The sequence below is a fragment of the Clostridium sp. CTA-1 genome, assembly GCF_054768215.1.
On sequence record NZ_BAAAAP010000032.1, the window covers coordinates 1 to 57,671 of the forward strand.

At 27.2% G+C, this 57,671-nt stretch carries 59 protein-coding genes, 1 pseudogene and 1 riboswitch (1 of these 61 running past the window's edge); of the genes and pseudogenes, 2 read left to right on the top strand and 58 right to left on the bottom strand.

Annotated elements, in window-relative coordinates:
* Positions 1–647: 647 nt before the first annotated feature.
* The 43 genes and pseudogenes from ACYUEW_RS17285 to ACYUEW_RS17495 form a co-directional block, all read right to left on the bottom strand.
* Positions 648–2,003 carry a sensor histidine kinase gene (locus tag ACYUEW_RS17285; protein WP_460277490.1) on the bottom strand — a complete coding sequence of 452 codons (1,356 nt, stop codon included), beginning with the start codon at positions 2,001–2,003 and terminating at the stop codon, positions 648–650.
* Positions 1,987–2,673, bottom strand: a complete 687-nt coding sequence (locus ACYUEW_RS17290) for a response regulator transcription factor (RefSeq protein ID WP_460277492.1) — start codon at positions 2,671–2,673, stop codon at positions 1,987–1,989. The genes ACYUEW_RS17285 and ACYUEW_RS17290 overlap by 17 nt, the downstream gene beginning before the upstream one ends.
* Positions 2,674–2,849: 176 nt before the next feature.
* Positions 2,850–5,189, bottom strand: a complete 2,340-nt coding sequence (locus tag ACYUEW_RS17295) for an ABC transporter permease (RefSeq protein ID WP_460277494.1) — start codon at positions 5,187–5,189, stop codon at positions 2,850–2,852.
* On the bottom strand, positions 5,176–5,844 hold the full coding sequence (locus ACYUEW_RS17300) for an ABC transporter ATP-binding protein (RefSeq protein WP_460277496.1): 669 nt from the start codon (positions 5,842–5,844) through the stop codon (positions 5,176–5,178). Before ACYUEW_RS17300 ends, ACYUEW_RS17295 begins: the two co-directional genes overlap by 14 nt.
* A gap of 88 nt (positions 5,845–5,932) precedes the next feature.
* Positions 5,933–6,454 (bottom strand): cob(I)yrinic acid a,c-diamide adenosyltransferase, encoded by a 522-nt coding sequence (gene cobO / locus ACYUEW_RS17305; RefSeq protein WP_460277498.1) that lies wholly within the window; start codon positions 6,452–6,454, stop codon positions 5,933–5,935.
* A 390-nt stretch (positions 6,455–6,844) separates the two neighbouring features.
* Positions 6,845–7,684 (bottom strand): GHMP family kinase ATP-binding protein, encoded by an 840-nt coding sequence (locus tag ACYUEW_RS17310; protein ID WP_460277500.1) that lies wholly within the window; start codon positions 7,682–7,684, stop codon positions 6,845–6,847.
* Positions 7,685–7,696: 12 nt separating this feature from the next.
* Entirely contained in the window at positions 7,697–8,479 is a 783-nt protein-coding gene (locus ACYUEW_RS17315) for a sirohydrochlorin cobaltochelatase (protein WP_460277502.1), read from the bottom strand.
* 174 nt (positions 8,480–8,653) lie between these two features.
* Positions 8,654–9,142 (bottom strand): ECF transporter S component, encoded by a 489-nt coding sequence (locus ACYUEW_RS17320; RefSeq protein ID WP_460277504.1) that lies wholly within the window; start codon positions 9,140–9,142, stop codon positions 8,654–8,656.
* Between the two features lie 188 nt (positions 9,143–9,330).
* A complete protein-coding gene (locus tag ACYUEW_RS17325) occupies positions 9,331–10,098 on the bottom strand; it encodes a cobalt-precorrin-6A reductase (protein ID WP_460277506.1) in 768 nt (255 codons plus the stop codon).
* A gap of 33 nt (positions 10,099–10,131) precedes the next feature.
* Positions 10,132–10,863: a precorrin-3B C(17)-methyltransferase gene (cobJ, locus tag ACYUEW_RS17330; protein ID WP_024931378.1), complete on the bottom strand. Its 732-nt coding sequence runs from the start codon at positions 10,861–10,863 to the stop codon at positions 10,132–10,134.
* A gap of 277 nt (positions 10,864–11,140) precedes the next feature.
* Entirely contained in the window at positions 11,141–12,415 is a 1,275-nt protein-coding gene (locus ACYUEW_RS17335) for a cobalt-precorrin 5A hydrolase (protein ID WP_460277508.1), read from the bottom strand.
* A complete protein-coding gene (gene cobM, locus ACYUEW_RS17340; RefSeq protein ID WP_003489227.1) occupies positions 12,393–13,151 on the bottom strand; it encodes a precorrin-4 C(11)-methyltransferase in 759 nt (252 codons plus the stop codon). Before cobM ends, ACYUEW_RS17335 begins: the two co-directional genes overlap by 23 nt.
* A 159-nt stretch (positions 13,152–13,310) precedes the next feature.
* Positions 13,311–14,027 carry a cobalt-factor II C(20)-methyltransferase gene (locus ACYUEW_RS17345; RefSeq protein WP_265202536.1) on the bottom strand — a complete coding sequence of 239 codons (717 nt, stop codon included), beginning with the start codon at positions 14,025–14,027 and terminating at the stop codon, positions 13,311–13,313.
* Between the two features lie 65 nt (positions 14,028–14,092).
* Positions 14,093–14,437 carry a DNA-binding protein gene (locus ACYUEW_RS17350; RefSeq protein WP_265202537.1) on the bottom strand — a complete coding sequence of 115 codons (345 nt, stop codon included), beginning with the start codon at positions 14,435–14,437 and terminating at the stop codon, positions 14,093–14,095.
* 57 nt (positions 14,438–14,494) lie between these two features.
* Positions 14,495–14,956 (bottom strand): DUF5673 domain-containing protein, encoded by a 462-nt coding sequence (locus ACYUEW_RS17355; protein WP_460277510.1) that lies wholly within the window; start codon positions 14,954–14,956, stop codon positions 14,495–14,497.
* An 89-nt stretch (positions 14,957–15,045) separates the two neighbouring features.
* Positions 15,046–15,237, bottom strand: coding sequence for a hypothetical protein (locus ACYUEW_RS17360; RefSeq protein ID WP_003489219.1), 192 nt, complete (start codon positions 15,235–15,237; stop codon positions 15,046–15,048).
* Between the two features lie 499 nt (positions 15,238–15,736).
* A complete protein-coding gene (locus tag ACYUEW_RS17365) occupies positions 15,737–16,288 on the bottom strand; it encodes a DUF7010 family protein (RefSeq protein ID WP_003489215.1) in 552 nt (183 codons plus the stop codon).
* A gap of 35 nt (positions 16,289–16,323) precedes the next feature.
* A complete protein-coding gene (locus ACYUEW_RS17370; RefSeq protein ID WP_003489212.1) occupies positions 16,324–16,755 on the bottom strand; it encodes a hypothetical protein in 432 nt (143 codons plus the stop codon).
* Positions 16,748–17,329, bottom strand: coding sequence for a precorrin-6Y C5,15-methyltransferase (decarboxylating) subunit CbiT (cbiT, locus tag ACYUEW_RS17375; RefSeq protein WP_460277513.1), 582 nt, complete (start codon positions 17,327–17,329; stop codon positions 16,748–16,750). The genes ACYUEW_RS17370 and cbiT overlap by 8 nt, the downstream gene beginning before the upstream one ends.
* A gap of 126 nt (positions 17,330–17,455) precedes the next feature.
* Positions 17,456–17,761, bottom strand: a complete 306-nt coding sequence (locus ACYUEW_RS17380; protein ID WP_159034507.1) for a hypothetical protein — start codon at positions 17,759–17,761, stop codon at positions 17,456–17,458.
* A 77-nt stretch (positions 17,762–17,838) separates the two neighbouring features.
* Positions 17,839–18,924, bottom strand: coding sequence for a tetratricopeptide repeat protein (locus ACYUEW_RS17385; protein WP_163200711.1), 1,086 nt, complete (start codon positions 18,922–18,924; stop codon positions 17,839–17,841).
* Positions 18,925–18,971: 47 nt separating this feature from the next.
* Positions 18,972–19,607 (bottom strand): precorrin-6y C5,15-methyltransferase (decarboxylating) subunit CbiE, encoded by a 636-nt coding sequence (gene cbiE, locus ACYUEW_RS17390; protein WP_159034509.1) that lies wholly within the window; start codon positions 19,605–19,607, stop codon positions 18,972–18,974.
* A 170-nt stretch (positions 19,608–19,777) separates the two neighbouring features.
* Positions 19,778–20,857 (bottom strand): cobalt-precorrin-5B (C(1))-methyltransferase CbiD, encoded by a 1,080-nt coding sequence (gene cbiD / locus ACYUEW_RS17395; protein ID WP_159034510.1) that lies wholly within the window; start codon positions 20,855–20,857, stop codon positions 19,778–19,780.
* Between the two features lie 12 nt (positions 20,858–20,869).
* The gene (locus tag ACYUEW_RS17400) at positions 20,870–21,313 is read right to left on the bottom strand and encodes a hypothetical protein (protein WP_460277517.1); all 444 of its coding nucleotides are present in this window, start codon (positions 21,311–21,313) and stop codon (positions 20,870–20,872) included.
* Positions 21,314–21,396: 83 nt separating this feature from the next.
* Positions 21,397–21,930, bottom strand: a complete 534-nt coding sequence (locus ACYUEW_RS17405; RefSeq protein ID WP_460277519.1) for a GrpB family protein — start codon at positions 21,928–21,930, stop codon at positions 21,397–21,399.
* Positions 21,931–22,033: 103 nt separating this feature from the next.
* Positions 22,034–22,315: pseudogene (locus ACYUEW_RS17410) on the bottom strand (hypothetical protein); the annotation flags it as partial.
* Between the two features lie 69 nt (positions 22,316–22,384).
* Positions 22,385–22,906 carry a nitroreductase family protein gene (locus tag ACYUEW_RS17415; RefSeq protein WP_159034513.1) on the bottom strand — a complete coding sequence of 174 codons (522 nt, stop codon included), beginning with the start codon at positions 22,904–22,906 and terminating at the stop codon, positions 22,385–22,387.
* A gap of 29 nt (positions 22,907–22,935) precedes the next feature.
* Positions 22,936–23,637, bottom strand: coding sequence for a Fic family protein (locus ACYUEW_RS17420; RefSeq protein WP_159034514.1), 702 nt, complete (start codon positions 23,635–23,637; stop codon positions 22,936–22,938).
* A 229-nt stretch (positions 23,638–23,866) separates the two neighbouring features.
* Positions 23,867–24,295, bottom strand: coding sequence for a GNAT family N-acetyltransferase (locus tag ACYUEW_RS17425; protein ID WP_159034515.1), 429 nt, complete (start codon positions 24,293–24,295; stop codon positions 23,867–23,869).
* A gap of 187 nt (positions 24,296–24,482) precedes the next feature.
* A complete protein-coding gene (locus ACYUEW_RS17430; protein WP_231701394.1) occupies positions 24,483–25,049 on the bottom strand; it encodes a GNAT family N-acetyltransferase in 567 nt (188 codons plus the stop codon).
* 289 nt (positions 25,050–25,338) lie between these two features.
* The gene (locus ACYUEW_RS17435) at positions 25,339–25,965 is read right to left on the bottom strand and encodes a precorrin-8X methylmutase (RefSeq protein ID WP_159034516.1); all 627 of its coding nucleotides are present in this window, start codon (positions 25,963–25,965) and stop codon (positions 25,339–25,341) included.
* Between the two features lie 126 nt (positions 25,966–26,091).
* The gene (locus tag ACYUEW_RS17440) at positions 26,092–26,676 is read right to left on the bottom strand and encodes a sugar O-acetyltransferase (protein WP_159034517.1); all 585 of its coding nucleotides are present in this window, start codon (positions 26,674–26,676) and stop codon (positions 26,092–26,094) included.
* A gap of 98 nt (positions 26,677–26,774) precedes the next feature.
* The gene (locus tag ACYUEW_RS17445) at positions 26,775–28,097 is read right to left on the bottom strand and encodes a cobyrinate a,c-diamide synthase (protein WP_159034518.1); all 1,323 of its coding nucleotides are present in this window, start codon (positions 28,095–28,097) and stop codon (positions 26,775–26,777) included.
* Positions 28,098–28,353: 256 nt separating this feature from the next.
* A complete protein-coding gene (gene hemB / locus ACYUEW_RS17450; protein WP_159034519.1) occupies positions 28,354–29,328 on the bottom strand; it encodes a porphobilinogen synthase in 975 nt (324 codons plus the stop codon).
* A gap of 90 nt (positions 29,329–29,418) precedes the next feature.
* Entirely contained in the window at positions 29,419–30,879 is a 1,461-nt protein-coding gene (gene cobA / locus ACYUEW_RS17455; RefSeq protein ID WP_159034520.1) for a uroporphyrinogen-III C-methyltransferase, read from the bottom strand.
* A 302-nt stretch (positions 30,880–31,181) separates the two neighbouring features.
* Positions 31,182–32,054, bottom strand: a complete 873-nt coding sequence (gene hemC / locus ACYUEW_RS17460) for a hydroxymethylbilane synthase (protein ID WP_080333497.1) — start codon at positions 32,052–32,054, stop codon at positions 31,182–31,184.
* Positions 32,023–32,670, bottom strand: coding sequence for an NAD(P)-dependent oxidoreductase (locus ACYUEW_RS17465; protein ID WP_042386340.1), 648 nt, complete (start codon positions 32,668–32,670; stop codon positions 32,023–32,025). The genes hemC and ACYUEW_RS17465 overlap by 32 nt, the downstream gene beginning before the upstream one ends.
* 385 nt (positions 32,671–33,055) lie before the next feature.
* Positions 33,056–33,742 (bottom strand): CbiQ family ECF transporter T component, encoded by a 687-nt coding sequence (locus tag ACYUEW_RS17470; RefSeq protein WP_460277547.1) that lies wholly within the window; start codon positions 33,740–33,742, stop codon positions 33,056–33,058.
* Positions 33,720–34,019, bottom strand: a complete 300-nt coding sequence (locus ACYUEW_RS17475; RefSeq protein ID WP_003360875.1) for an energy-coupling factor ABC transporter substrate-binding protein — start codon at positions 34,017–34,019, stop codon at positions 33,720–33,722. Before ACYUEW_RS17475 ends, ACYUEW_RS17470 begins: the two co-directional genes overlap by 23 nt.
* A 3-nt stretch (positions 34,020–34,022) precedes the next feature.
* The gene (locus ACYUEW_RS17480; RefSeq protein ID WP_003489179.1) at positions 34,023–34,742 is read right to left on the bottom strand and encodes an energy-coupling factor ABC transporter permease; all 720 of its coding nucleotides are present in this window, start codon (positions 34,740–34,742) and stop codon (positions 34,023–34,025) included.
* Positions 34,743–35,005: 263 nt separating this feature from the next.
* Positions 35,006–36,094, bottom strand: a complete 1,089-nt coding sequence (locus ACYUEW_RS17485) for a pyridoxal phosphate-dependent aminotransferase (RefSeq protein WP_042386337.1) — start codon at positions 36,092–36,094, stop codon at positions 35,006–35,008.
* A gap of 227 nt (positions 36,095–36,321) precedes the next feature.
* Positions 36,322–37,284 carry an adenosylcobinamide-phosphate synthase CbiB gene (cbiB, locus tag ACYUEW_RS17490; protein ID WP_003489175.1) on the bottom strand — a complete coding sequence of 321 codons (963 nt, stop codon included), beginning with the start codon at positions 37,282–37,284 and terminating at the stop codon, positions 36,322–36,324.
* A gap of 257 nt (positions 37,285–37,541) precedes the next feature.
* The gene (locus ACYUEW_RS17495; protein ID WP_159034522.1) at positions 37,542–39,023 is read right to left on the bottom strand and encodes a cobyric acid synthase; all 1,482 of its coding nucleotides are present in this window, start codon (positions 39,021–39,023) and stop codon (positions 37,542–37,544) included.
* Between the two features lie 143 nt (positions 39,024–39,166).
* Positions 39,167–39,347, bottom strand: a riboswitch (cobalamin riboswitch).
* Positions 39,348–39,737: 390 nt separating this feature from the next.
* On the opposite strand from ACYUEW_RS17495, the gene ACYUEW_RS17500 reads away from it, so the two are divergent.
* Complete coding sequence (locus ACYUEW_RS17500; RefSeq protein ID WP_003489170.1) at positions 39,738–40,505, top strand: MerR family transcriptional regulator; 768 nt, start codon at positions 39,738–39,740, stop codon at positions 40,503–40,505.
* Between the two features lie 139 nt (positions 40,506–40,644).
* On the opposite strand, the gene ACYUEW_RS17505 is transcribed toward ACYUEW_RS17500, so the two are convergent.
* The 15 genes from ACYUEW_RS17505 to ACYUEW_RS17575 all read right to left on the bottom strand — a co-directional run bounded on the left by ACYUEW_RS17505 (position 40,645) and on the right by ACYUEW_RS17575 (position 56,431).
* On the bottom strand, positions 40,645–41,136 hold the full coding sequence (locus tag ACYUEW_RS17505) for a hypothetical protein (protein WP_003489168.1): 492 nt from the start codon (positions 41,134–41,136) through the stop codon (positions 40,645–40,647).
* 8 nt (positions 41,137–41,144) lie between these two features.
* Positions 41,145–42,071 (bottom strand): hypothetical protein, encoded by a 927-nt coding sequence (locus ACYUEW_RS17510; protein WP_003489166.1) that lies wholly within the window; start codon positions 42,069–42,071, stop codon positions 41,145–41,147.
* Positions 42,072–42,159: 88 nt separating this feature from the next.
* The gene (gene cobU, locus ACYUEW_RS17515) at positions 42,160–42,717 is read right to left on the bottom strand and encodes a bifunctional adenosylcobinamide kinase/adenosylcobinamide-phosphate guanylyltransferase (protein ID WP_460277529.1); all 558 of its coding nucleotides are present in this window, start codon (positions 42,715–42,717) and stop codon (positions 42,160–42,162) included.
* A gap of 282 nt (positions 42,718–42,999) precedes the next feature.
* Entirely contained in the window at positions 43,000–44,583 is a 1,584-nt protein-coding gene (locus ACYUEW_RS17520; RefSeq protein WP_460277531.1) for a LexA family protein, read from the bottom strand.
* A gap of 234 nt (positions 44,584–44,817) precedes the next feature.
* Positions 44,818–46,545 carry an RNA-binding domain-containing protein gene (locus tag ACYUEW_RS17525; RefSeq protein WP_460277533.1) on the bottom strand — a complete coding sequence of 576 codons (1,728 nt, stop codon included), beginning with the start codon at positions 46,543–46,545 and terminating at the stop codon, positions 44,818–44,820.
* A 230-nt stretch (positions 46,546–46,775) separates the two neighbouring features.
* Positions 46,776–47,423 (bottom strand): cyclase family protein, encoded by a 648-nt coding sequence (locus ACYUEW_RS17530; RefSeq protein WP_265227255.1) that lies wholly within the window; start codon positions 47,421–47,423, stop codon positions 46,776–46,778.
* 175 nt (positions 47,424–47,598) lie between these two features.
* Entirely contained in the window at positions 47,599–48,255 is a 657-nt protein-coding gene (locus ACYUEW_RS17535) for a (Fe-S)-binding protein (protein WP_265203603.1), read from the bottom strand.
* 396 nt (positions 48,256–48,651) lie between these two features.
* Positions 48,652–49,197, bottom strand: a complete 546-nt coding sequence (locus ACYUEW_RS17540) for a GNAT family N-acetyltransferase (protein WP_265203602.1) — start codon at positions 49,195–49,197, stop codon at positions 48,652–48,654.
* 472 nt (positions 49,198–49,669) lie between these two features.
* Positions 49,670–51,421 carry a tetratricopeptide repeat protein gene (locus ACYUEW_RS17545; protein WP_460277536.1) on the bottom strand — a complete coding sequence of 584 codons (1,752 nt, stop codon included), beginning with the start codon at positions 51,419–51,421 and terminating at the stop codon, positions 49,670–49,672.
* Between the two features lie 235 nt (positions 51,422–51,656).
* Positions 51,657–52,205, bottom strand: a complete 549-nt coding sequence (locus ACYUEW_RS17550) for a biotin transporter BioY (RefSeq protein ID WP_003489157.1) — start codon at positions 52,203–52,205, stop codon at positions 51,657–51,659.
* Positions 52,206–52,432: 227 nt separating this feature from the next.
* Positions 52,433–52,858, bottom strand: a complete 426-nt coding sequence (locus ACYUEW_RS17555; protein WP_003489155.1) for a hypothetical protein — start codon at positions 52,856–52,858, stop codon at positions 52,433–52,435.
* Positions 52,859–52,860: 2 nt separating this feature from the next.
* Positions 52,861–53,058, bottom strand: coding sequence for a helix-turn-helix transcriptional regulator (locus tag ACYUEW_RS17560; protein ID WP_003489153.1), 198 nt, complete (start codon positions 53,056–53,058; stop codon positions 52,861–52,863).
* Positions 53,059–53,296: 238 nt separating this feature from the next.
* Positions 53,297–54,322 carry a branched-chain amino acid aminotransferase gene (locus ACYUEW_RS17565; protein ID WP_003489151.1) on the bottom strand — a complete coding sequence of 342 codons (1,026 nt, stop codon included), beginning with the start codon at positions 54,320–54,322 and terminating at the stop codon, positions 53,297–53,299.
* Between the two features lie 409 nt (positions 54,323–54,731).
* Positions 54,732–55,760: a sensor histidine kinase gene (locus ACYUEW_RS17570; protein ID WP_003489150.1), complete on the bottom strand. Its 1,029-nt coding sequence runs from the start codon at positions 55,758–55,760 to the stop codon at positions 54,732–54,734.
* On the bottom strand, positions 55,760–56,431 hold the full coding sequence (locus ACYUEW_RS17575; protein ID WP_265203111.1) for a response regulator transcription factor: 672 nt from the start codon (positions 56,429–56,431) through the stop codon (positions 55,760–55,762). The genes ACYUEW_RS17570 and ACYUEW_RS17575 overlap by 1 nt, the downstream gene beginning before the upstream one ends.
* A 340-nt stretch (positions 56,432–56,771) precedes the next feature.
* On the opposite strand from ACYUEW_RS17575, the gene ACYUEW_RS17580 reads away from it, so the two are divergent.
* Positions 56,772–57,671 carry the 5' portion of an ABC transporter ATP-binding protein/permease gene (locus ACYUEW_RS17580; RefSeq protein WP_460277540.1) on the top strand. The gene runs 1,461 nt beyond the window's last position, so the window shows 900 of its 2,361 coding nt (coding positions 1–900); it begins with the start codon at positions 56,772–56,774; its stop codon lies beyond the right edge, outside the window.

Below are 57,671 nucleotides of genomic sequence, written 5' to 3' on the forward strand. Positions count from 1 at the left end.
ATGACTACCCGCTCTAATACTCCCATCTTCTTCAAAGTGGGAGTAAAGAGCGGCTATGTCCCTGGATAACGATTTCCCCTAAAGGATAACGACTTCTAAGGAGTAAAACTCCTAAGAATTCTGTTAATAAGCTTTAGTGGGAGTAAAAACTCMCTCTGAAKCCAAGAACTCTGTTTATATTAAAAATTTACAAATTATATAAATTCAAATTATTTAATTAATAAAATTAAATAAAAAATTTTATTGAATTACTTTGGAATAATGTAAATCAATCTATATTTTGTAAATTTTTATAAAGGTCTTTTTTATATTATACTACTAAGTTGTATATTTTAACATATAATTACCCTACATTATGTTTAACTTCAAAATAATAGATTTTAAGTCATATATTTTATATAATAGGGATTGCAGGTGATATTTTAATTATAGTTTGGGGTTATTTGGCCAATGAATATGATGAAAAATGTTTAGAATATAAAAAATAACTAGGTATTAGCATAAAACTACTTTTACCTAGCTATTCTTAAACATATTGATTTTAAAATTTTATGTGATCTACACTGGATTATTAATAGTCTTTTTAAATTTCTATAGAAATCTACACAAAATTATGGACGGCTTTTAAGCTATTAATTATTTCTAATTTATATTCTTATCTTTTTATCTTTGGGGAATCCTAATTTAAATTTCACATCATTATTTATAACTTGCGCTTTTATAAAGCCTTGGTTAAGATTCATTATTTCTTTGGTAATAGTTAATCCTAATCCATTACCTTCACTGCCTCTTCCGCTTTCCCTTTTATATAACCGTTCAAAAAGCTTATCCGTTTCCTCTTTACTTATCTTTTCTTTTGGAGTATTTATTACACTAATAGTTACATATGATTTTTTATGATAAGTTTCTTCATCCATAATAACTTTAACTTCAGTTTTTTCTTTAGAATATTTTAATGCATTTGATAGTAAATTATAAATAGCCCTTACCATTAGTTCTCCATCTGCATTAATATAAACTTTATTTTCTATACCTGATAGCTTTAAATTTAAATTTTTTTCCATAAAATTTATCTTTTCTTCTTCAATGATTTGTTGTAAAAATAAATTACAATCTATATTTGAATATTTAACTTTTATATCATTTGAATTTAGTTTTGAATAAGTAAAAAAATCATCCAATAGTGATTTTAAATATATTCCTTTCTTATTTATCATATCTATATATCTATTTAGTTCTTCTACACTTTCATACTTTGATTCTTCTATCATCTTTGTATAGCCAAGAATAGTTGTAAGAGGTGTTCTTAAATCATGAGAAATATTAGTTATGAACTCGTTTTTTTTATGCTCTTCCTCCTCTAACCTAGTAGTCATTATATTTATACTCTTTGCTAATTCACTTAGTTCATTTTTATATTTTATATTAATTCTTTTTTTCAAATCTCCATTAGCTATAACTGTTATTCCTTTGTTTATTTCTCCAATATATTTTATTCTTCCAGCAGTAAGTATAATAAATAGAATCACGGTTAGTATTAATATATATACTGCGTTGTGAGAATCATTTGCATAATAAATAGAATAATAAACTATCTTCTTTTCATAATCTACATTTATAATATTGCAAGTTTCAAATACATTCTTACCCTCTAATTTTCTTACTGATTTATCTTTAATTTCATCTAAATTTATATTTTTTATTCCCTTTTCTCTAGAAGCTATAACCTTCCCAGTAGAATCAACTAAATATATATTAGAATATTTTTCATTCCACTTGTTTATAGTATCTATTAACTTACAATCATCAATATTTCTTTTTTTATACTCATCTATAATATGATTTATTTTATTATTTTTATTTTCATTAATATAATTTTGCTGCTGTTCTTTAGTAAACATATTTGTTAAATTATTTATTAATATTACGCTTATAGAGGCTATAATCACTGATATAATAGCAATACTTACTATTTCTCCCCTTAATTTAAGTATCTTTTTCAATGCTGTATCCTACTCCCCATATGGTCTTAATATATTTACTATTCTTTGCCCTATCACCTATTTTTTCTCTCAAATTTCTTATATGAGTTAAAACTGAATTATCATTTTCTATATAAGAATCATTCCATACAGTTTCATAAATTACATTTGGTGAAAAAACTTTTCCTTTGTTTGATGCTAATAAAACTAATATTTCAAATTCCTTCTTTGTTAATTTTAATCTTTGTCCATTTTTCAATACTGTAAATTCATCAACTATAATTTCTAAATCATTAATATAAATTTTATCATTATCTTCTTCGTCAGTAATATTAGTTCTCCTTAGTATTGCTCTTATTCTAAAAGAAAGTTCTGTTAAATCAAATGGCTTAACCAAATAATCATCACATCCCTTTATAAAACCGAGCACCTTATCAGACTGCTGCCCTTTAGCCGTTATCATTATTACTGGCACCTGTGAAATTTCCCTTAGCTTACAAAGGGTATCATAACCATTTATTTTTGGCATCATTATATCTATAAGAACTATTGATATTTCAAAGCTTTTAAATAGTTTAATACCTTCTTCTCCGTTTTTTGCAGTATAAATTTTATAGCCTTCCTTACCTAAATAATTCTTAAGCATATTTCTTATATCTCCATCATCATCAATAATTAAAATTTTCTCCATACTCATTACGCTCCCTATATTTTATCCGATGACTACCCGCTCTAATACTCCCATCTTCTTCAAAGTGGGAGTAAAGAGCGGCTATGTCCCTGGATAACGATTTCCCCTAAAGGATAACGACTTCTAAGGAGTAAAACTCCTAAGAATTCTGTTAATAAGCTTTAGTGGAATAATCTCTATTCCCTTAACAACTGAAAAGATATTTTTTTCCTTAAATTCCTTATTGGTAAATTAAAAGTTATTATAGATAATACTGTAGAAATTCCCATAGAAGCAAATAAATATAAAAAAGATATATAAGTGTCTGAATCTAGAAATAATTTTAGTGCTGTCTTTAACACTAATGCATATATCCCAAATGCCATTAGTGTACTTGTTAATACTAATAATGCTAACTTTAATAGTTCATATTTCATGCAGAAATCCTTTCCAATTCCTAAGGCAATTATTATAGTCTCGTCTTTTTTATTTCCTATATAATTCATATATACCATATTCATATTAAATAATAAGGAAGAAAATATACATAAAAAACAAAGATACTTAAATATATCTAATGATTTTTTAAGCATAGAAGAAATGCTATTACTTAGAGAATCTACTGACACAATATAAGAATCTTTTATATCATTCATCCATTTATCACTATTACTCTTTATTATATAACTTACATTTTCTTTTCCTATTCCACTATACTCTTTTAATATTGTTTGAGAATTAAACTCTCCACCATCATAGATTCCTTTAATTCTATACTGAAAATTTCCAGCTAAACTTTCTATATTAATAAAATCTCCTACCTCTAACTTATTTGCTTTTTTGTATTTATTAGAAATAACAACCTGATTTTTGTTCCCTTGAAAAATATCTTCCCCTTCTAATATTTTATATTTGGCTTTATAATCTTGTCTTTTAACTTCAGCTATTGTTATTGCTTTAAATTTAATGTTGCTGTTAGTGGCTTTCCCATTTATATTATAAAATTTACTATACTTATCTATATAAGCATTACTTGATAAAATTTTTTCTAAATCACTACCAGCCTTTTGAATTAAAATGTGATCATAAGGTAAAGTATTTTTCATTGTTTTATTCATGCTATATTTTATTGTATTATCTAAAGTAAACCCTATAAGCAAAAATACAACAGTCATTGTTATACTTAAAAGTATCATAGTAAAGGACATAAAATTTTTTTGAATACTTTTAAATCCATATAAAAAAACATTATTTTTAAATGGTATCAAAGTTATAAACTTTAGTATACATAAGGTTATTAATAAAAATATTCCTATAAACAGCAATACTAAACATCCACCAGCAAAAGCTGATAATCTTCCGACATATAAAGAATAACCAAATAATAATATAGGTACTAATATTCCACTAATAATAAAAATTTTTTTTCTTGCTTTTTTTACCTCAAATTCATCTTCTCTCATAATAGAAAGTGGTTTTATAGTCTTTAGCATCATAAGTGCTATATTTAAAAATAAAAGGAATAACACACAATTAAAAACAACACCTTTAAATATAATTACAGCCTTTTCATTTATGCTTATTAACTCATTAGTTCCGTTAAAAGCTAAAATAACTGTACTTAATTTTAAAGAACATATAGCTGCTAATATTACTGGAATAATTATTATCAATGATACCTCTAGTAACATACTTTTCTTTAAACTTTTACTCTCAATAGATAACATTTTTAATATTGTAAAATCCTTTTTTCTTCTTAATAAGATCATAATAGTAGTTGTAATTATTGTGATTATTGATAGCATATAAGCCATTTCAGTTATTACACTATAAGACATAATCTCCTTATCTACATCATTTTGGACAGCTTTCTGCTTATCTCCCAGAGAAGAATATACATATCCATCTTCTATATTCTTTAATCTTTCTTTTAATTTCTCACCATTATCACCATTACCACTATTAATAAACATTAGTCCTTGATTTTTTATCTTCATATTTTTATCAGATAATATTTTTCCATAACCTAAGATTTTTGAATCATTATCAACTCCATAGGGCATATTTTCAATTTTCTTAACTACATAGCTTTTAGTTCCTATTTCCGGATATTCTATTTCTATTTTATCTCCAACTTTAGCTTTAATATTATTGGCTATTGATTTGTATAAAATTATTTCATCTTTACCAATATTAAATTCACCTGAAATTAATTTCCCTATAGTTTTTTTGCCATTATTATTTTTATAGTAGCCATTCGTTAGCTGCTGAACTTTTACTTTATATCCTTCTTTTTTTAAAGAACTTATCTCATCATTAAATTTTTTAGAAGAATATTGTACTTGAACCATAAGTGTTCCACCATTTAGTTGTTTAATGCTATTGTCCATAATCTCTTTAGTATTCCTTGTGATTTGTGGCACTAATAGCGAAATTAATGTGGTAACAAAAATTGATAAAGCTGTAAATGTAAAAACTACTTTCTCACTTTTTAGCTTCTTTAAATTATATAATTTAAAAACATCAAACCACCTCATTAATTACACCATCCTTTAGCAAAAATCTCTTTTCACCCAGTCTTCCAATTTCTTCATCATGAGTTACAATTACAAGAGCACTTCCTATTTCTTCTCTTAAATTTAATAATAAAGAAATTACTTTTTTTCCATTAGCTGAATCTAAAGCTCCTGTAGGTTCATCGCAAAAAATTATTTTAGGATTATTTATTAGAGCTCTTACTACTGCTACTCTTTGCGCCTCTCCCCCTGAAAGTGCTGTTGATATAACATTTCTTTTCTCATATAAGCCAACTTTTCTTAAAAAATATTCAGCCTTTTTCTTTTTTTCTTTATAAGTTTCCTTTGAATCAATTGCAATAATAATATTTTCTAATGCTGTTAAACAACTTATTAAATTATGATTTTGAAAAATAAGGCCTATATTCTTTCGTCTTAATTTTTCTATTTCTTTATCATTTTTAAAATTAACAATTTTATTATTGAATAGAATATTACCTGAATTAGGCTCTGAAAGTAATGCTAAAGTATATAAAAGTGTAGATTTTCCTCCACCTGATGGTCCCATAATAGTTATAAAATCATTTTTATTCACCTCTAAGTTAATATTTTTTAAAACTTTTTGTTCATTATTTCCTTGAATAAATGATTTATATACATTTTCTATTTCTATCATTTTTATCATCCCCCTCTCTTTAATTTTAAACATTAAAAAGAGGTTTTTCTTTAAGTAAGTATAAAGAAAAAATAAAGTTTTTTCTTTTCTAGCTTTCTATTCCAACTCTCGCAGGTACTCCTTTTCCGTAGTAATGCTTTATTTCTTTCATTTCTGTTACTAGATCTGCCCTTTCTATTATTTCCTCTTTGGCATATCTTCCTGTTAATATAACCTCTACCTTTGGATTTCTTTTATCTAATACATCTATTACTTCTTCTACTGTAAATAATCCATAATATAAAGCTATATTAACTTCATCCATAACAACTAAATCATAATCATCAGAAGTTAATATTTCTTCCATCTTTTTTAGTCCTTCTTTTGCTAATTTTATATCTTCTTCTTCCGGATTTCCGAATATAAATTTATCTCGTCCAAACTGTTCCATAGTGAAATTAGGTAATATGGTTGGAGCTTTTAATTCGCTATATTTCATCCCCTTTGTAAATTGTCCAAAAAAAACTTTTTTTCCAGAACAGACTGCCCTTAAAGAAATTCCTAAAGCTGCTGTAGTTTTACCTTTACCATTTCCTGTATAAACTTGTATGTATCCTTTTTCTTCTTTCATAATTACACCTGCCTTTTTCATTATATGTTCTGTATAATGTATATACCTTATAATACAGTGAAAAACTGTATAAGTTAAAATAAAATATATCTCTCTTATTATGGCAAAATCTATATTGATAAAAGCATCTCAAAATAGATTAAATTTTAATATAGCAAATATAAAAAGTACATGTAATGGACGTATGAATAAGCTTTAATAGTTCTTAATATGGTCGAATTAAAAATTGATCTAATTCCTTACAAGACGTGAGGAGCCATTGGTGAAGCCAAAGATGACGCCTCTACTGGGTAGAAAATTTTTAATGGAATGATATTTGAAATTTTTTAACAAACCGAATTAGCTTATGAGTATATTTTTTATATTTGTGGTATTAAAATAAATATATTTCTATATCTCTTCAACATTTAAAAGCGTTTCTAAAGTATACTTTTTTAAATTACCTGTATCTGTAATGTTTTTTTCTGCTTTTAGTAAGTTTTCTTTATTGTCATATACTATTCCCAAAGCATCACCACTATGGCATCCTATTATGCCTAGTCCTTTGGTTCTATTTTTATATTCTTCTACTACACTAAAATAATCATAGGTTAATCTATTAAAATTTCTTTTTATACTTTCCTCTGAGATTTGTGATATATTTTTAATATTTCTTTTTTCTATACTCTCTTTTAAATCTGGTATTAAATCTTCTATTGAACCCATCTTTTTTAGATTTTTATTATTAAAATCTAGGGTATTTATGATTCTACTTCCCTCTAAAACTAATATATAAAATTTTATATAGGAACCCAACTTTTCTTTAAAGCTTCCCTTTTTATAATCAAACAATGTAAATTCATTAAATATTATGCTGTCTGTAGGTTCTATTGCTAAGCAATGTTTTTGTAATTCTTCTATGGAATAATTTTTTTCAAATAATTTGGTTAAACATTTATAAGTAGCGCATAGATCTGCTGTACTACTGGCTAAACCTTTTCCTCTTGGAATTCCACTATTTATTTCTATATGAATAGTATTTATGTAATCCTCATATTTCCAATCTGTAATTATATTTTTTATAAATTTATTTGCTTTAATATTTCTATAGAAATTTTTTTCTTTTTTACTTTCAAATAGTCTAACGTATGTATATAAATTTATAGGGGAAGAAACCAACACAGGCTTTTCCCCTAGATTTCCTTGAAGTATTTCTCCAAAACTTCCTGGATATTTGGCTGTAACTTCCATGAAATACTCTCCTTAGATTTCTTCTTTTATATGATCTCTATATATTTTTTGAAATTCTATATTTGCCCCTAGTCCCTTTAAATATAAATCAACTTTAAAGCCTTCCTTTTCCAAAACATTTTTCCAGGATTCCTCATCTTCTCCTGCCATATCATTGTTGGCATGATCTCCTGCTACTAACATAAAAGGCATTAGTAAAACATTTTTCACTCCAGATTTCTTTAATTTAGGTATTACTGATTCTATAGATGGATCACTTTCTACACTACAAAGATATATATTAGGATTTATGTGTTCTCTTAAATAATAATCAAATTGGAAATAAGCAGCATTTGCTGGATGCTCTGTTCCATGTCCCATAAGTATTATAGCTTCTTCTTTATTTAATTTAGGAAGTTGAGTTTTTAAAGCTTCTGTAGCTATTTTGTAGTCTTCATTTTTAAATAATAAAGGCTTTCCTAGTTTTAAAGTCTTAAATTCATCTTTAAATTCTAAAACAGCTTTTTCTATTTTCTCATATTCTTCTCCAAACATTATATGTAGAGGTTGAACTATAACTTCTTCATAGCCTTCCTGTTTAAGTTCTTCTAATGCTTCCATAGGATTATTTATTTTTATATTATCTCTTTTTAATATTTTATTTATTATCATATAAGAAGTAAAAGCTCTTTTTATATCATAATTTTTAAAACTTTCTTTTATAAAATTCTCTGTGCTCTCTATACAATCCTTTAATGATTCTTCATAACTAGTACCAAAGCTCACCACTAATATAGCTCTTTTGTTTTTATTCATATTTATCCTCCTGATCTATACTAATAATACTATTTAATTAATATATTTCTTAAATACTTCATTAAATATATGTATCAATTTAACTTTATAATTTTTTTGTTTAACATACTTTAAATATATACCTTATATATTTTTTATAATATTAAAGTTTTTAATACTTAAATATATGATATTTTATTTATTTCTCTCAAAATATTTTTTAGGTATAAATCTATATATTATAATAGCTATTATTACATTTGCTAAAGCTGCTAAAGAAAGTATTGGTAATATAGCTAATACTCCTTTTCCTGCTATAGGGATTATAGCAAACACAGATACCGGTCCATTTATAATGACTGCCACTACTGTTGCAACTATTGCTGCTAAAATATTATTTTTATTTTTTAATTTATTATAAACTACTCCAAATAATAACATAGTCACTGCCATATCTACCATAACTATCATATGTACTGGTAAACTTAATGGAAATCCACTAGTTAAAGCACTTAAAAAGTGAGCTACTGCCCCTATAATAGCCCCCACAATAGGTCCTAATATTAATGTTCCTAAAAATGCTGGCATAGAATCAAAGGCTATACTTCCCATTATTTTTATATTTGCTCCTACAAAACTTAAAGCTATAAATAATCCTATAATAACTAATCTTTTAGTTTTCATATTGTTTTCTTCCTCCAATATTAAGTTTTTAATCTATTAAATTATTTTCAACTTAAACAATATAAATAATCAATTTTGATCACCACTTAAACCATATACTTAATATTTAATACATGTCCTCACTAAATAAACAATTGATAATTGCCTATCGTGAAAATTGACCATCAATTATTGACACTTATTCATTATTAATTGATCATTGAACTTATGTATTCAACTAAATCTTCTATATTATCAAATTCTTTTTCATACTTTATCTTTTTTCTCATTATTACTAAAGCATATATATCACATTCCACACAGGCTAATATTTTCTCCTTTGTGCCACCTTGAGGTCCACTATCTTTTAATATTAATGCCTTGGCATCATAATCCTTTATAAAGGCTTTATTTAATTCTTTACTTATAGGTCCCTTTATAGCCATAAGATCCTCTACTTTTACCCCTAAATTAAAGCAATCTTCTAAAACTTTTACAGATGGAAGCACTCTATGTATTATCCTATTTTCTAGTTTTAAATCTAAAATTTTATTCATATTTCTACTACCAGAAGTATTTAATATATTTCCCTTTATATTTTTTAAAGCCTCATTTAAATCTTTATAGTCCTCTAGAAATACTACTTTTTTATTTCCCTTAAATTCCTCTGCTGAGGATGGTCTTTCATACCTTAGATATTCTATATTTAAATTTTTTGATACTTCTCTAGCATTTTTAGTTACTTCTAAAGCATAAGGATGAGAGGCATCAATTAATATATTTACCTGGTTTTCCTTTAGCATATTTGAAAGTTCTTCTTTATTTAAAGGTTTTGTATTTAATTTTTTGTATTTATAGTTTTTTAAAATTTCTCCACCATAAGCTGTAGCTGTAGATATTAATATGTTATCTGTAAACTTATTTAGTAAAGAAAGTATTTCTCTTCCCTCTGAAGTACCTAATATTAAAGCTATCATTTTTTATCTCCTAAATTTTATATATAATATTTTTTAATCTTTATATACTTTATAACCCCTTCTAGTTATAAACTTACCCTCTTTTATAAAACTACTACTATTTCCTATTATTACTGTGGATAGCATATCTGCAAAATCATCTGTGAAATTTTCTAAAGTATATAGACGTATTTCTTCCCCATCTCTTAGGGCATTTTTCACCACTGCAACGGGAGTATCCTTGCTTCTATATTCCTTTATTATCTCTATACATTCTTTTAAATAATGTGGTCTTCCTTTACTTTTAGGGTTGTACAAGGATATAACAAAATCTCCTTCTGCCGCTAATTTAACTCTCTTTTTTATAAGTTCATAAGGTGTCATTAAATCACTTAAACTTATGTTACAATTATCATGCATAAGGGGTGCCCCTATTATAGAAGCTGCTGAGGTTGAGGCTGTTACCCCTGGAATTATTTCAATTTCTAAATCCTTGTCTTTGTTCATTTCTAATATAAGCCCTGCCATACCATAGATTCCAGCATCACCTGTACTTATTACTGAAACAACCTTATCCTTACTTAAATCTAATGCCCTTTGGCATCTTTCTTCTTCTTTCTTCATTCCTGTAGTATGTACTTCTTTTCCTTCTATAAGAGGTTTTACATAATCTATGTATTTTGAATAGCCTACTATTATATCACTTTCTTCTAATACCTTTTTAGCTTTTACTGTTATATGTTCTAAACTTCCTGGTCCTATACCAACTACATAAAGTTTTCCCATGTTTGTATTTAGTAAGATTTATATTAAGCTTTCATTAATCATCTTTAATGAGAATATGCTTTATAATTACCAAATCTCACTAAATTTTCACCTCTTTTCTTTTTAGTTTTTATGTATTTCTAATTATATGAATAACTTTAAAAATTCCACAATTTAAAAATATAACATTTCTATCTATGTTCCGCTCTTCATTAATTTTAAATCACCATTTGATTTTTATAGGTTACTTAACCTTTATAGGTTTTAAAAATTTTTATTTATGGGAAGACCTTTAAACTTATAGTTTTCCAATTGCCAAAGTCATCCCAGTTAGTTTTTGTTTTTCTTTAATTATTTTCCCGCCTTTTAATTCTATAGATGGCTCACACACTGACCCTACTCCTATAGTTTTTCTTACAAAATCACTACCTTTAAATTTATGTTCTACTTTTTTTATTTCCTCTATGCTATAAGTTATAAAGGGGCATCCTAAAAATTTTGAAAGTTCCTTTATTGCATTCTCATCTTTTTTTATTTCCACGGAAACTATAGAATTTATGCTTTTTAAATCTATATTTTCTTCTTTTAAAACCTTTATTACATTTTCTTTCATAGTTATATCGTCATAATTTTTTCTACAACCTATACCTAAAACTATATTTTTTCTTATTAATTTTAAAATACATTTATTATTTAAGCTTTGCTTTTCCAAATCTTCATGTTTTATTGTTAGTTGTACAGATTTATTTATTGGGTTTATATTTTCCTCTGCGTATTTTGATATTACTGTTTCCTTGCTATTTAAATTTTCTTTTTTATATGTACTTTTATTTTCTGAAATAAACTGCTCATTTTCATTAAAAAAAGTTTTATCTACATATAATTTGTTTGTTACAAAGACTATCCCTCCAGCGTCTTCAATGTTATGAACATAACCTTTGGGAAAATCTATTAAACCATCTTCATCTATAAAGGCTACTTTTTGTCCATTTACCAGTAATGCAGCTATTTCCTTTGCCTTTTTCAGATCCTCTATTACTAAATTATTTTCTTTAGCTACAATGTCTGGAGCTTTTATATTTAAATTATCCGTGGCTGTGGTTATTATAGGTTCTGCTTCTATAGTTTTAGCTATTTTTTCTGTTAATTCATTGGCCCCACCTAGATGTCCACTTAAAAGGCTTATAGCATACTTACCTATGCTATCTATTACAATAACCGCTGGATCTTTATCCTTACTTTGTATAAATGGTGCAATAGCCCTTACTGCTATACCCGTAGAACTTATAAATATTATGGCATCATAATCTTGAAAAGATTTTTTTACTATTTTTTTAAAATTAAAATCTTCTTTTTTAAAATAATGCTTGTCATTTAATAAATTTAAATTACTCTCTTTACAATGTGGATGTTTATATTTCAAGCTAGTTTCCGCTATTAACTCTTTTGTAACATATTTTGAATATAAATCTGCATCCATATGTTCTTTAATTTTATAGGCTATATCATTACCCATCTTGGTTACATTAATTATAGATATTTTCATTATCCTAGATTCCTTTTCTAAATTCATGGGTAAATTTCTCATCATATAGTAGGCTTTTATCATATTTACAATCTATAAAATCCCCTACTAATATTTGAGCTGTTTTTGTTATATTAGCATCTTTAACCTTTTTAGCTATATCATCTAAAGTTCCTATAACTACTTTTTCATCCTGCCAAGTAGCTCTTTGAATTACTGCTATTGGAACATTTCTTCCATATCCTTTTTTTAATTTTAAAGCTACTTTATCAATCATACCTACTGATAAAAATAATGCCATGGATGCTCCTCTACTTGCTAAAACTTCCAAATCTTCTTTTTCTGGCACTGGTGTTCTTCCCTCTACTCTTGTAAGTATTAGGGTTTGACTAACTCCTGGTAGTGTAAATTCTTTTTTAATGGATGCTGCAGCTGCTGAAAAAGAACTTACTCCTGGTACAACCTCATAGCATATATTTAGCTTATCTAATTCATCCATTTGCTCCTTTATAGCTCCATATATAGATGGATCTCCCGTATGAAGTCTTACTATAGATTTATTTTCATTATGGGCTTTTTGTATAACGTTTATAACTTCTTTTAAAGTCATGGAAGCTGAATTATAAACCTCTACACCTTCCTTGCAATAGTCTAAATGTTCTTTGCTTACTAAAGAACCTGCATATATAACTACATCTGCTTTAGTTAAAATATCTCTTCCTTTTACTGTTATTAAATCTGGATCCCCAGGACCTGCTCCTATAAAATAAACCTTACTTTCCATTTTAAATCTCCAATCTTCTTCAAAATAAAGTAACTTCTATAATATTCACATTAAATTTTTTATTATTTTCTCAATAAATTTATACGATGACTACCCGCTCTAATACTCCCATCTTCTTCAAAATGAGATGAATTTTCTTACAAGATTGATAAATATATTCTATTCCTTGTTAGCTATTATAATTGACATATAATCTTTAGAATTTAAAATTTCTTCTCTTGTTCTTAATATTTCTTGTCCTTCCCTATAAGCTCTTTTTACACATACATATTTAAAGCCTTTTTCTTCTAGCTTATCCAAAACTTCTTCTGTATTTTTGTAGTATTTCATTATTACTAAATATTTTTCATCTTTTATAGAATCTAACCTATTCCCTGGCAATATTAAAAGTGGTTCATCTCCTATAACTAAAGTTTGTTCTGATAAACTTGCTGCTGCGCAAAAAGAAGTTATGCCTGGTACTGTTTCTATATTTAAATTATGATTTTTCATGTATTCTAATAAATATATGTAGGTACTATATACAAAAGGATCTCCTATAGTTAGAAATGCTACATTTTTGCCTTCTGATAATAATTTTTCCATGAATCTATAGTTTTCATATATCTCTGCTTCCTTTTCCTTTTTCATTGGAAAATATTTTAGATATATTTCTGCTTTAGTGTTTATAAAATTTTTAGCTGTATTTAGAGCTATGCTTTCACCTTGATCTCTTGCTGTTGGGGCTATAACTACATCACAGCTTTCTAAAATTTTTACAGCTTTTATAGTTAATAATTCTTCATTTCCTGGACCTACTCCAATTCCATATAAGGTTCCGTATTTTTTATCTGGATCCCTATTTTCAAATTCTATATTATTATGTATATCTTTCATGCGTTAACTCCTTAATATCAGTGATTTATCTTTTTTATATAAATTAATTTTGGATATTTATCCATCTATTTTGTTTCTCCTTTTATTAAAGAATCAACATATTCTTTGGCTTCAATTAATCCAGCACCAGTAACCATTCTATATTTTTTAATTGCTTTAATCCTTTCTCCATATGTAATTAGTTCTCTTAATTCATTATCCATATTTTTTAATTCTTCATCAGATAATGTATTCCCATTAATTTTATTAATACCTTTATAACTAACTATACTAAAAATAACATATGCTACTCCTAAAATTATAAAAATAAATCCATTTGAATATTCTTTTTTAGTAATCTTCATTATTCCTGCAACTATAAAACAAATTGCACCAATGAGCCATAACGTCCACGCTTTTAATTTCAACATTAATTCCTCCTTAAAATTTGAGTAGTTAATACGAATTTATTATATATGCTAATGATATTAATTACTGAAATCATGATCAATAGTAATTAAATTGTTAATTAACTTTTCATTTAACAATTCTATTATTTTGTCGTAATCTTTATTTTTAAAATAGAGTCTATTAGTGCCTCCATTTCCTGAGTAGGAAACCTTTATACTTTTTCTTTTGTTTATATGCACTTTTTCTATCTTATCCCAGGGAACAAATTGTAGATAACGATAAGAAGATACACCCCCCTTTGAAGTTATACCATTTTTCAAATAAACACCTACATACAAAATTGTGCCCAATATTCCTAGTAAATAATGCATCTGATTTTTTGCATATATATAAGTAATGTAAAAGAAAACCACTATACCTATTATCAATAATATTGTTTCAATAAGTTTTTTCTCTGTTTTTATTACTAATTGATTTACAATCTTAAATTCTTTAAAAATAATACCCACAAATAAAACAACCAAAATCCAATTCATCATATAAGACATTTCCCCTTAATTTGATATAAACAATAGATATAATATTGAACTGAGTTTACTTATATTAATATTAAACAACTCCTTCAAAATCAATTTTTCTCCTTGTTTAATAAACTTGTAATTTTATTAATAATAAAAAATATAAAAATTATTATTGCAATCCCAGTAAACCATTTAAAAAATTCATGAATATGGATATCCTTTAATAAGCGTCTCCATAATTCAGCTAAGATAAATCCAATAATCCAAAGTATAAAATTAAATAGTTTAGATTTTTTCATACTACTCCTCCAAACAAAGTTAATGAACATTACAAGAATGCTGTGAACTTATCTACGTGGTTACTTAATTCGTTTCATAATTGAACCGTTCTCTTTTACTTCCTTTTTTATGAGAAAAATTTTATATGTTTAATATATTAAACTATGACATGAAACAATAATATAAAAATTTTGATCAAAAAAAATATATATAATACTAAAAATAATATACCATTAATAATAACTCCCCATCTTGCGAATCTATTAAAGTATATTTTTATTGATAAAAAACCAAGACTAAACCCTATGGGAATTATAAAAAATATTATCAGCAAAGGTAGCCATTCTAATCTTTGATATGATGTTGTTTTAAAAAAATGATTTAATATTAGAAAAAATATAACTAGAGCTATACTCAAGGAAACAATTCCAAGTATATTTCCAATATTTTTGAGCGAAGATTTATTTTTCATGCAATTACACCGACCTTATATTTTTATAACTTTTAAATACTAAATAATTAACCAGTATGATTTATTATATTAGTTAATTTTTTTATCTCAATCATTAATAATAAACTAAATACAATTTCGAACAATATCATAATTACTGCTATTATATGTGGTTTAAAATTTAAACCAATTATCAAAACAACAATTGGAATAAAAACAGACATACCTATATAAGTTTTAGATTTATATAGCCATCCATAAGGCATTAGATGAGCACCAAAAATCATTGCTAAAACCATCAACATTTTTTCTGGAACCTCTTGATAAATCCACATAGCAATAAGTAAGTACAACATTTGATTTAAAGAAAAAAGTACCCCTAAATTTGTCAAAGGATTTTCTTTATTAGTAAAATCAACTTTAATAGCTTTTGAAATCATATAAGCTAATGGAATAAGCGGTGCAGTACAACAAAATGTAAATAAATTTTTTGTAAGTATGGGTAATGATGTTAAGTGAATTATCCATACCGCACACCAAATTATAATAGAAGCTAAAATAAAATGTAGTCCCTTTTTCTGCTTAATTGAACAGTCTAGTCTTAATTCTTCCAAATTCATATTGGTATCCTCCTTAGTTGTAATAGTTTTAAAAACTACATTACTTTAAGTTTAAAATAGCCGCCTTTAGCTTCTTTACCTGTAATTTCAATTTTCACATCTTTATTATCAGTATTAGGGATTCTTATAGTTTCATCTAATGTACCATTTTTATTAAATAATGTTCTCTTATTATCATATATCTTTATATTTAAATCTCCTGATTCAATTTTACTATTAATTTTTATATCATAACTAGATTTCTTAGAAGTTATTTTCTTTACACCTTTGCCATTAAAGTGCTTAAATTTAATATTATATTCATTACCACTAGAGTTTTCCGTCCACCATCTTGTTTCTCCATCCCACTTAACATCACTTATTGTAAAATCATTTTTATAATTTGTATCTAGATATTTATATATTCCAATACCACCTAGTAAACATATAACTAAAGCCAAAAGTATAACTTTTTTCCCCTTATTCATTATATCCCCCTCCATTTTTAGTAGCTGTTATTATAAATATAGGGTTATTTGCTATAAGCATATTTGATTTTCCTTTAGCTTTACTTATAGCAACCTGAATACATTCTGTTTTATAATTTAATTTTTTTAGGATTTCTAACGCCCTATTTAAATTGTTTATGGTTATAAAATTTAAAACCATTGTGCCCTGGTCTAAAAGTTTGTTCCCATATCTACTTATTATTTCTTCCAGACTTCCACCACTACCACCTATGAATATACTATTAAAACTATCCTTTATACTTTCTTCTACTTTTAAGGCATCCCCCTTTATTATCTTTAGATTTTCACAATTAAATTTTTCTTTATTTTTTTTTATAATGTCTAAAGCTTCTTCATCTTTTTCTATTGCAAAAACTCGTCCTTTTTTACATATTGTAGCTGCTTGTATACTTACACTTCCTGTACCTGCGCCTACATCTAAAACCTTTGAATTTTCATCTAAATTCATTTTTGCTATGGATAAAATTCTTATGTCCTCCTTTGTCATTGGACAATCTCCTCTTATAAATTCTTCATCTCTTATATATCTCATGGCCTTCCCCTTATTTTTATAGTCAATCAATAAAACTAATTTGTTTTATTTTAACTTAATTTCTTCTATTCCCATTTCCATCAAAATTCTTTTTAATGTTTTTTCAACAGGAAAAATAGATACAATTTAACTTGTTTCCTTATGCTTTTTGTCAATCCTGAATTCTATTATCTTATCAAAAAATAGGATAATTAAGCTTATAATTCCGATTAAATCGCCATTATATATATTTAAAATTGGAACTATCCCTAATATAACAAAACAAAATCCCACTATTAAATTTAATAATTTTTTGTGTTTGAAATATTTCTTTAATCTATTATTATCTTTATTAGCTATTTTCATTATTTCCTTATGATTATTATAAATGCTGAAAATAACGAGGGCTACTCCACCCAGTAGTATCATTATACTTCCTAATATTTTGAGCATACTAATTTCATCTTCCCTACTTCTTCCTCATCTGTACTCTAAATAAAGAATTTGCACATCTCATATTACCATTCTATTTACTCCAAATAGTGTCTCGGACAGTTAATATAATAACACTCATAAAATATGTCATAATAAGCATCTGGCAATATATCAACAAAATGAACAAAAATTTTGTTATAACCTTCTTTAATATCTTTTAATCGTTTGGTTTCAGAAGAAATATAATCTTTATAATCCTCATAACTCTCCCAATCAGTAGGATTCAATTCTTCTTCATGAATACCCTTTTCTATTTTCTCTGTAATTTCTTGCAACCTTTTTTCAGCAATATTTATCTGTCCTAATTGTTTTAATGCATAAAAATACTTATTAAGCCAACTGGCCTCCTCTAAAAATTCATATTTATTATATAATTCAACACAAGTCTTATAATCACCTAAAATATACATAAAATCAGCCATTTCATCAATTTCAATATCAAATTCCCTGTACTCCATTTTCAATAATATTTCAGCCATCTTCTTAGCCTCATATACACTCCCACTTAAAGCTAATTCTCGACCGAGCGTTAAAGCAATTCTCACATCAATTTCTTCATCTTTAAAGGGATATGAATATAGTGATTTTAATTGGGAAATACCTTCCTCTTTATTAGAAGATGCTAATAAACTAATTGCCTCACAATATTTATATGATTTTTTAGGGTAGAGTTCAAATGCTTTACCAAATAGTATTGAAGCCTTTCTAAAATCATTTTTTAAAAAATGAAGTTTACCATAAGCATAATAGGTACTCGGGTAATTTGAATTTCTACTAATAGCCTGAGAAAGCAACTCAACCGCCCTTTCTTCACTATCCTTCCCACCACATTCCTCAATCAAAAAATAAGCCATATTAGTAGCCCATAGAGCAAAACCTGTATCCGAAAACTTTGATTGATTTTGATCATAGCATTCTTCTAATATTTTAATTGATTTTTCTATATCCTCTCTTAACTCACAAGTTATCATAGCCATAAGGCAATATGCTTCAATATTTGATGGATTATCACATATTTCTAATTTAATAATATTTCTGTACTTTTCAAAAAATATAGCTCTTTCATCAAAATCAAACTCCATAACCCCTTGAAGTTTTTTTATTATTTTATGTAATTCCATCTATTCACCTCCCTCTAAAAGCCAAAATTCTATTTGTCAGAAGATGACTACCTGTTGTATACATATACCACTGTAAGCTCCCCAAAACTCATATTTTCTAATTCTTCTAGTTTACCTTTGATTATTTTTTCATCACTATAAGATAAATTTTCTCCTACTATTACCTCTGCTTTTATGTTATTTTCTATTAGCCTTTTACATAATTTATCTGGACTATTATTTATATCTGTAAGCCAAATAGATTTTTCATAGCTTTTAACTTTTTCTATAAACTCTTCTTCTCTACCATGAAGACTTCCTAAAAAACTGTTCTGCCAGCTTTCATTAATTTTTGCCATCATATATTGGTAAGAACTTATGCCTGGAATTATCTCTATTTTACCTCCATAATTGTTTTTAATATAATTGCTTATACCATAAAAACAGGGATCTCCTGAGGCTACTATAGATATACTTTTATCCCTATTTTCCTTTATGTAATCTAATATTTCACTTAATTTATTTACTATTTTTTTATTATTTTTTATAAAATCTAGACTTTCTATTGCTCTTTTAAATCCTATTATTATGTCCACTTTTTCTAAATTATTTATGGCACCACTTAACATATAATCTTTATGTCCTGGTCCTAAGCCTACTATGTAAATCTTCTTAAATTGTAAATTCTTATGTATAGTATTCATGAAAATCCCCCCTCGTCCATATTTAATATTGAACAATAGATAGTTTTATAAAATTTTCTTTTTACAACACTTTTAATTTTTTATATTTATTTAAGGGATTATAATTTAATATAAAACCTCTCCTAAATTAAATAATATGTAATAAAATCTAAGAATTGTATTGGCTTCACTTATTCTATAGAAGAGTATATTATTCCTTTTTCCATAGAATACATTACAATATCTGCTTTTATAGAATCATAGGTATATTGCTCTATTTTTCTTATTATTTTCTCCCCCAAATTTTTATAGAGCTTCTCGTAGCCTTCTCCTAATAAATTCACTGCACCCTCTGTGGTTTTTTGGTTATATATTTTAGTTACTAAATCTTTGTCATATCCCATAAGCGCTAATTCTAAAGCTAATGTTTCTAGTCTAGTATCACATATTCTACTATGGGTATTAAAACAGCCAGAAGCTATTTTAGATATTTTTCCTATATGACCTACTATAGTTACTTTCTCTAGTTTTCTTGCCATACAACAATTAAGGGCAAAACCCACATAATTGGACATTATGACCATATTATCTTCCTTTAAATTAACCTCTTTTGCCATTTTTTCTCCCATGTTACCAAATAAAAGTATTAATTCTTTTTCACCATGGCAGGTTTTTTGATTTATTTCTAATTCTATGGAGGCTTTCAGAGCATCTTCCGACATAGGCATTACTATTCCTGTTGTTCCTAATATGGATATTCCACCTATAATATTTAATCTTGGATTAAAGGTTTTTTTAGCTATCTCCTCTCCCCTTGGAACAAATATGGTTATTTCCACACCAGAATCCTTTGGTATTACCGATGTTACCTCTTTTTCTATCATGGAACGTGGAACTGGGTTTATAGCAGCTTCCCCTTTTTTTACATATAGGCCTTCACCACAAACTACTCCAACACCTTTTCCACCTTTCAAGGCATATCCACTGGACTTTTTTTCTACTCTTGCCCATATTTCTATTCCGTGGGTTATATCCGCATCATCTCCACCATCCTTTATAACTGCACATTCTACAGAATTGTCATCTATCACTATTTTTTCAATAGGAATGGTAAGTTCTATCCCTTTAGGAGTATCTATATTTATTTCTTTTAATTTTTTATTATAAAAAAGAGTTATAGCAGCTGCCTTAGCTGCCGCAGCTGCACAAGAACCGGTAGTATATCCGCATCTTAATTTTTTTCCATCACAATTTACATATAAATCTAGCATAAATCCTCCGAATTACATTTTGTTAATGCTATGAGTTCCTTTTTTCTTTTCACTAAAAAAGGATTTAACATTCTTATTCTTATTTAATAGTATTACTATAATTAAAGATATTAAAAACTCAACTAAAGCAAACCAATTGCCTACTCCAAACCTTCCACCTTCTATGCCATTTAATACGTCTAATAACATAAAAAACATACCAATAGACATCATTGCTGTTAGTATATTTTTAACAGTATTATTTCCCACACATAAAAAATAACATATAATTAAAGTCACAAGTATACTCACTACTGATGCTATAGTAAATCCTTTAAAACTAAATTTTAATATGACATTAGTAAAATCTCCATGTGGAACCTTTATATCTAAAAAGAAATTAGTTATTATAGCTAATATAAAATATACTATTGCAATAATATACACTGTCCTTTGACCTTTTTTATAATTTCCCATGTTATCCACTCCATATAATCCATGCTTTATACTTACTTAAATTCCAATGTTAGCTAGTATCTATAATTTTTTATATAATGTCTTTATTTTTCCTTTACCCGCAGCTTAGCTTTTTCATCTATTTTTTTAATGAACCTATCCTTACCTTCACAATAAGAATCTATATCATATCTAAATTTGAAAGCTAGTTCCTTCTTTAACTCTTCATATTCTTTAGCTTCTTCTTTATGTTCTATCATATAGTTTCTAAAATTTATATGCCTTTCTATTTCAGAATCACCTTTTTCAAATATATGAACATGGTGAGTTCTATGATACAATCCTTTTAAGAAAAATCTACGTCCTTTTATTCCATACTCGCCCTTTGGAATATATCCTAAAGACTTCATTTGTTCATTATAATTATCCACATTGTTAATATTTTCTACTTCAACTAAAATATCTATTATAGGTTTTGCATAGATCCCTTCTATAGCTGTACTCCCAATATGATGTATTTCAACTATTTCATCCTTCATTATGTTATATATCTTGTGTGCTTCTTTTTCATATTCTATTTTCCATTTAGAGTTGTGTGGAACTACTTCTATTATTCTAAGTTGCTTTTCCTCACTCATATTTTAAAACTCCTTTATTTATAGAAGATTCATTATCCATTCTACATAAAAACATCTGTATTAACTTAATTGTTGTATTATAAACTCTTAATCTAAACATGTTTTTTGAAAAAATATAAGGTAAAAATTCTAAGTATATACCGAGTATAATTGCACCTAATACAATACTTGGTATATTATGCTTACCGAATCTTACATTTAATGATTGTTTGGCCATTTCTATCACAAATCCAATAATAATCAATCCTATAAATAAAAATTTTTTGTAATGCTTGTATTTTTTAATTTTATTTACTAATGCAACATGAATATTAGTTTTTTCAATCATTTTTTCAACGCAGATAATTAAGACCATAAAAATTATAAAATGTAGAACTACCTTCATATTTATAATCTCCAATCAAATTTATTACTATTTAATGCATTCTTTATAACACATTAATTCTTATTTTTCTTAAATAAATTTATTAACATGAATTTTATCAAAATCTAATTTTTCTTCACTTATAGGTTTCTTAACTTCATCTTTGTATCCTATGGCTATTATAGATTCCACCTTATAATTTTCTTTTATATTTAGTTTTTCTTTTATATAATCCTCTGCCATTTTATTTTCATCATAGCTTCTATTTCTTATTTGTGACCAGCAAGATCCTAAACCTAAAGATTCCGCTTCAAGTTGTAATATTATAGAGGCTATAGAGGCATCCTCTACCCATACATCACTTTTATCCTCATCCCCTAATATAACTACTGCTAAGGGTGCATCCTTTATAAAAGTTCCTCCATGAGGTTTACAGTTTGAAATATCCTTTAAAATTTCCTTATCTTCTAAAAATATAAACTCTAAAGGTCTTATATTTCTAGAGGATGGGGCTAAAAGTAATGCCTTTTTTAAAGCTTCTACTTTTTCCTCTTCTATTGGCTTTTGTTGAAATTTTCTTATGCTTCTTCTTTGTTTTAATAAATCTAACATAATTTTATTTCCCTCCAAATTTATTAAATTTAAAAATCCCATAAATCTTTATTTACTTCTTTAAAATCATTAAGAGATTTTAAATATTCAACTAAGGGTGCATAATTTCCTATTGAAGATTTTGCTAGTGATTTTCTATATAAATCCTCTGTATCCCAAGATATTATAAATAAAGGCAAGTCATTTTCTAACAGTTGTTTTAACATTAAGAACCTACCTATTCTACCGTTACCATCTTGAAATGGATGAATCATTTCAAATCTAAAATGGAATTCTGATATTATATCTAAATTTATAATTTTATTTTGGTAGTACCATGATATAATATCTTCTAATTTGTATTCAACTTCATAAGGTTGAGCTAGTTGTACATTAGTGCCTAAAATAGTATTAGGTATTTTCTTAAATACTCCTGAAAATCCCCTTTCATAATCTGTTGTATTATGCTTTAACATACTATTTAAGTATTTTATATATCTCATATCAACCTTTTCATCGATAGTATCTATAATATAATCAAACACATAAGCTGAATTTACAGTTTCCTGAACATCATCTAATGTATGTTTACCTTCAACAACATTTTTATCTAATAATAATGCAAGAGATTCAGTAGTAAATGTACTTCCCTCTATTCTATTTGAATGATATAAAAATTCATGCCTAAGCTTATAATAAATTGAGTTTTTTATATCCTTAGCTATCTTTATATTTTTTATGAATTTATCCACTTAAATTCACTCCTTATATTTATTATCTCTAATATATCTATTTCTCTATTTTCTGTATTAATAATTCCATTATCTTCTATAATAAATTTTATATTATTTCCCAATTAGTATTATTATATACTATTAACAATGCTAGAATATATTATTTTATAAACTTTATTGTAGACATGTTATAAATTAATCATTTTATTTAACTAAATTCTAGTTTCCTATTAATAATCATTATGATTTATATATTTTTCTTCATAAAATATCTTTTATGATTCTCTGGACACTGATCTAATACGCCGAAGATTTCATATCCATGCCTAATGTAAAAATCCTTTGCTTGAAAATCAAAAGTATCTAAATGAATTAAGTGGCAATCTTTTTCTTTAGCTATTTTTTCAAGTTCTTTTAAAAGTTTCGTACCTAATCCATCTTTTCTATATTCTTCTTTAACCCATAAAGCATCTATATATATACAATTCCAACAATACATATTACTAAGTATTCCTGCAATAATCTCTCCATTTGTATCTTCAATAACTCTATTTATACATAAAAGAGGAACTTCTTGTTTACCAGGAACCTTTGATAAGTTGTATTCAACTATCCTATCAACAATTAAATCTGCTTCCTTCTCACTACTACTTTCTCTAATAATGTAATTATTCATATCTACACCCCCAAATTTATAAATATTTAGCCTTCCCCTACTTTATCAATTAATCAATTTTATATTTGAATTATGACGTAAAGACACCCCAAAATTCAATTCATGAATAATGCCGTGCTTAAGTAAACTGTTCGTTTTTTCAGTTATGACGTTAAATATGAAAAATGCGTAACAAATATAATGATATTTATGGCAGATTTCTATATTTTCTGTAGTAAAAGTAACTATCACTTTCCATGTTGGATTGCTTATGTCCTATAGGTGTTCTTTTTTCGAATAATTCAAAGTCACATTTCTCCGCAAGACGGCAAGAAGGGACATTTGCACAATCAATAGACAATATAAGATACTTTATATCTGACACGCTAAAGCACCAATTGACTAAAGCATTTATGGCTTCTTTTGTGTATCCTTTTCTCTGATATTTTTCTGACATAAAATAGGCTACTTCAACTTCATTTAATGTATCTTCAAGTCCCATGCCAACCATTCCAATCATTTCATCCGTATCAGGTAATGCGATAGCATATCTTTTATTCTTATAAATATCTGTTGAATTTTTTTCAGTTTGATGCCAATCAATATATCCCCAATATGACTGTGGTGAATCACCATTTTCTGCCCAATCAGGCATAAATCGAAAAATGTTTTTCTCTCTAACAATCCTATGAAGATTTTGGGCGTCTTTCCTCTCAAAATCTCGAATTATTACGTGATTTGTTTCTATTTTCATAGTCTCTCTCTCCCCCATCATACATAAATAATCATTGTTTTAAATGATGACATCTGCCATATAAGTACAGTAATCTCATAAATTTTTCCGAACCCAAAATGCACTATCTTAATACAGTTAGTTAGTTTTAAAATACAAGCACGATTTAATCACACTTAAAATCATACTACATATTCCATATATTTTTATATTTGTATAAAAATATAATACTTTTTAAACTCCGTATTATTCAATTTTCAAAGAACATTGTTCCTATCACCATTTTTAATATTTACGTCACATTTTAATCGTATTATGAATAAAACATTTCTTATCTTTTTACTAACATATACATTAGTGCATTTACTATAGAAGCTGCAACATTGCTTCCACCTTTTCTTCCTCTTATAGTTATAAAGGGAACATCTAATTTTTCTAATTCTTTTTTTGATTCCGCTGCGCCTACAAAACCTACTGGTACTCCTATTATAAATTTGGGATTTGCTTTTCCTTCTTTCATAAGTTCCATAAGCTTATATAAAGCTGTTGGTGCATTTCCAAAGACAAAAAATTCTATTCCTTCCTCTGCTGCTAGCTCTACTGCTGCCATGGATCTTGTTATACCTCTGTCCTTTGCAATTAGAGCTACATCTTCTTTAGATACAAAACATTGAACTGTAGAATTCAAATCCTTTAGAGCCTTTTTATTTATACCTGATAGAGCCATGTTGGTATCTGTATAAATTTTTGTACCCTTTTTAAAAATTTCTTTTGCTGCCTCTATGGCCCCTTCCTTTATATAGATTAAATCCTTATATTCAAAATCTGCGGTAGTATGTATTACTCTTTTTACTATTTTTAATTCTTCCTCTGAAAAACTATGTTGTCCCATCTCTTCTTCTATTATTTGAAAACTTCTTTTTTCTATATCCATTGGTTTTTTTATATAATCTTTCATAACTCTATCTCCCTGCCTTTAAGCCTTAAACATATTAAATAAATATCGTACAAACTGGAATTTACCATTTCATCAAATTTTATATAAAATTCTGATTTTCCAGCCCAATATACTGAAATTGGACAATTAACCATTATCCCTCACAACTCTGCAAGGATTTCCATAAGCAATCTTATTAGAGGGAATATCCTTGGTAACAACACTACCTGCACCAATCACTACATTGTCTCCAATAGTAACACCTGGCATGATAATAACTCCACCGCCAATCCAAACATTGTTTCCAATTACAACTGGAGCTGTCTGTGTCTTGCAAAACTCAAAAGAACCATCTTCCTTAACTTCTCCAAATCTTTCTTGTAAATTTGTGGGATGAAATGCTGTATAAATTTGCACATTTGGAGCAATTAGAGCATTATTACCAATAATGATTTTATTATCATCTAAAAAAGTGCAATTCATGTTTACTTCACAATTGTTTCCCAAATATATGTTATTTCCATAATCTACGAAGAATGGTGCCGTTATCCAAAGATTAGCGCCTCGCCCTCCCAACAATTCTGTTAAAATCCTATTTTTCTGTTCCAAATTTTCAGAATTTGTTTGGTTATAGTCACGAACCAAGTTTTTTGCCCTATGCCATTGCGAAAGCAGTTCGCTATCTCCACAGTCATAAAGTTCTCCTGCCAACATTTTTTCTCTTTCAGTCATTTTAACTTCCTCCATAAATTCATATTTTAATAAGTTAAATAAAAATTCACTTTAGAATATATTATCATTTAATCCTGATATATTATATTTTAAAATTTTTATCTGTTGAATAAATTTTTTATAAAGTCCATATTTCCGAAGAAATGTACATGAGCATATGCTGCCAATGTATTATTTTTTACATATCCACAGTTCCATTTTTTTGTGGAATCATCATAGAGATTTTTAGTAAGTTTATATATTTTATCATCTTTTAAATCCACATAGGATTTATGAAATTCATGACAATTAATTGTTAAATCCTTAGGTAATATTTTATTTTCTTGTTCCACTTCTATCTTCGCATACCCAAAATTTTGAAGTCTTTTAGTCATATGACATTTACCTTTAAAAAACCCTACTGCTTCCTTGTAATCTCCATCTAAATCTTCTATGCCTTCTGTTAAATACATAAGTCCTCCACATTCTGCATAACATGAAAGTCCATTATTTAATGCTTTATTTATACTACTTAGCATGGATTTATTTTCTCTTAATTCCTTTATAAAAACTTCAGGATATCCTCCGCCTATATATAAAAAATCTAAATCATGTGGCAATTTTTCATCCTTCATAGGACTAAAATATTTTATGTTCCCTATATCTTCTAATAGTTCTATGTTCTCCTTATAATAAAAACTAAAGGCTTTATCATAAGGTATGCCTATATTTAGATTTTTGTTTTCTAAGTAAAAATTATCTTTATATTTTTCTGTTTTTTCAAAGTGATTTATTAAATTTTCTATATCTACATATTTTAAAATCAATTCACTACATATATCTATTTTTTCTTCTAAATCTTTTATTTCGCTACTTTGTATAAGACCTAAATGTCTACTTTTCAATTCTAATTTTTCTTCCTTTGGTACATATCCAAATACCTTTAGTTTACAATTCTCTTCAATCAATCTTTTAAGTAAATTATAATAACTTTCACTTACTTTATTAAAAATTACTCCAACTATATTTATCTTTTCATAATTTAATATTCCCATGATTTCTGCACATAATGTTGCACTTTGAGCTTTTGGAGTTATTACTAAAACCACCGGTAAATTTAAGACCTTTGATAGATGGGCTGTAGAATATTTTGTATCTATACCCTTACCATCATATAATCCCATTACTCCTTCTATTATACCTAAGTCACCTTTTCCTCTGCTGTAGGATGCTTTAACTCCATCCTCTCCCATTAAAAACAAATCTAAATTTCTAGAACTGTTTTTTGTTACATAAGAATGAAAGGCAGTATCTATATAATCAGGACCAACTTTATATCCTTGAACTTTATAACCTTTTTTAATTAAAGCTTTCATAAGCCCTAAAGTTACTGTAGTTTTTCCTCCGCCACTACTATTGGAAGATATTATTATACTTCTCATAAAAACACCTCTTTAATTCAGAGTACAGAGTACAGAGTACAGAGTACAGAGTACAGAGTACAGAGTACAGAGTACAGAGTACAGAGTACAGAGTACAGAGTACAGAGTACAGAGTACAGAGTACAGAGTACAGAGTACAGAGTACAGAGTACAGAGTACAGAGTGAAATTTTTTCATGGGATGAAAAAATTTCACTCTTCACTGTAAACTAGACACTTATTTTCTTTAGATTTAATTTTAAGACAACTTATGCATACTATTTTCTGTCTTCTTTTAGCCAAGCACTTGCTTCGAATGCATAATAAGTTATTATTATATCTGCTCCTGCTCTTTTTATTGATGTTAGCATTTCTAGGGCTACTCTTCTTTCATCTATTAGTCCTTGTTTAGCTGCTGCTTTTACCATAGCATATTCTCCACTTACATTGTAAGCTGCTAACGGAAATTCAAATCTATCCTTTGCCATTCTTATAACATCTAAGTATGGTAGAGCTGGTTTTACCATTACTATATCTGAACCTTCATTTATATCATCTTCTATTTCAAGCATTGCTTCTCTTCCGTTTGCTGGATCCATTTGATAAGTTTTTCTGTCTCCAAATTGTGGTGCTGAATTAGCTGCTTCTCTAAAAGGGCCATAGAAAGCTGAACAATATTTTGCACTATAAGCCATTATACCTACATGTTTAAAATTATTTTCATCTAATATTTTTCTTATAGCATAAACTCTTCCATCCATCATATCTGAAGGAGCTATCATATCTGCACCGGCTTTTGCATAGGATAAAGATATTTTTGCTAAATATTTTAATGATTCATCATTGTCCACATTATGACCATGAATTATTCCACAATGTCCATGACTTGTATATTGGCACATACATACATCTGCAACTATATATAATTCTGGCATTAATTCTTTTAATCTTCTTATACCCTTTTGAACTATTCCATTGTCATCAAAAGCTGCAGAACCACATTCGTCTTTATGATCTGGTACTCCAAATATCATTATACCTTTTATGCCTGATTTTTTTACTTCCTCTACTAATTCCTCTAATCTATCTATAGAATAATGATAATTTCCTGGTAATGAAGATATTTCTTCTTTAATATTTTTTCCTTCTACTACAAACATTGGGTATATAAAATCTTCTTCTCTAATCACTGTTTCTCTTACCATAGCTCTTATTGCTTCATTTTCTCTTAATCTTCTGTGTCTTCTAAACATAACTCTCGTCTCCTTTTAATATCTAGCCTAAGCTAATTAAATTGAATTTATTTATATATAAACTATAAAGATTTTATAGATTTATAACATCTAGTTAAGGTCTAAAAGTTTATCTATTATGCCATTTATAGAATATTCATCACAAATACTGCATTTTATATTATTTTTATCTAATTCTTTGGCTGTAATAGGACCTATTGCTATAATATCTTTTTCTTTTATACTATCTATGTCCACCATGGAAATCATATTTCTAACAGTAGATGGACTTGTGAATAATACTGTGTCTGCATTTTCAAATCTTTCAGTGTATGTACATTGTCCACATAAAGTTTCATATATATGTACTTCATCTACAATGCAACCTTCTTTTCTTAATGCATCCACAAGAAAGGGTCTTGCATCTTTTGAACGAGGCACAAGTATCTTATCTCCCTTTTGTATATGCTTTCTCATTTCTTCAAAAAGACTTTCTGCTACAAAATGCTTTGACTTAACGCTTGGCATTATTCCTCTCATCCTTATTGCCTCACTGGTGGCTGGTCCTATAGCTGCAAATTTAGCATTAATATTTCTAATATCTATATTTTCTCTAATCAAATAATCAAATAATATTTTAACTGCATTTACACTGGTTAAAGCTATATAATCATATTCTTTTAATTTACTTAAATAAGACTTTAAATTATCCTCTGTATTTTTTATTTCTATGGAATTTATTTCTGTAACTTCAGCCCCTAAATCTAAAAGTTGAACTTTTAATTCCTTAGCTTGCTCTTTTGTACGGGTTATGGATATATTTCTTCCAAATAAAGGCTTTTTTTCATACCAATTTAATTTATCTGAAAAACTAACTACTTCTCCTACTACTATTATTACTGGTGACTCTAGTTTAGCTTCTTTTACTTTTTCTACTATATTTTCTAAGTTACCTATAACTTTTTTTTGCTTTGAGGTAGTGCCTTTCATAACTACTGCTATCTTACTTTCTTTGTCCATTCCATTTTCTATAAGACCTTTAGTTATTAATTCTAATCTTCCAAGACCCATTAAAAATACTAAAGTTCCTCCTATATTAGCCACAGATTTCCAATCTATATCTAATTTATCCTTAGTCATAGCTGTAAAAATATGAAATCCCCTTGATATTCCTCTATGGGTTATAGGAATTCCTGCATAATTTAGTACAGACACTGGAGAAGTTACTCCTGGTATAACTTCAAATTCTATATTTTCTTCTAAAATATCTAAGGCTTCTTCTCCCCCTCTTCCAAATACATAGGGATCTCCACCTTTTATTCTTCCTACAATATGACCTTCTTTTGCTAACTTAACTAGCATTTTATTTATTTCATCCTGACTTTTATAATGACAGCCCGGTTCTTTTCCACAATAATAAATTTCACAACTTGGTGCTAAATATTTTAACAATTCTCCATTTGCTAATCTATCATACATAACTGCAGTACATTTTTTTAGGGCTCTTATAGCTTTTAAAGTTATTAATTCTTCATCCCCTGGCCCTGCACCAATTAAATATACCTTACTCATATTTTCCTCCTAAACATAAAAGTGTGGGATACCTTTTTATTTAAAATTACTTTTTCCCACTAATCCCACTTATAATACTCGCATATTCTATTAAAGTGAGTATTATTAATTTATAATCATAATAATTACCTTATATCTTAATCAAACATAACTATTCATACTAAATTTATAATTCCTATACTTCGCATAGTAACTGATAATCCTCTTTATAAGCTTTTATAAAATTCCTATAAACAAACTTTACTTTAGTATAAGAATAACTTAATGAACATATCTTATCTAATCTATGAAAATGCCTACTTTTAGTCCTTTAATATATGTTCTGCTAAGGCTATACCTAATTTTTCATACTGATCTTTAGTTCCTGTAATTTCTTTTTTAATAATTTTATTTTTTCTTTCAAATATGCCTATTATATGCATTATATTATCTTTTATAGATGCATAGGCTCCTATAGTTGAATGGCAATCTCCATCTAGTTCCCTCATAAAAGCTCTTTCTGCCAAAACACATATTTTTGAATTATAATGATCTAAATCTTTAAATAACTCCTTTTTAGGATGCTCCTCCATAACTTCTATGCCTAAGGCACCTTGTCCAATTGCTGGTACCATTTCTTTTGTATCAAAATAGTCTGTAATTAAATGATCTAAATTTACCCTTTTAAGACCTGCTACTGCTAATATTATTCCATCTAGATTTTCTTTTTTTATTTTCTCTATCCTAGTTTGAACATTTCCTCTTATAGGAACAATATCTAAATCTGGACGTAGAAGCTTTAACTGGGCTGCTCTTCTCCTACTACTTGTACCGATTTTAGCACCTTCTCTTAAATCCTTAAATTTTATATTATCTAAGGATATAAAGGCATCTCTTACATCTTCTCTTTCAGGAATAGCTATTATTTCAAATCCCTTAGGCATTTCATAAGGTACATCCTTCATGCTATGTACTGCTGCATCTGCCCTTTGTTCTAACATAGCTACTTCTATGTCTTTAACAAATAGCCCTTTTCCACCTATCTTATCTAAAGATACTTCTAATATTTTATCTCCTATAGTTTCTATCAATAATTTTTCACATTCTATATCATGCTTTTTATTTAACGAATCTATTATTATTTCTGTTTGCACCTGAGCAAGCTTACTTCTTCTTGTGGCTATTACAAAATTCAAAATCCATACCTCCATAAAACATTGATAAGATTAGATTACCATACCCTTTTTCAAAAAAGAAGTGAAAATCATTGCTGCAGATAAAATCTATAATCTCATCTTTCATAGGATTATTTTTTGTGATGCTTCTTATATATGTTACATATTCTATATAATTATCATATTTTTCTAAGTCTCTTTTTATTTTTTCTCCTATAAAAGAAGTAGCTTTTGGACAACCTATTTTGTTATTTAAAGCTAACACCATAGTTTTACTTTCCCTTTGAAAACTGTTAAAACATAGGCTTTTATCTTTATCAGAACAATCTATGTATAGTTTACTCAATTCGTCACAATTATTTCTTATTTCATTATTTACTTCTTCATCTTCTGTAGCTATAACAACTAAATGCTTATCTAATATGTATTTTTTATCATAATTATTTTTTATAAATTCTACATTGTTATATGTTTTTAAATTTAATACATCCTTTGAAAACTTAGGAGCTAGTATATATAAACTACATTCTCTATCTAAAAAAGCTTTCCCTTTTATAAAAGCTGCCCTTCCCCCTCCTACTATTAATATTCTTATTCTTCTAGACTTTAAAGCAATAAAATTATATTTTTCCTGCAAATTTACCCACTCCAAAATTTCATCTTCTATAATTTAAATTTAATATACTAAAGAATCATAATATAAAGTATTTATAGTAATCTTAAACCATTGTTTTTCCTTAATTCTAATTATATACTTCTATAAATATAATTAAAAATATTATGTTTTTATATACAACATAACTTTTTACTTATATACTATTAATTTTTATTATTTTAATAATTTACTAGATTTATAAATCAAAAACCTTCATTATTTATATAAGTAGCCTTTAACGAACGAAGACTTAATCTTTCTAAATAGTTTTTAAATAACAAGCCTTATTATTTATGTCAATTGGGTTCTAACTATTTAAATTTATATAATCAGCTTCCAATCTTTTATAATTCTTAAATTGTTGTTTTTATTTTAAAAATATTACTAATAATAGTATTAAAATAATATAGGTGAGTATACTAAAAAATCTTATATAAGAAAAATCAAATTCTCTCTCTAAATAAGGCATATATCCTACATATCCTCTACTGTCTAATCCTTCTTTTATTATTTTCCATCTACTTAATGTATTTATAAAAAGAATAGCTGCCATTTTTCCTGTATTTCTAATTTTAAGTTTAAAGCTGTCAAATCCACCTCTAGATTTTATAGAACTATATAAAATATTATATTCATCATTTATGACTACCAAAAATCTTTCCATTCCCTTGGCAATATCACAGATATCTTTAAAATATTCTTTTTTGCCCAGGCAATAAAGCATATCATCTATAGGTGTGGTAAGTGAAAAAAATGAAAGACATAAGCCTGCACTTACACTTTTAAGTATGAGAGTTAATGTGTATACAATTCCATAATCAAAAACAAAAGTTATAGAAGATATGGCTGCAAAAACTGTTACCTCTAGAGTTATTTTTGTAAATATTTTTTTATTATTTTTAGAAATGATATTTATAAATAGGAAAAATAAAATATTGCAAAAAACAATTATGTAGTTTTGAGTAAATCCCAAAATTACAATTGGGATTATACTCAAAACTGCCTTTTCTAAAGGATGTATATTAGAAAGCTTACTGGTTCTTGACAGAAGCATTATTGTTCTTAGCATTCTTCTTTTTACCTATATAATATCCTATAACTCCAGCTCCTAATGCTGCTTGTGATGCAAATAATAAACTTTCTATTTCTCCTGATGGTGGTTCCCAAATACTTTCAAACCAAGGCTCATAATCTTTATTCATTTCTTCTATAATACCTTCTGCTTGGTCATCAGCTCCTGCAAATTCTCCACCTCTTGCTCCTCCTATAAATAAAGAAGCAAGTATAACTACTACAGATACTATAGTTATAATAATATTTTGTTTTTTCATATACTATACCTCACTTAAAGTTTTTAATTCTTCTTTTGAATATTTCATCATAAACTCAAAAATCATTATAGTTATTAAGCCTTCTATAATAGCTAGTGGTATTTGAGTTAGAGAAAATATGGTAGCAAATTTAGCGAAGGCTGCCATAACTCCCCCTGTTTTTGCTGGGAAAGATAGTGCTAACTGCAATGATGTAACAGTATATGTAGCTAAATCTCCTAAGCTTGCTGCCAAAAACACAGCTAATTTTTGATTTTTATTTTTTAATCCTTTATATATTAAATAAGATACTATGGGTCCTACTATTCCCATAGAAAAAGTATTAGCTCCAAGAGTTGTTATTCCACCATGAGCTAGTAATATGGCTTGAAACAAAAGCACTATTACTCCAACCACTGATGCTACAAAGGGTCCAAATATTATGGCTCCAAGACCTGTTCCTGTTGGATGTGAGCAACTACCTGTAACTGATGGTATTTTCATAGCAGATAGTATAAATGCATAAGCTGCAACAACTGCTAATAACATCTTTAAATCCTTATTCTTTTTAGTTTTTTGTCTTATGTGTTTTACACCTATTACTATAAAGGGTGCACTTAAAACAAAATATAGTGCTGCCCACTTAGGTGGTAAAAATCCCTCTGCAATATGCATGGCATATGCACTTTGTGATAAAGCTAGTACAAGTGCGGTCGTTAATAAAAATAAATACTTCTTCTTCATTTTTCCCCCTCCTATTTTTTATTAATTAAACTATAATATTTTTATAATATTTAAAATATAGTTATCTATTTTTCTCATTGCCAATACTCCCTCTTCTATGAAACTGAGAACTCTTAAAATTCTTAAGCTTTAAAAATATGTATCTTTTTTATAAAATTATTCTTTGCTTTAAAAACAGCTATATATTTCATATAATTATTCTTATATTTAAAACCAACTATTCATTTTATGAAATAATTCTTCACTTTAAAGGGAATTTTCTTTTACTTTATTTCCTTTAAAATATTTACTAAAGCCTGATTAAGCTCTCTAGTTTTTATTGCAAATCTTACATAATCATTATTTAAAGTTTTAAAGTCCTTACAAATTCTTAAAACAAATCCTTTATCTAAAAGTCTTTGTTTAAGCTGTTCTCCTGTAATATCCTTTAACTTACAAAGTATAAAATTACTATATGTGCTGTATACATCTTGAAACAAATCACATTTTTTTAGATTTTCATAGATAAATATTTTTTCTTTTTCTATATAATTTATGGATTTTTCTATGAACTCTTCATCCTTTAAAACATATTTAACTGCAATTTCTGCAAAACAATTTATATTCCAAGGATTTTGTTTTTCTCTTATTTTATTTAAAAATTCATTATTAAAACTTATCCCATAGCCAAATCTTATGCCTGGCATAGAAAAAAACTTAGTTAGAGCTCTTATTATAAAAATACACTTGTATCTTTCACATAAGTTTAAAAAACTAAAGGAATTCTTTCCTGTAAACTCTATAAAAGCTTCATCTAAAATTACAATTTTATTATTTTTTTCGCAATAATCTAATATGTATATAAACTTATCTTTATCTATTACTGATCCATTAGGATTATTAGGATTTCCCAATATTATTCCTTCTGTTTTTTCTAAGGATTTTTTTATATTTTCATAGTTATATGTCATATCTTCATTTAAATTACAATAATCTATTTGTACATTCCATTTTTTCGCACATAATTCATATTCAACAAAGGAAGGCACTAAAATAGATATGCTTTTCAAATTACTTATAGCTAAATCTATTATTTCTACGGCACCATTGCCTAAAACCAAGTTTTCTTCTTTTATGTTAAGTTTGCCTACTTTTTCTTTATAAAAATAATCTAGAAAAAAGCTTAAATAGTCTATTAAATTTCTTTTTAAATTTCTATACTGAATATCTGGATAAATTTGTACCCAATTTAGGGCTTCCTGTAAATTATCTTTAAAACTGTCTGGCAACCCTAGAGGATTTATATTAGAACTAAAATCTATAAGTTCTTTTCCTTTTAAAATTCCTTCTGTATAAATATCTCCACCATGCATATAAATACCACCTTTTTTAAACAATTACGAATTAAGAATTAAGGTTATAATTTTTCATTACATTAAAAACTTCTAAAAAATTTATATAGATTTTTAACTTCTAAAGTTTCCCTATCAATTACCTGCTTTTCACTTTAATTTAATTACCAAAATTAAAGAACTGTCCCTATAATTAAATTAATTATTGCTTATCATTAATTTTCAAGATAAAAAGCTAGCTATATAGTTTAAAAAAGTTTAAAAATTATAACACACATTACTATCATTAACGCTTCACTAGCATACATAAGTTTTATGCTTTCCTTTATGTGTATTGGTGCTAATTCCTTTATTTCATCTCCTATAGTAGGTTTTTCTACCACTTGCCCAAAATATACATTTGTTCCTCCTAATTGTATCTTTAAGGCTGCTGCTGTAGCTCCTTCTGGATAGGCACAATTAGGACTTTTATGATTTTTTCTATCTCTTATCATTATTTTAAAACTTTTAAATGGATTGCCCCCTACTATTGGCGCTGATATACACATTAATATTCCTGTTAATCTTGCTGGTACAAAATTAAAAACATCATCTACCTTAGCTGGGAAAAATCCTATATATTTATATTCATCATTTAAATATCCAAGCATAGAATCCATAGTATTTATTCCTTTATACATCATAGCTAAAGGTGCTCCACCAATTATTGCATAAAAAAGTGGTGCTATTATACCATCGGATGCATTTTCTGCTACGGTTTCTACATCTGCTCTTATTATTTCATTTTCAATTAAATCTTTTGTTTCTCTTCCTACTATATAAGAAAGTTTTAATCTTGCATCCTCTATATTTTCTTTATATAAAGCATGATATATCTTTATAGCTTCTTCATGGAGACATTTAGCTGCTAAAGTTGTCCATATTATTAAAATATTTAGCCCGTGATAAATATAAAAATTAAATTTAAAAGCTTGCAAAATCATAAATGGAATTAAAAAACTAGCAAAACACACTATCGCTACAATTATTTCACCATAGAGCTTTAAATTTTCCTCATTTTTCACTTTAGCTCTAAATTTTTTTTCTAAAAAATTAATAAGCCTCCCTATGTATATAACTGGATGGGGAAACCAATGAGGATCTCCAATAATCCAATCTATAAAAACCGCTATAATTATATCTACAAAATTTGCAGTTACATTTAAATACATCTCATTATCATCCTTACATTCTTACTTTTTTTATCATATGTCTAAAATCCCTAACATTTAGTCTTATATAAAAGGGACTACTCCACTAAATAACTCCTTTTGCTAGAGCATAAGAAATTCTTATAGCAAGTGAAACTTGTAAAAAATCTAATACTAATAATCAAAGCTTTCAATAATCTTATTACTAAAGAGTAAATCTTCTAAGAAATATTTCCATAAGATTTATAGTAATAAAACTATCTTTCTAGAGCTAAAAATTACTTAATGCCTATAATGGAATAAATTTTTTCCATGTCTAAGCTTTGTCGTACTATATCTGCAATCTTATCTAGTTCTTTTTCTCTCATATGTTCATATACTTGTGATTTCTTCTTGTTTAAACCTTTTTTAACTCTTAATTCATTTATTATTTTTTCTCTAAAAGCTACTCCATCAAAAATCCCATGGATATAGGTCCCCATTATGTTTCCTTTTCTATTTATTGCTCCATCAAAGTAATCTACTTTTTCTCCATTTTTATCATAGATTTTAAATAATGGAGTAACATTTTTACCATATTTACTTATTCCCATATGTATTTCATAACCATAAACAGCATTTTCAGTCTCTTCATCTAAAAGTCTTGCAGAAACCCGTGTTGTAACCTTTTCCTCTTCAAAGATAGTTTCCATATCTAAAAGATTTAATCCATCAATCTCTCCTAAATCTGTCTCCACTTTGTATGGATCTTTAATTTTACTACCTAATACTTGATATCCTCCACAGATACCTATTATTTTGCCCTCTCTACTATATTCTTTTATACGTTCTTCTAATCCACATTGTCTTAAATAAAGTAAATCCTCTATGGTATTTTTACTCCCTGGTATTATTAATAGATCCGGCTCTTTAAATTCCTCTTTTGAAGTTATAAATCTTATAGATACATCCTCTTCTGATTTTAAAGCATCTAAATCTGTAAAGTTTGATATATGAGGCATCTTTATTGCTGCTATATCAATTGGTGCATAGGCTTTTTTATTAAATTCTACTGCTCCATCCTCATCCTCTAACTGTAATCTAGTGTAAGGGACTACCCCTAAACAAGGTATATGTACTATATCCTCTAGCATATCTAAACCTGGTTTTAGTATTTCTACATCTCCTCTAAACTTGTTTATTATGGTTCCTTTTACTCTTTCCTTTTCTCCCTCTTTTAAAAGAAGCATAGTTCCTGCTAAGGATGCAAAAACTCCTCCTTTATCTATATCTCCAACTAAAAGTACAGGTGCATCTATAAGTTCTGCCATACCCATGTTTACTATATCTCTATCTCTTAAATTTATTTCTGCAGGGCTTCCAGCCCCCTCCATAACAACTATATCAAAATCTTCTTCTAATTTATTAAAATGCTCTTTTAGCATATCTTTAAACTTTAATTTTAAATTATGATATCCCATAGCTGTACTATTTCCGTACACTTTACCATTAACTATTATTTGACATTTTTTATCTGATGTAGGCTTTAAAAGTATAGGATTCATATAAACCTCTGGCTCTAAACCAGCTGCATAGGCTTGAAGTACTTGAGCTCTTCCCATTTCTTTTCCATCTAAAGTTATATAAGAATTTAAAGACATGTTTTGTGATTTAAAAGGGCAAACACTATATCCATCCTGCTTAAATATTCTACAAAGGGCAGCCACTATAAGACTTTTTCCTACAGAAGATGCTGTTCCCTGAATCATTATTTTAGCCATAAAATTCTCTCCAATTTCAATTTATTTTTTAATATAAAAATTGGCTATAAACTTTAGAGTTTATAGCCAATGCATAGTTAAAAATAGGCATAGTTCACCTATATTATATTCCTTTTGCACAGTTATCTTTCCCTCCGAAAGTTTACCTAATAAAAATCTAGGCAGGTCTCCTGGCTCATGATTCTTCCTCATCTTTCCCTTCCCCTTTATAAAGAGTGGTTTATTAAAGATTTGTCCTCAATTACAGTAGCGGGGGCTGCTGTGGATTTTACCACATTCCCTTTTCACCTTTTATGTAAAGGCACCTAAATTTTTTTATTAAATTACCATATTTAAGGTTATAACAAATATATCTTATTGTCAACAAACAATTATTTATACATACATTTCTTATTATTATATTTATTTATACTTAATATCTCCTACATTATTATATTAACACCAAAAGAAATTTATCAATAAACTTAATAACAAAATTTTTTTAATATGTTATAGTTAAAATATTCTTAGATTTTATCTATATAATGGTAAAAGCAACACTTTCTTATTTGTTACCTTTACACTTTTTTATATTATTTATTTTCTGGTAAATTATAATAAATGAATTACTAAATTTTATTTATATAACACTTAAAAATTAATTATAAAAATTTCAAATAACCATTGACCCTAACACTGTGTTATAGCTTATTATAAAAATAGAGGTGATAAACATTGCATTATAAAGTAAAAGAAGTTGCTGACATGGCCGGCATAAGTGTACGTATGCTTCATCATTATGACAAAATAGGTTTACTTAAACCAGAGTCTATAAATACTGCAGGTTATAGACTTTATTCAGATGAAAATCTTGATAGATTGCAACAAATTCTATTTTTTAAAGAACTTAATTTTCACCTACAAGAAATAAAAATCATTTTGGACAGTCCAAATTTTAATAGAAAAGAAGCTTTAAAAACTCATAGGCAGTTACTTTTAGAAAAAAAGATAAGACTTGAAAAAATTATACAATCTGTGGATAAAACCATAGATTGTATTGAAGGAGGAATAAAAATGGATAAAAAAGAAGTGCTTGGAGCATTTGATATGACTAAAATAGAAGAACATCAAAAGAAATATTCAAAGGAAGTAAAAGAGAAATATGGAAACACCTCTGCTTATAAAGAAAGTAATGAAAAAACCTCTAAATATACAAAAGAAGATTGGAATAATATAATGAAAGATTGGGATGAAATTTATAAAAAACTAGTAAATCTTATGGATAGAGATCCAGGGCATAAAGAAGTTCAAGAAGCTGTTCATGATTTTAGAAATCATATTTCTAAAAACTTTTATAACTGTACTCCTGAAATATTTAGAGGTCTTGGAGATCTTTATATTAATGATGAAAGATTTACATCCAATATAGATAAATATAAAGTTGGTCTTTCTAAATTTTTAAGAGAAGCTATTAATGTTTATTGTGATAATATAAAAGAATAAATGTAAAACTTTTTTAAATCTATAAATCGTTTCTCTAATATATCACTTAACATATATTTCAATATCATGTTTGTGTAAAAAAGGCAAACCCAAATTATGAAGATAGATCTTAAAAGCTTCAAATTGGATTTGCCTTAATTTATTGTTGTTTTTTTACATTTAAAAATATTTCTTTTAAAATATTTGTATTGTTTTTATCAAGAACATAACTCAATTCTGTTCCAGAAAAAATTATGTATGATTTCCCTTCTGAATCACCTACCAAAATGTACAAAAGAAAGTAACCATCATACACATTATTGTCTTCAACATATTTTAGGTTAGGTTGTATATGATAAGAATATTTAAATGATTCTATATTAGCATCTTTAGGAACTTCTATTTTTTTAATTCCCTCTGATGTATCTAGTGAATTCATAATCACTTTAAACTTTGATAATTTTTCTTCATCATAAATTACACCTATCTTATCATTACTAAATTTAGAAAAGCTATTAAACTTAAAAACATCTATGCTTGATAATGATGAAATTTCCATTCTAGCTTTATCTGTGTTAGTAAAATGTCTATATGACAAGCCTATAAATATAACAATGAATACAATAAAAATAATTTTATTAGTCTTTTTCATTATAAACACTATCTTGGAATTACTAATCCTGTATGTTTATGATATGTGTAAGGGCAATTTCTTAGTGAATTTTCATCTCTTGTAAAGCTTGAACAATAAGCTGCCCTTTTTGTTGTATTACACTGACAAGAGCCTTTGCTTGTACATCCACTTCCTGCTTGAACTAATGCTATATGACAATCACTTGCATAAAAATTCCTTACGGCTTTAGCTTTGTCAGCAGCACTTCCAGTTCTCCAGTTATAATGTACATCATCTGTAAGTTGTCCATTAAATCTATTACAATGAACTGTATCTCCAGTATAATATTTATCTCCATAGCCTTTTCTAGCACTAGCTTTTAAAGATCTAGCATTATGAAGATCCTTACCACATGAATCTTCTAACTGATCCATTTTCTCCAGAAGTTCTCCAGAACTAACTCTAAAGACAGATTCTGATTTATTTGAACTTGTTTGTTTAATATCTGTTGTAAAAAAATTGTCTGATACTATAGCTCTATTTTCTCCATTAACTGCACTCATGTTTTTAGCCTTCATATTACTATGGTTTGACTGTTTATTTAATTTAGAAATTAATTTAGTATTTTTAGGTATTATTATAGTTCCTTTTGAACTAACTTCTACTGGATTACCATCGGCATACAAAGTAAGTCCTTTCTCAGTAGATGGTTGAATTCTAGTTCTAATTTTCACTTCAACAGAATCTTCTAAATACTTTATTTCAGCCTTTAAAGACTCTCTTAAAAATTTCGTATCTTCATTTGTAAACACTTCTTCAAAAACATTCTTACTAAACTTATCTGTAGTTTCAGTATATACCTGTACCTCCTTAGTATCTTTCTCCTTAGCATAAGATACTGATGGCACACTAGCTATTAATGACAAGTTCAAAGTTAGTCCAAGAATCAATTTGCATATTTTTTTAATTCTCATAACAATTCCCCCTATCCATGGTAAATAATACCATATTATCTATTATAAGTAAAGATATATTTTGTTCATATCCCTTGGGGGAACATTTTTATTTTATTTTTAATGGTATTCCGCAGGTTACTAAATAAACCTCATCACTTAAAGAGGCTATAAATTTATTTATAATACCTTGAAAATCTCTAAATATTCTACCTAATTTATAAGCTGGCACAATACTATAACCCACCTCATTAGTAACTAATATTATATCTTTGTTTTCTTCATTTACTGATATTATTAAATCGTAAAATTCTTTTTTAATACTTTCCAAAATCCTATCTAACTCTTCCTCTTTAATATTTTCATAATCTATTTCTTTATGAAACATTAGGTTTGTTGTCATTACAGTTACACAATCTAATAAAATGTTTTTCTCATTATAATGTTTTATTATTTTTCCTAAATCCTTATATCCTTCATAGGTTCTCCATGCACTATTTCTTCTTTTCTTATGTTTTTCTACCCTATGTTCCATTTCCTTATCTGTAATCTTTGCCGTAGCTATGTACAAAACACTTTCCTCATTTTCAAGTAAGCTTTCTGCAAATTCACTTTTACCGCTTCTTACGCCACCTGTTATTAATACAATTTTATTTTTTTCCTTCATATTTACTTCTCCATTCTAATACTTATGTAAAAAATATTTAGCACTTTTCAAATGCTTATTCTTCATGTAAAACTATTTAGTTATATTTAGCAATCATTTGATTTTTATATTTTCATTTAAAAGATATTTGTAATAGAAAAACTGTTTTGTATTTATTATAACAAATACAAAACAGTTTAATAAACTTATGAAGTTATTCTTATACTTAATAATTTTTGTATTAAAGTTTACAAATTTCAATTGGAATATTACATACAAAATACATAAATAAATTATATATTGCTATTTCCCTTTTATTATTCCCACTGCTACTCCTATGATGCTTGCTCCCTCTTCTAGTATTTCTATAGGTTTATATTTTTTATTTTCTGGCATAAGTACTGCTCCAGATTTTTTTATTAATAACCTTTTAAGGGTTGCACTGCCCTCTAAGTTAACTGCTACTATATCTTTATTTTCAGCCATTTGTTGCCTCTTTATTACCACATGATCCCCATCTTCTATGTTAGCACCTATCATACTATCACCTTTTACCTTTAATATGAAGCAATCTTTAATACCCCTTACCCAATATTTAGGTATATTAAATTCTCCTTCTACACAAGGATTCATAAGTATAGGCTCTCCTGCTGCTATATCATTAAATACTGGTAGTTTTGCTAATTCATCCTCTTTATACTCTTCTTTACCACCTTGATCTTCCACAATAATTTCTTCATTACTACCTAGATCTCTGAAAAATTCATAAGATCTTCTATGCTTTATATCTACATATTCAAACTTATCCATATCATAGCTCACCTTATCTTTATGCCATTGATTTTTATCTAAAACTTTATCTTCAAAGTTATCATTAGCGATATTAGAAACATCTACATTTTCCATAAAACTGTTTGAAACTTTTTTTGTAATTTTGTAATCATCTATATCTTTAATATCCATAGATATTTTTTTATTTAAATTAAATCTTTTAAATTCAAAACCTAATTGAAGATTATTTAATTTCCGTCCCTTAGTTATCCATCCTTTAGGATTTGAACTTTTCTCTTTATCTGCAACAAATAGTATGCTTGAATATATATTTTTTCTTCCTAAAGCCTCTATAAATTTTAATTCTAGTTTAGTAAAATTTTGTGCCTCATCTACTATTATGTGATTAAATGTATTTTCTTTATTTTGAAAAGCTTCTTTTAATGCTATATATACTACATCACTATAGTCCACCAAATTTTTATCCTTTAATTTTTTATTATATAAAAGCATAATTTTAAATATTGCTTCTCTAATTTTTGAGTTTTTTATAATTCTTTGAGGACCTTCACCTTTTTTTGTTTTTCTACCTATTCTATCTGCATTTTTATATTCCTCTAAATCATAATACATACAATCTTTCATCCATTGTATTTCTTCTAAAAAGAATTTACTATATTTTATATCTATATATTTTAAATTTTTGTATTCAGCTTTTACATCATTTATACATTCTTCAATTATAGTTCGCTTTTCTTTTTCACTTGCTATTTTACATTGTAGATTATTATTTCCTATGTACTCCCAAAAATACTTGTTTATAATTTTATATATAACACTAAAATACAACTTGTCCTCAATATAAGAAAATAAAGTAATGTATTGAACTCCTGTTTTTTCTGCATCCTCATATATGTTCTTAATATAGTTTAAATTTTCTTCGTTTTTTGATAGGATTAATACTTTATCTTTATCATACATACAATATTGATTTTTTAAATAAATACCTCTATATATAGCTGCAGTAGTTTTTCCAGTACCTAATGATCCTCTTAATAATCCGTATCCTAAATGTTTACTTTTGACTATTCTACTTTGTCCACTTTCTAGTTTCATTTTTTCACCTCCCAAACGTATATTTAATAAACAATTTTCAATGATCAATTATCAATACTTAATTTACAATTAAGGGTGGCAATTTTAGCTGAATCTTTTTAACTACTTTAAATTTAGTATTGATTCTTTATACATTGCTCATTGGTTTTATCGTTCCATTTTACCGTTCCATCGTTCCATTTTACCGTTCCATCGTTCCATTTTACCGTTCCATCGTTCCATTTAAATATATTATTAACTTTCATTAATAATATATTTAATTTTAGAGCCTGATCCAATCCTAACTATTACACCTTTTTTTATTAATCTATTAAATAATCTGCTTGCTGTTGTTTTTGAAAATCCAAGTTCATTTCTTGCTATTAAGTTAGTTATAAATTTATTATTATTAATGTAATTAATTATTAACTTTTCTTCATTACTAAATCTTTTATCATTATTTTGATTTTTATCATTCTCATTCCAGAGTAAATAATTATTATTAAAAATTTCACTTAAATAATATTTAGTTCCTCTCCCTATTCCATCAGCCTTTAAATAACCTTTATCTACTAAAGTTGATAATATCTTGTTGCTATTTATTGCATGAGTATCAAGTAGTTGTTGTAGTCTATTATTAGTAACATACTCCTCTTGAGCTGCTGTTACTAGGGCCATTACTTCATCTTTACTTAATTTAATATACTCTTCTTTTAATATTGCTTTAAGCAAATCTACACTTTCTTTTGGCAACATTAATACAGTTCTTAAAGTCAATATTATTCTATCAGGCCCGTAACTTTCCTCTAAATCTGGTGCTATCCATTGTTGTTCTTTCCAAGCTAGTTGTATATTTTCAAGTCCTGAACCTGCTCTCTCTCCTATACCTAACAAGTTGAACATCTTAAAAATATTTTGATTTCTTGGATCACTTATTCCACCCTTTAAAGCTTCTTCCCTTGTTATTCTTAAATTCCCTGGATTACTAACTTTAAAGTATGTTTTTCCTTTTTCAATAACTATACCTCTTGGTAACCTATAGTCAGCATGTATTAATGCATTGGCAACCGCTTCCCTTACTGCCTCATGTACTCTTGTATCCTCTTGTCTTATTCCATTGCTGGTTCTAAATGGTACATTTAAATTATCAGTTATTTTATTTATAATCCTAAAATAGAAATCAAAGATATTTCCACTCCAGGTTCCATCTGATGATATAAGTCTGTAATCCCATCTTACTTCCTCTGATATTTTCTCTCTATAATCTAAAAAATAATTAGGAAATTCATCTGTTATTGATCTTTCTTCTCCGAACATTAAAAGACCTGCTGCTGTTATTCCTTCTTTGCCTAATTTTCTATCTTTATCATAGGCACCTAATTTGTATAAAAATGTTTTATCATCTAAAGCTATCCATGGATGATATGGTTTTAAGGCCCTTAACCTATTTCTAAAACCATCTATAGTATCTTGATTTAAATCATCTATATCAAAATCCTCTAATATTAAACTATCTTGTGATTCATCTAATTGATCTGCAATCATTCTTTTTATCTCTTCTTTTGAACATTTATAGTCTCCAGAATAGTTTCTTCTAAATGTACCTGAATGTTTGCTTTCATTAAAGGGATTTTCTCCTATATATACAGGTCTCGCCTTTCTATCAGCCTTAGGTACATTTATCTTTATTACCTTAACCCCTTCAATAGTAAGAATCTCTATTGAATTATTACTTAATATGTTTGCACTTACCTTTTTAGGATTATTTAAATTGTCCCATAAATCTTTAATTATGTTCTCTTCATCCTTAACTCCTGTAAAAAAGAATTTGGCTGACTTTTCTTTTATTCCTAAAAAAAGTGTTCCTCCATTAGAATTGGCGAAAGCTGAATAAGTCTCCCATAAATCTTTAGGTAATCCACCTAAAGCCTCTTTACACTCTATTTCATCATTTTCTACTAATGTATAAATATCAAACTCCATATTATCACCTCCTTAACATATGTTTAATTCTCAATACTTAATTATCAATTAAGGTTAATAATTAGTAATTACGCTTATATACATTATACCAAATAACAATTCTTTTTAAACTTACTTATAAAGGATTTGTTGGCATGTTATAACTTAATTATATTATTTTTAAATACTTCATAAAATAAACTACCGTGGAAAATATTATCTCCATTATATTACTTTAATTATTATAGCAACTAATCCTGTAAAATAGCTATCGCACGAATAGGTGCTCCATCAGAATTTTCATATTTTATTGGAAGGGCACAAAATGTAAATAACTCATTTCCAACTTCCCCTAATCTAGTGAGATTTTCAATAACAACTATATCAGTTTTTAAAAAAAGCTTTCGATGAATAGTTAAATTTTCATCTGAAATAGGATCAATACCTATAACATCTACTCCAACGCCCTTTTTTTTATTATATATTAAGTATTGGGCAACCTCTTCTGTAATACAAGGATAATCTTTAAAATAAAAATCTGTCCTCCAATACCTATCCCAACCAGTATGAAACAAAATAAAATCTGCCTTATTAGCTTTTTCTTTTACACAGTCAATATATTTCATGTCAATTTTTTCACCTTCTTTTAAATCACTACAGTCAATAACCAATCCTTTTCCTATAAATTGTTCTGGTAAAAATGAATCTAAATTTGTTCTTTCAGGAAATAAATGTGCAGGTGAATCCATATGAGTTCCTGTATGCGAAAACATAGTTAATAAAGTTTCTTTAAAACCGTCTTTATCATATGTACTTTTAACTTCTAATTTTGGTTTTTCTGTGCCTGGATAAACTGGCATATTTTTTGAAATGGTATGTGTTAAATCAATTACTTTCATAATAAAACCTCTCTTTATTTATAGTCACTAATATAAATAATTTTTAGTTTATAATATGTTACTATTGATATATAGTTTATAAATATATCTTAACACTCTTTTATATGTAATATTTTATTTTTCAACGAAAAAATAGACTACTAATTATAATTAATAGTCTATAATAAATTATACCTTAATGCTTATCAATATAGTCTTGTAATTGTTCGTGCCACTTCACTGTATCCCATATCTGTGGCTCAGTTGTTTGCCCCATTAGAAGATCAATCAAATGTCTAGGTGTTTTGCCGCCAATATACATCGATTTGATACAGGAAACACAATATACACAAACCTCGTTGCAAGGCATGGAGTCTGCTCGTTCCTTCATTTTTTGGTGAACTTTTTCAATCGGGAGCTTAGGATAAAAATCATCTCCGCAGCATATTGAATTCGTACCAGAAAACTTTGTTTCTACAACATCAATGTTCATCTTTTTAAGCAAATTGCGTACAGCCTTATGCACCTGTGGCTTTTCACGCACAGGACAGGCATCGTGTACCGACAACTTCAAGCCTTTATAGTCAGGATATTGAAATGCATCCAATCCATCAAGTACTTCCCATAAAGAAATTGTTGATATACCCTCGTATAAGCTTCTAAAACGCCTGTCACATCCAGCACATACATTGATAATCAATGAGCCTGCCTCAAGTTGCGGATTATGATGACAGCATATTTTGTGCAGTGTAACTTCCCCGTAGTTTTCATTCAAAAACTTTAAAATTTTATGTTCTACTTCAGGCTTATATATACTTAAAGCACAGCCTGGATTAAAATATGTTTTTGTCATAATATATTCCCACCTATCTAAAATTGAATTTTATTAAAGCACCTTTTATTTACCACTTAATTGTAACAGGAGATAAACAAAAATCTTCTTGATTTGGGATTTTTAATTTTTATAGTTGAAAGTTTCTTCTCTTCCTTGAAAAATATCCACTAGAATTTCTTAAAGGTTATATAAATAATCTCTGGAATTTTAGCACTTTTTCTAATAAATTATCCTACAATCATACAATATTGATTTTTAAAATAAATACCTATATATACCTGCAGTAGTTTTTCCAGTACCTAATAATCCGTATCCTAAATGTTTACTTTTAACTATTCTACTTTGTCCACTTTCTAGTTTGATTTTTTCACCTCAAAACCATTATATATAACACTTTGGCCGAAATTTTAATTATTATAATAGCAATGCCATTACATAACCACTTGTATAAGAACCATCTGATAGCATTTTGTCATTTCTTAATGTACCTTCTATTTCAAAACCCAATTTTAGATATAAGCTTATTGCTCTATAATTATTTATATCAACTTCAAGTGTAATTCGGAATATACCATTTTCTTTTGCCCATTCAATTCCTGATTTCATTAAATTTTTACCTATACCCATTCCACAATATTCTTTCTCAACTGCTAGTCCAAATTGAGCAGAATGTCTTATTTTTTTGTTGGTATTTCCATTCAAGCTGCATACTCCAACTATTTTCCCATCAACTTCTGGTACAATTAATAAATCTACTTGTGAATCTATTTGACTTTGAATAAATTCTTTCTCTTCTTTAATAGTTAAGCAAAATTCATCCGGATCTTTTAACAAAAAGTCTGTTTCTTGATTTACTTTTTTAATAACATTAATCAACTGCTCAGCATCTTGTACTTCTGCATTTCTTATAATAATTGTCTTACCATTGATATTATATTTAGTTTGTTTTATTTTCCCCATTTTTATCCTCCTATTCCGTAATTTATATTTTAATTTAATACTAATTATATTCACAAAGACAACTAAATACAATATTATCTTATATAAATTGTACTAAATAAGAATTCTTTTTAAACTTACTTATAAAGGATTTAATAGTGTTTATTTGTTATTATAAATTAAAAACTATTATAGAAATGTCCTCAAATAATGATTTCCTCAGATTGCTATGAAACCTATTTAGGAACTCAAACTATATTATATTCCATTTTTAAAGAAATAGGAGTATCACAGCAGATAGCCATGGGATAAAAATATAGGTTACTAAGAATAAAATACTTAGTAACCTATCCATAATCTATTTAATTTTCTTACTTAATTTAAAACATATATACTTAAATCTTTAAAATTTTATCTAGGTTAAAAGAAAGTATAATTTTATTATATATATTTCTACAATTACAAAATAATAAAAATATACTTGCTCTAATTTTCATTTCCTCTCTCTTTGCTCATAATACATATCACTAATATTTTTTATAAAATTAAAATTATCTATCTGTGATGCTTTTTTATAACATTGCATTGCTTTTTTATAGTCCTTTATTACTCCTTTTCCCTCATAATACATACTTCCTATATTCCTCATAACTCCAGAGTTACCTTCTTTATAGGATTTTTTATACCAATACATCGCTTCTTTATAATCTTGTTTTACTCCCTGTCCATTATAATACATAAATCCTATATTACCCATAGCAGTAAAATTCCCTGCCTGTGATGCTTTGCTATACCACTCCATTGCCTTTTTATAATCTTGTTCTACTCCTTTTCCCTTATAGTACATGAAACCTATATTGTTCATAGAAGTAGAATTACCTTTATCTGATGCTTTTTTATACCAATGCATTGCTTCTTTATAGTTCTGTTCCTTATAATACATTTCACCTATACTATTCATAGCAAATATTTCTTCTTTATCTACTAAACACCTTAATTTATTCATTGGATCTGAATTATAAAGCTTTATTTTGAAATTTTTATCTAAACTTTTGGATTGAATGTAATAATCTCTTATTAAAAGTTTTTTATTAAAAATGTCTAATCTTCCATTTAAAATATAATATAAATTTTCTTTACATAAAGTTTTTGCCTCATATCTATCAATTTCTATATATGCCTTAGTATTTAAAATATATTCTTTTATCCAATCATAATAGTTGATTGTAATAGGCATTTCGTTTTTATTAATATCATACTTATTTTTATTAAGTTTAATCATCCCTATTGGAATAGGTTTTTTAGAATAAATAATATTTCTATATTTTTCATAACTTTCGTAGTAGGATATATCTAATACTACAGCATGAACTTTGCATTTATTATTATTCACTTCAATATAAATATTGTTAATATCAATGCAAATTTTATCATCTATAATATCTAATTTTGAAAATACAGTATACTTCTCTTCTTCAATGGATAAATTTTCAAACTCAGCTTTTTCTATATATAACATATCTATAATTGGTATTTTAATTTGAATTGATTTATATATAGAAAATGGAAATGCAACAACCTTATCTGTCTCATTAATATTAGACTCTTCTATAAATATTCTACCTAAACTAAATATCTCATGGTCCTTTATTCTTTTATAAAACTCTTCCTTTGTTTCAAATACATCCTGCTCATATCTATTAACATCAGTGTTATTTTCTTCTTTAAAAAATTCTTCATTGTTTATAGTAAATGGTTTTATAATGGTTTCATTTTCAATATTTTTTTCTGTATCATTATATGATTTACTTTTAATATATTTATTAAACATATCCTTATCTTTTGGTATCATATTACTTAAATCAACTTTTCTATAGTCCCTTTTTCCATACTCTATTGCAAACCATACCAATATTTCAAACATTTTATCTAAAAATGACTTCGCTATAATTTGATCAGAATAGTCCTCATAAATAGCTTTATTGGAAACAACTATTATTTTATAAAATAAATCTACCATATAAGAATTTAATTTGTTACAATCTTTTAATAAATTTATTGAATCCAATAATTCAGTATTTGCTTCAATATGATTTTCCTTTAATATGTATTTTGTTATTAGTTCTACTGTCTGTGCTAATTTAATTAATGTTGTATTAGAATCTTTCTTTGATTTTTCTTCTGCATTACATATAGCTTGATATATTTCAGGCCATTCTATTTTTAAAAAACTGAATCTATCCAAATTAAACACCTCTAAATATATTATCTATTAAATCATTATATTCCCTATAAAATTATTATATTATAACTTAATAATTATGTTATTAATAAATCCATAGAGTTTTATATTTTACAATAAAAAAACTACTAAGTATACACAGCACTTAATAGCTTATAGAATTATATTGTATTCAATTTTTAAAGCTACTCTTGCAGCTTTACATTTTTATATATTTTTTATGTTTTTTTCATTGCCTTTATTGTATTCCAATTCTTTTCATTGATTTACTTAGTTTCCTTCCAATAAAAACTGCTACAACAGCTTTTATTAAATCCCCAGGTATAAAAGGTGCTGACCCTAATAAAAAAGCTTTTTTTATTCCTATAGAAGTAACTTCTCCAAGCCATGCTGAACCTAAAATATGTACTACTACAATTCCTCCAATAAAACAAGCTATTAACATATTAAATAAGGATTTATTTTTACGTACTAAAAGACTTATTATGATAGCTCCAATTAAAAATCCAATTAAATATCCTCCAGTTTTCCCTACAATAATACCAATTCCTGATCTTCCTCCAGAAAAAACTGGAATACCTATAATTCCCATTAATAAAAAAGTTACCATACTAAGAACTGCTTGAATTGGAGTTAAAACACATCCTGCTAACATAACTGCTAAACTTTGAGCTGTTATGGGTACTGGACTTATGGGCAATGGAATAATAATGTAACTTGAAACTCCTATAATAGTTGCAAATAATGCTGAATATATCATATCTCTTACTTCTAATTTTTTTGCCATATTTTATATCACTCCTATAAATACTATTTAAATGTGTAGACTATATTTCGTATTCAAAATTTATTATTAATAGTATATTATAAGAACAAACCATCGTCAACTTATTTTTTATTTAGGTTAACAATAAAATTTAAAATTTTTATATCTATTCCTAATTTACAATTTAAATTTTCCTATTTAATAAAACATAAACAAAATACAATATATAAAATATTATATTTATCTTATTACATTGTTTTTGAATAATAATTGGAGTAATAAATTAAAAGAATTAGCTGAATTACAATTAAGGCTACTGCAGGAATAATAAAAATCAACTTAGCTTTCATAACACCTAAAAAAATCGTATAGGACCAAAGCAAATAATTCATAATGTAAGATACCCTGTATGCGGATTTTTCTCTAATTTGAGTATTACGTTCATCCTTTACTTCAATATCTTTTTTCTTTTTTATTTCATCACATTCAACTGTAGAAACTATTAATTCTTGGATTAATGAACCTATTCCAAAAGCAGTACATACACTACCAATAGCCAAACATAATTTTCTAATTGTACCTTGATCGGAACTCTTAAATACAGATACTCCTAGTAATATTAAAATAATTCCTAATACACTGTTTATGCTAAATATTAATCTTTCCTTTTTCATATTTATTCCTCCTCATAAATAAATATATCTTCAATATTTTTATTAAAATACCTTGCAATTTTGAAGGCTAAAATAATAGATGGATTATATCTCCCATTCTCCAAGGAACTAATAGTTTGACGAGATACCTCTAAAATATCTGCTAGCTCTTCCTGTTTAATTCCTCGTTCTTTTCTTATTTCTTCTAACTTATTTTTCACATTTATTTTCCTCCTAATGTCAATCTCGCTTTACATTTTTATTTTAGTATATTTCTTAACCCATGTCAAGCAAGCTTTACATGGATAATAACAATTAATTATAGAAATAGCTAAGCCATCACTTTGCTGTAATAAATTTACCATAAGAAAAGTAAACTTATTAATAAATGATGGCTCAGATATGATTATTACATTAGATTCAAAATTAATAATTATAATTATGGAATTCTGTAACCTATTATTTAACTTCTACAATCCATCCTTGTGGAGACTCTACCTCTCCAAATTGAATTCCATAAAGTGTATCGTAAAGTTTTTTGGTTATAGGTCCTACTTCTGTTTCACTGTGGAATACATGTAATTTTCCTTTATATTCTATTCCACCAATTGGAGTTATTACTGCAGCAGTTCCACAAGCACCAGCTTCTTTAAATTCATCTAAATTATCAATTAAAACATCTCTTTCTTCAACTTCCATCTTTAAATATTCTTTTGCAATATGAAGAAGGGAATACTTAGTTATACTTGGAAGAATTGATGGAGATTTTGGGGTAATAAATTTATTATCCTTTGTTATTCCAAAAAAGTTAGCTGCTCCAACCTCTTCTATTTTGGTGTGAGTAGCTGGATCGAGATAAATACAATCTGCAAATCCTTTTTTCACAGCTAATTCATGTGGATAAAGACTTCCAGCATAGTTACCACCAACCTTTACTGCACCGGTTCCGTATGGAGCTGCTCTATCATAATCTGATACTGTAAAGTTTACTGGCACCATACCACCTTTAAAATAAGGTCCTACTGGTATACAGAATATAGAAAATATATATTCAGCTGCCGGCTTAACACCAATATTATCTCCAACACCTATTACAAAAGGTCTAAGATACAACGTTGCTCCACTACCATAAGGTGGCACATAATGCTCATTTGCTTTAACAACTTTAATACATGCGTCTATAAATTTTTCAGTTGGAACTTCTGGCATTAAAATACGTTTACAACTATCTTGCATACGTTCTGCATTTCTATCTGGTCTAAAAAGTTGAATTTTATTATCTTTTGTACGATAAGCTTTTAATCCTTCAAAGCATTGTTGCCCATAATGAAGAGCAGTTGAAGATTCATTTATACTAATCATATTATCTTCAACTAATTGACCTTCATCCCATTTTCCATCTTTCCATCTTGATGTATAACGTAAATCTGTATTTATATAATTAAACCCCAGATTTCCCCAATCAATATTTACTTCTTTATTCATTCAAAGTACCTCCAAACTAAAAATATTTTTTCTAAGGCTTTTACTACAACTATAATTCCTAGTATCCTTATTTAAAATCTTTCATAAATATTCATTTTATATTTAACATTTATTCTTATGATTCTCATTTTTTTAAAATTTAATTCCTTAAAATTAATTTTATTTTAATTAATACATCCTTAGATAATTTACAGATTAGATTGATTATCTTACTGGAGTTTCTTATGACAAAGGGTAATATTTGAAAAATAAAATAGACACGTTAAAAATTATCAATACCTAATTTTAAAAAATATTAAAAACTATCTTACTCTTGCTTCATTATAAATCTGTAGAAAATGGTTTATTATTTTTTTATTTAGGTTAACAATATATATGCTATTAATGATTTTTATTTTAATAAAATATTCTACTTAGGAAGCTTGACAATAAAGTCTGTACCTACTCCTTCATGGCTTGAGATTTCTATAGTTCCTTCACATATATCTATAATTCTTTTCACAAGTGCTAAACCTAATCCATTCCCCTCTGAATAATGTGAACTATCTCCCTGATAAAACTTTTCAAATACTCGGTCCTTAACCTCCTCAGACATGCCTATACCATTATCTTTTATTTTAATTAAAACTTCCTTATTTGTTTGTGTTAATGTTACCTGTATTGTTCCATTCTGATGGGAAAATTTAATGGCATTCCCTAAAATATTTTGCCATACTTGAGCTAACAATTCTTTGCTTCCAATGTAAGTAATATTGTCTAAATTAATATCTAAAGTTATATTTTTTTTTGTCCACTGATATTCAAATAATAAAATAGTTTGTCTGATTTGTTCATCTAAACAATATTTTTGTTCTAAAGGTAAAATCTTTTGATTTTCAAGTTCTGTTATTTGTAAAATATTCCCTGAAAGAGAAGATAATCTTTTTGTACTTATAAGTATTTTATGAATATATTCCTTACGTTCTTCATCAGATAATTCATCATCTTGTAGCAATGTAGCATAGCCTTCAATAGCTGAAATAGGAGTCTTAAATTCATGAGAAACATTGCTAATGAAATCATCTCTTAAGGTTTCAATATTACCTAGTTCATGAGTCATTATATTAAAGCTATGTGCCATTTCTCTTATTTCATCTGTCCAGCTATTTTCTGAAAGTCTAGTATTAAAATTTCCCTTAGCAACTTCTTTAGTTGCTTTGTTAAGATCAGAAATCGGGGATAGTACTTTTTTTCCTATAATTTGAGCAATGGCTGTGCTTACCATTATACTGATAATACCTAACCAACCTAATAAAATTAAAGGATTAGGTTGAGTAAATACATTAAAACGAGAAAGAAATACCACTACTAAGCCACTAATAACAACAGCCGAAGTAACAATAAAAAAAACTATTAAAGAAAAAGCAACTACCATTTTAACGGATATTTTATTATTCATCACTGTTTAACCACCTTATAACCTAATCCTCTAATTGTAATAATATTGAAGTCTTTATTGTCTTTAAACCGATCTCGTAATCTATTTATATGAACATCAACTGTCCTTGGATCTGTTTCAGATTCTATGCCCCATATTTCATCCATTAATTGTTGTCGTGTAAAAATCTTATTAGGTGTGGATACAAGTTTATAAATTAAATAAAACTCTTTTTGGGGTAATACTAGCTCCTTATTATTATATTTAGCACTTAGAAAGTCATATAAGAATATTGTTTCACCTATTACAATTCTTCGTTCATTGATTATTTGGGATCGTCTAAGCAAAGCACCTACACGTAAAATCATTTCATTTACATCAATAGGTTTCACCATATAATCGTCCGTACCTACTCTAAAACCTTCTTGTTTATCAGAAAATGTTTCTTTTGCAGTAATCATTAATATAGGCACATTATTATTTGACTCTCTTATTAATTTTGTGAGGGTATAGCCATCCATATTCGGCATCATTATATCTGAAATAATTAAGTCTATGTACTCTTTATATAATATATCTAATGCACTGTCTCCATCTTTAGCTTCAATGGATTTATATCCATTTTTATTAAGTACTGTACAAAAAAGTTTGCGCAAAGCTGGGTCATCTTCTACTACTAATACTTTAAACATTATCTAGGCCTCCTTTTTAATAGGTTGTAAATTATAACACATTTTTATTCTTCTTAAAAACTTTATCAAATAAATATAAACTGCATATAAACAGAGTTCTTGGCTTCAGAAGGAGTTTTTACTCCCTCTGAAGCTTATTAACAGAATTCTTAGGAGTTTTACTCCTTAGAAGTCGTTATCCTTTAGGGGAAATCGTTATCCAGGGACGTATCCGCTCTTTACTCCCACTTTGAAGAAGATGGGAGTATTAGAGCGGGTAGTCATCGGATAAACTCACCAGTTTACATTCAGTTTAAAAACTTTATATATACTATGAAAGTAAATTGAAAGGAGATTAAACATGTTACAAATAAAAGATTTAAAAAAAGTTTATACAACAGGAGAATTTAAACAAACTGCACTTGATGGTGTTAGTATTGACTTTAGACAAAGTGAATTTGTTTCTATTTTAGGTCCAAGCGGTTCAGGTAAAACAACTTTATTAAATATGCTTGGAGGCTTAGACCAATATGATTCAGGAAATATGATTATTAATGGCTTATCCACCAAAAAATTTGGTGAATCTGATTGGGATACATATCGTAATAATAGTGTAGGATTTATCTTTCAAAGTTATAATCTTATCCCACATTTAAGTATTGTAGATAATGTAGAAATGGGTATGACCCTTTCTGGGGTACCAAAATCAGAAAAAAGACAAAAGGCCACTTACGTTTTAGAGAAAGTTGGTTTAGGTAATCATATACATAAAAAGCCTAATCAATTATCTGGAGGACAAATGCAACGTGTTGCCATTGCTCGTGCATTAGCAAATGATCCTGAAATTATTCTTGCTGATGAACCAACAGGGGCTCTAGATACTCAAACAAGCCAACAAATAATGGATTTAATTAAAGAAATCGCAAAAGATAAACTTGTGATTATGGTAACTCATAATCCTGAATTAGCAGAAGAATATGCTGATAGAATTGTAAGTTTTTCCGATGGTAAAATTGTTTCCGATACCAATCCATTTGTATCAGAAAATAACTCAAACGATTATAAGCCTAAAAAAACAAGTATGAATTTCCTTACAGCACTTAAGCTATCTGGAAATAATATTGTTACTAAAAAATGGCGAACAGCACTTACTGCCTTTGCATCCAGTATAGGAATTATTGGTGTTGCCCTTGTTTTATCTCTATCAAATGGATTTAATAAACAAATAAATGAATTTGAAAAAGATTCTCTTTCCAACTAT

What these genes read in the sequence shown, in the direction of transcription:
- ACYUEW_RS17290 (WP_460277492.1), bottom strand. Translation starts at nt 2,673, where the DNA reads ATGGAGAAAATTTTAATTATTGATGATGATGGAGATATAAGAAATATG.
- ACYUEW_RS17295 (WP_460277494.1), bottom strand. Translation starts at nt 5,189, where the DNA reads ATGAGGTGGTTTGATGTTTTTAAATTATATAATTTAAAGAAGCTAAAA.
- ACYUEW_RS17300 (WP_460277496.1), bottom strand. Translation starts at nt 5,844, where the DNA reads ATGATAGAAATAGAAAATGTATATAAATCATTTATTCAAGGAAATAAT.
- cobO (WP_460277498.1), bottom strand. Translation starts at nt 6,454, where the DNA reads ATGAAAGAAGAAAAAGGATACATACAAGTTTATACAGGAAATGGTAAA.
- ACYUEW_RS17310 (WP_460277500.1), bottom strand. Translation starts at nt 7,684, where the DNA reads ATGGAAGTTACAGCCAAATATCCAGGAAGTTTTGGAGAAATACTTCAA.
- ACYUEW_RS17315 (WP_460277502.1), bottom strand. Translation starts at nt 8,479, where the DNA reads ATGAATAAAAACAAAAGAGCTATATTAGTGGTGAGCTTTGGTACTAGT.
- ACYUEW_RS17320 (WP_460277504.1), bottom strand. Translation starts at nt 9,142, where the DNA reads ATGAAAACTAAAAGATTAGTTATTATAGGATTATTTATAGCTTTAAGT.
- ACYUEW_RS17325 (WP_460277506.1), bottom strand. Translation starts at nt 10,098, where the DNA reads ATGATAGCTTTAATATTAGGTACTTCAGAGGGAAGAGAAATACTTTCT.
- cobJ (WP_024931378.1), bottom strand. Translation starts at nt 10,863, where the DNA reads ATGGGAAAACTTTATGTAGTTGGTATAGGACCAGGAAGTTTAGAACAT.
- ACYUEW_RS17335 (WP_460277508.1), bottom strand. Translation starts at nt 12,415, where the DNA reads ATGAATTTAGAAAAGGAATCTAGGATAATGAAAATATCTATAATTAAT.
- cobM (WP_003489227.1), bottom strand. Translation starts at nt 13,151, where the DNA reads ATGGAAAGTAAGGTTTATTTTATAGGAGCAGGTCCTGGGGATCCAGAT.
- ACYUEW_RS17345 (WP_265202536.1), bottom strand. Translation starts at nt 14,027, where the DNA reads ATGAAAGATATACATAATAATATAGAATTTGAAAATAGGGATCCAGAT.
- ACYUEW_RS17350 (WP_265202537.1), bottom strand. Translation starts at nt 14,437, where the DNA reads ATGTTGAAATTAAAAGCGTGGACGTTATGGCTCATTGGTGCAATTTGT.
- ACYUEW_RS17355 (WP_460277510.1), bottom strand. Translation starts at nt 14,956, where the DNA reads ATGATGAATTGGATTTTGGTTGTTTTATTTGTGGGTATTATTTTTAAA.
- ACYUEW_RS17360 (WP_003489219.1), bottom strand. Translation starts at nt 15,237, where the DNA reads ATGAAAAAATCTAAACTATTTAATTTTATACTTTGGATTATTGGATTT.
- ACYUEW_RS17365 (WP_003489215.1), bottom strand. Translation starts at nt 16,288, where the DNA reads ATGAATTTGGAAGAATTAAGACTAGACTGTTCAATTAAGCAGAAAAAG.
- ACYUEW_RS17370 (WP_003489212.1), bottom strand. Translation starts at nt 16,755, where the DNA reads ATGAATAAGGGGAAAAAAGTTATACTTTTGGCTTTAGTTATATGTTTA.
- cbiT (WP_460277513.1), bottom strand. Translation starts at nt 17,329, where the DNA reads ATGAGATATATAAGAGATGAAGAATTTATAAGAGGAGATTGTCCAATG.
- ACYUEW_RS17380 (WP_159034507.1), bottom strand. Translation starts at nt 17,761, where the DNA reads ATGCTCAAAATATTAGGAAGTATAATGATACTACTGGGTGGAGTAGCC.
- ACYUEW_RS17385 (WP_163200711.1), bottom strand. Translation starts at nt 18,924, where the DNA reads ATGGAATTACATAAAATAATAAAAAAACTTCAAGGGGTTATGGAGTTT.
- cbiE (WP_159034509.1), bottom strand. Translation starts at nt 19,607, where the DNA reads ATGAATACTATACATAAGAATTTACAATTTAAGAAGATTTACATAGTA.
- cbiD (WP_159034510.1), bottom strand. Translation starts at nt 20,857, where the DNA reads ATGCTAGATTTATATGTAAATTGTGATGGAAAAAAATTAAGATGCGGA.
- ACYUEW_RS17400 (WP_460277517.1), bottom strand. Translation starts at nt 21,313, where the DNA reads ATGGGAAATTATAAAAAAGGTCAAAGGACAGTGTATATTATTGCAATA.
- ACYUEW_RS17405 (WP_460277519.1), bottom strand. Translation starts at nt 21,930, where the DNA reads ATGAGTGAGGAAAAGCAACTTAGAATAATAGAAGTAGTTCCACACAAC.
- ACYUEW_RS17415 (WP_159034513.1), bottom strand. Translation starts at nt 22,906, where the DNA reads ATGTTAGATTTATTAAAACAAAGAAGAAGCATAAGAAAATTTCAACAA.
- ACYUEW_RS17425 (WP_159034515.1), bottom strand. Translation starts at nt 24,295, where the DNA reads ATGAATAATTACATTATTAGAGAAAGTAGTAGTGAGAAGGAAGCAGAT.
- ACYUEW_RS17430 (WP_231701394.1), bottom strand. Translation starts at nt 25,049, where the DNA reads ATGATGGGGGAGAGAGAGACTATGAAAATAGAAACAAATCACGTAATA.
- ACYUEW_RS17435 (WP_159034516.1), bottom strand. Translation starts at nt 25,965, where the DNA reads ATGAAAGATTATATAAAAAAACCAATGGATATAGAAAAAAGAAGTTTT.
- ACYUEW_RS17440 (WP_159034517.1), bottom strand. Translation starts at nt 26,676, where the DNA reads ATGACTGAAAGAGAAAAAATGTTGGCAGGAGAACTTTATGACTGTGGA.
- ACYUEW_RS17445 (WP_159034518.1), bottom strand. Translation starts at nt 28,097, where the DNA reads ATGAGAAGTATAATAATATCTTCCAATAGTAGTGGCGGAGGAAAAACT.
- hemB (WP_159034519.1), bottom strand. Translation starts at nt 29,328, where the DNA reads ATGTTTAGAAGACACAGAAGATTAAGAGAAAATGAAGCAATAAGAGCT.
- cobA (WP_159034520.1), bottom strand. Translation starts at nt 30,879, where the DNA reads ATGAGTAAGGTATATTTAATTGGTGCAGGGCCAGGGGATGAAGAATTA.
- ACYUEW_RS17470 (WP_460277547.1), bottom strand. Translation starts at nt 33,742, where the DNA reads ATGCTTCTGTCAAGAACCAGTAAGCTTTCTAATATACATCCTTTAGAA.
- ACYUEW_RS17475 (WP_003360875.1), bottom strand. Translation starts at nt 34,019, where the DNA reads ATGAAAAAACAAAATATTATTATAACTATAGTATCTGTAGTAGTTATA.
- ACYUEW_RS17480 (WP_003489179.1), bottom strand. Translation starts at nt 34,742, where the DNA reads ATGAAGAAGAAGTATTTATTTTTATTAACGACCGCACTTGTACTAGCT.
- ACYUEW_RS17485 (WP_042386337.1), bottom strand. Translation starts at nt 36,094, where the DNA reads ATGCATGGTGGAGATATTTATACAGAAGGAATTTTAAAAGGAAAAGAA.
- cbiB (WP_003489175.1), bottom strand. Translation starts at nt 37,284, where the DNA reads ATGTATTTAAATGTAACTGCAAATTTTGTAGATATAATTATAGCGGTT.
- ACYUEW_RS17495 (WP_159034522.1), bottom strand. Translation starts at nt 39,023, where the DNA reads ATGGCTAAAATAATGATTCAGGGAACAGCATCTTCTGTAGGAAAAAGT.
- ACYUEW_RS17505 (WP_003489168.1), bottom strand. Translation starts at nt 41,136, where the DNA reads ATGAAAAAGACTAATAAAATTATTTTTATTGTATTCATTGTTATATTT.
- ACYUEW_RS17510 (WP_003489166.1), bottom strand. Translation starts at nt 42,071, where the DNA reads ATGAGAATTAAAAAAATATGCAAATTGATTCTTGGACTAACTTTGAAC.
- cobU (WP_460277529.1), bottom strand. Translation starts at nt 42,717, where the DNA reads ATGAAGGAAAAAAATAAAATTGTATTAATAACAGGTGGCGTAAGAAGC.
- ACYUEW_RS17520 (WP_460277531.1), bottom strand. Translation starts at nt 44,583, where the DNA reads ATGAAACTAGAAAGTGGACAAAGTAGAATAGTCAAAAGTAAACATTTA.
- ACYUEW_RS17525 (WP_460277533.1), bottom strand. Translation starts at nt 46,545, where the DNA reads ATGGAGTTTGATATTTATACATTAGTAGAAAATGATGAAATAGAGTGT.
- ACYUEW_RS17530 (WP_265227255.1), bottom strand. Translation starts at nt 47,423, where the DNA reads ATGAAAGTAATTGATTTAACACATACCATTTCAAAAAATATGCCAGTT.
- ACYUEW_RS17535 (WP_265203603.1), bottom strand. Translation starts at nt 48,255, where the DNA reads ATGACAAAAACATATTTTAATCCAGGCTGTGCTTTAAGTATATATAAG.
- ACYUEW_RS17540 (WP_265203602.1), bottom strand. Translation starts at nt 49,197, where the DNA reads ATGGGGAAAATAAAACAAACTAAATATAATATCAATGGTAAGACAATT.
- ACYUEW_RS17550 (WP_003489157.1), bottom strand. Translation starts at nt 52,205, where the DNA reads ATGGCAAAAAAATTAGAAGTAAGAGATATGATATATTCAGCATTATTT.
- ACYUEW_RS17555 (WP_003489155.1), bottom strand. Translation starts at nt 52,858, where the DNA reads ATGAAAAAGGAAAGATTAATATTTAGCATAAACAGTGTATTAGGAATT.
- ACYUEW_RS17565 (WP_003489151.1), bottom strand. Translation starts at nt 54,322, where the DNA reads ATGAATAAAGAAGTAAATATTGATTGGGGAAATCTGGGGTTTAATTAT.
- ACYUEW_RS17570 (WP_003489150.1), bottom strand. Translation starts at nt 55,760, where the DNA reads ATGAATAATAAAATATCCGTTAAAATGGTAGTTGCTTTTTCTTTAATA.
- ACYUEW_RS17575 (WP_265203111.1), bottom strand. Translation starts at nt 56,431, where the DNA reads ATGTTTAAAGTATTAGTAGTAGAAGATGACCCAGCTTTGCGCAAACTT.